The following is a 42,297-nucleotide window of genomic DNA, read 5'->3' on the forward strand; positions in this document are numbered from 1 at the left end:
TGAGGACCTCGACCCTCACCCACCTTCAGCCCACGACCGGCGTGTCGTCACCGCCCCCACCGCAGGTATGAAGAGCCCGATTACCCCGAGCCTCCGCGAGCCCGTCACCGCGGTCCGCCCTACCGCGTTGCGTGGGTGCGTCATCAACGTCTTCGTCGGCGCTGTCGAGCTGTCCGACCGGTGCGCCACGGTGCAGTCGGTCAACGTCAGCTACCGCGTCAGCCTCGACCGCCACGAGCGACTGGGCAACGCCCAGATCGTCAATCAGCACTTCGACGCCCAGCCCCGCGATTAGCACGAGCTCCACGAGAAGGTGCCCGCATCTCCAAAGTCGCCACCGGCCGAGGTCGTCGGCCCGCTGACCAGCCAGCAAATCGACATGGAGACTGTCCTGCCATTCCCGGACGACGGCGAGATCTTCAAGACGCTGTACATCCCCGATGCTCGCTCCACGTTACCCGGCTACTCGGGCCACGTGCAGACCAAGACAACGGTCACGCTGATCTTCGAGTCCGACGAGGGCACCCTGGTCTCGTCTACAAGGGTGAGCGTCCTGCGGACACCGCGCTGGTCGCGCCGGCCCCCACGCCGACCCCCTGACGCGCTGAATGGTGCTTATGAGCCCAGTCGAAGACGCCGGTTCACCACGGTGTTCTCGACGGGGCTCTACCCTTTTCCAAACCGATCGCCTGTGCGAGAACTGCGCATCGGCGCGAAGACCTCCGCAAGGACAGATGTGATCGGCACGCGCATCGGCCCAAGGACGTCGTCGGCCAGATGAACAATGCTGAGATGCAGTGCTCCCGTCAGCCTGTCGCCATCAGGGGTGCGTTCGATGTCGTTGTAGGCGCTGGCAGTCGCATCCACTGCGTTGAGATCTTCCGTGGATTCCACTAGCAGGTAGGCCTCATCTAGGGCCCGTCGGAAGTCGCGCAGGGTGAGACGGATCTCTTTCGCTCGCTCCTCACTGTCCGGCAGCTCTCGCGCTCCGTCCAGGTCGTCGCTGGCTCGATACAACCGCCTGAGTACTCCTCGCCAGGCCTGCTTGCGCGCCTCCACTCGGCGACTTCGCTCGGACAGGCGGGTGGTCACGAGGACGAGCGCGCCACCGGCGAGCGTGGTCAGCAGCGGGGACGAGAGCAGCTCCATGCTGCGGGAGTGTGCCGCATTGAAGTCTCGGAGGCGTGGGGAAGAGCGTTGCCCTTCCAGGAGGGCCTCGTCGAGGCAGAGACTGAACAGGAACTGGTCACGACGGGAGGGCCACAAGTATGCGCTACTGACGGCGGCGGGTAGCATATCTATTCGCCTAGGGACTGAGGTGGCCCCGCCGGGCGGCTCCACTTTATGAATTCAGGCCCTCAACCCTACGAGTGCGTCGGTGACGCCGCGGTCGCCCGCTCCCGCTTATTTGCGGCCGTGAAGGCTGCCGGTAACGAGCGCGCCTCAGGGTCCAGGTCCGCCTTCTCGAGCGCGGCCGCGCTCGCATGGTCGACGACCTCGCCGACGTCAACGCCGAAGGGCGCACCACCGAGCTCGCTTTCCAAGGTCCAGGACGACCCCGACTGCCGCGACCAGATGGAGATCATGCGTATAGCGGACTTCGACAAGTCGGCCAAGTCGCCGTCCGCTGAAGAAACTGCACCGATCGCGAAGGTTCGCGACAACTTCTTCACCGAGCGTGGTGAGCACATCCCCACCGAGGAGGGCTGGCAGGTCACCTCGCTCGAGCGCCTTGAGGACGAAGAGGTGATCGACGAGTAGGTCCACGCGTGGATGGACCGCCCCGCCGCTGACACCGACACGGCGAAGTAGGGGCTCACCGAGATGTGGTACGTGACGCGACTGTAAGACGCGATGGTCGTCAAAGGTGATGTCGACCATTACCGGTACGTCACCGGTGACATCCGCCTGTTCGAGTCGAAGAACGACGCCCGCAACGCACCTGATCTTTGGCGACGATGCTGCGGAACGCCACGAACGCCCTCACCCTAGGCGCACGTGACCCAAAAAGCCCGGGCAGTCAGGGCAACGCTTTCTACATCGGCGGCGACCCCCGACGCAGTCCTGGTCCTGACCACAGCTACTGCGCGCGCACTCACCATTTCAGGGTGACTGAAGCTCCCCCCGACAGTCAGCCACCTGAGTACATCTGACTGAATGCCGCCGGCCGCGGCCCGGCGACCGACGCTGAGGTCGTCTCCGTCGGACGAATCCGAGGGACCGGACGGCGCCGCGCCGGACGTCTAAGCCCCGCTTCTGGACATTGTGACGTCCCTGGAGCGCGGTAAGTCGACCGGCTCCGTCGAAGTGCACGAGTTCCTGCTGTGCCTCGCCGCGCCGCAGCTGCCGACGGGCCAGGCGCGGCTGCTCCTGCACGCCGAAACACCGACGCGGCGGTCGTCATCGCCTACCGGTCGAGCAGCGGCCGGATCACCACGCGCGCCTTGAGCCAGGTGGTGATCCGCGGCCGGACGATGGTCGCCCGGTGCCACCCGCGCGACGACGAGAGCGCCCTCTCCCTCGAGAAGGCGTCGAGGTGCAGCTAGCCGGCGTCCGAGGCCGGTCCTCCCTCACCGAGTCCGACGTCACGTCGCGAGTTGCACGCCCCAGCAGGCGATCGACGCGCCGGCGCTACACATGACGTCGATGGCCGGCTCGTTCTGGCCGCGGACGTGGACGCCAGGCGGCGCCGTCGTCGAGGACCGGCTCGGCGAGGAGGTCATCGGCTCGCTCGAGCGGCGCGGCCACGTGGTCACCCGAGCCGGCGACTGGTCGCTCGAGCGGCTGTCCGTCGTCATGCGCGACCCGGCGACGGGTCTGCTGCAGGCCGCGGCCAACCCCCGCGGCGACCAGGGCTACGCGGTGGGGCGGTGAGCGGGGTGAGCCGTTCGGCGGACGACGGGACCGGCGCGACCTTGCGGGGGCGGGCCGCGGAGGGCGCTGGCAGCGCCTTCCGCGCGCTGCGGGCCCGGGTCGCGGGCTCGCGCGACGACGACGGCGACGGCGAGGTCGCGGCGGGGGCGGCGCCCGAGAAGGTCTTCGGCCCGCCGCTGCTCGAGGTCCGCGGGCTGACGGTCACCTACCGCACCGGCGAGGCGGAGGTGCCGGCCGTCGTCGACGTCGACCTCACCGTCCGCGAGGGCGATCGCGTCGCCGTTGTGGGTGAGTCCGGCTCCGGCAAGTCGACGACGGCCGCGGCGCTCATCGGGCTGCTGCCCGGCAGCGGCCGGGTCGCCAGGGGCACCATCTCCTTCGCCGGCGAGGACGTCACGCACGCCTCGGACGCGCGGCTGCTGCGCCTGCGCGGGCGCGAGGTCGGCCTCGTGCCGCAAAACCCGATGAGCAACCTCAACCCCGTCATGCGCGTGGGCGCGCAGGTCGAGGAGGTGCTGCGCGCCCACGGCCTGGCGACGGGTCGCGCGGCCAGGGAGCGCGCCGTCGAGCTGCCCGGCCTCGCCGGCATCCCGGACGCCGCCCGCCGCGCCCGCCAGTACCCGCACGAGTTCTCCGGGGGCATGCGCCAGCGCGTCCTCATCGCCGTCGCCCTGGCCTGCGAGCCGCGGCTGCTCGTGGCGGACGAGCCGACGTCGGCGCTCGACGTCACCGTGCAGCGGCAGATCCTCGACCACCTCGAGCACCTCACCGAGGCGGCCGGGACGTCGATGCTCCTCGTCACCCACGACCTCGGCCTCGCCGCCGACCGCGCCGACACGGTCGTCGTCATGTCGAAGGGGCGCGTGGTCGAGAGCGGACCGGCCGCGCAGCTGCTCACCGACCCGCAGCACGCTTACACGCAGCGGCTCGTCGCCGCCGCGCCGAGCGTCAGCGCCGCCCGCGCGCAGGTCCGCCGGGCCGCCCGGACGGCCGACCGCGACGCCGGGCCGCGACGGCACGACACCGCGGACGGCGCCCCGGTGCTCACGGTGGACGACGTGACGAAGACCTACCGGGTCCGCGGCCGCGGCGCCGGCGACGTCACGGCCGTCGACGGCGTCTCCTTCGCCGTCCCCGCCGGGACGACGACGGCCGTCGTCGGCGAGGCCGGCTCCGGCAAGACGACCCTCGCCCGCATGGCCCTCGGGCTCGAGGCGCCGACGTCGGGGCGCCTGCTCGTCGGCGACGACGTCGTCGGGGAGGCGACGGGCGCCCGCCGCCGGGCGGTGCGCCGGGCGATGCAGCCGGTCTTCCAGGACCCGTACGCCTCGCTCGACCCGACGATGAGCATCGAGCGCCTCGTCGACGAGCCGCTGCGCGTCTTCGGCGAGGGCGACCGCGCCTCGCGGCGCCGTCGGGTCGGCGAGCTGCTCGACCAGGTGTCCCTGCCGCGCGACGCCGCCCAGCGCCGCCCGGCCGAGCTCTCCGGGGGGCAGCGCCAGCGCGTCGCCATCGCCCGCGCGCTAGCCGTCGAGCCGCGGCTCGTCGTGCTCGACGAGGCGGTCTCGGCGCTCGACGTCCTCGTGCAGGACCAGGTGCTGCAGCTGCTGCACGAGCTGCAGGAGGACCTGGGGGTCGCCTACCTGTTCATCACCCACGACCTCGCGGTGGTCCGCCAGGTGGCGCACGCCGTCGTCGTCATGCGGCGCGGGCGGCTAGTCGAGCACGGCCCGGTCGACGCCGTCATGAGCGACCCGCAGGAGGAGTACACGCGCGAGCTGCTCGCGGCCATCCCCGGCGCCGATTTCTACGCCGCCCGGGCGGGCTGACTCCACCCGGGCGTCATCGCCGGTCGCCGGCGGGCACTCCCGCGACCGTCGCGGCCACCGCCTCCGCCCACGGCGTCGCCGTGAGCCCGAACACCTCGGTCGTCTCGGACCCGTCGAGCGCGAAGTCATGGTCCCACTGGTGGCGGATGGCGACGACCTCGCGCATCTGCCCGCTCGCCAGGCCGATGCCGCGCAGCACCGGCCACGGGATGCCGCTGACCTTCGGCGCCGGCGCGCCCATGGCCGCGGCGAGGTCGGTGAGCGCCTGGCGCTGCGAGCGCGGCTCCCCGCTCGGCACCATCCACGCCCGGCCCCACGCCCGCTCCTCCGAGCCCAGCCGCACGAGGGCCTCGGCGAGGTCGGGCACGTACGTCCAGCTGTGGAGCGCGTCCGGGTCGCCGATGACCCACGCCCGGCCGCCCTTGCGCAGCGTCTCGACCTGCCGCGCGAGGTGCGACTGCGCCGCCGGCACCGAGCCGACGAAGTCCGACGCCCGCACCTCGACGACGCCCCGCACCCGCTCGGCCTCCTGAGCGGCGAGCGCGTCGTGCCACATGCGAGCCCGCAGAGCGCCCTTGGACTCGGTCGCGGCGAGCGGCGTCGACGCCGTCATCGGGCCGCTCGGGCGGCCGTAGCCGTAGAGGTTGCCCGTGATCGCCAGGACGGCGTCGTTCTCCTGCGCCGCCTGCAGCAGCGCCGCCGCGATCGGCGGCCACTCGGCCGCCCACCGCGTGTAGTCCTTGGGGTTCACGGCGTTGTAGACGACGTCCGCCCCCTGCGCCGCGGCGGCCAGCGCCGCACCGTCCGCGGCGTCGACGGCGACGTGCCGCACCTGCTCGCTCGACGGGCCGCCGCTGCGCGAGACCACGACGACGTCGTGCCCCTCCCGCACCAGCACCCGCGCGACCGCGGACCCGACCGGCCCCTTGCCCACCACCACGTAACGTCCCACGACGACCTCCTCGACGAGTGCACTGCTCACTGACGAGAGCAGTGCACTCCCAAGCGGTCAACATGTCAAGAGCAGTGCTCTCGTCTGCGAGCGGCGCTACGGTGGCGGGGTGGTGCAGACGGCGAGGGAGCGCGCCCGCGAGGCGCTGACGGCAGACATCGTCGAGACGGCGCGGGGGCAGCTCGCCGAAGTGGGCGCGGCGGCGCTGTCGCTTCGGGCGGTCGCGCGCGAGCTCGGTCTGGCGTCGTCGGCGGTCTACCGCTACGTCCCGAGCCGCGACGACCTGCTCACGCGGCTGCTCGTCGCCGGCTACGAGTCCCTTGGCGCCGCCGCCGAGGACGCCGACGACCCGGGCCTCGCCCCGCGCGACCGGTGGGTCGCCGTCAGCCGCGGCGTCCGCGCGTGGGCGCTGGCGCACCCGCACGAGTGGGGGCTGCTCTACGGCTCCCCCGTGCCGGGGTACGCGGCGCCGCAGGACACCGTTGTCGCGGCGATGCGCTCGGCGGCCGTCTTCGGGCGGGTGCTCGGCGACGCGGCGTACTCCGGCGGGCTGGCAGGGCGGGCCCCGAACGCCGACCGCACCGCTCTCGTCGGCCCCGACGTCACGCCCGTGCTCGGCGGCGAGCACCCCGCGCTCGACGACGACGTTCGCGCCCGCGCCGTCCTGGCCTGGAGCTCGACCCTCGGGCTCGTGAGCGCCGAGCTGTTCGGCCACCTCGTCGGCGTCACCACCGACCAGGAGGCGTTCTTCACCGAGCAGGTGGGACGGCTGGCGGACCTCGTGGGCTTGGCTGGTTGACGCGTGCCCCGTGAGCCGTCAACGCGAGCACCACGTGGGGGGCAGACTCGTCCCGTGACGACGGTCTCGTCCCGGCACCTCAGCGAGCACACAGCAGAGGTGCTGCGCCAGGTCGCCGAGGGCACGCCCGTCACCATCACCGTCAATGGGTCGCCGGTCGCGGAGATCAGCCCCGTGCGCACCGGACGCCGCCGGTTTCTCTCCCGCGCCGACCTCGTCGAGCTCCTGGGTCGCCACCAGGCCGACCCCGGGCTGCGCGCGGACCTCGACGCCCTCGCCGGCGAGACCACCGACGACCTCGACCCGCTGTGACGTCGCGTCCGGCGCTGCTCGACACCAGCGTCCTCATCGCCCGGGAGACCGGCCGACCGCTCGACGACGCGGCGCTGCCCGCGGAGACGGCCGTCTCGGTCATCACCCTGGCCGAGCTGCACGCCGGCGTCCTCGCGGCTCGCGACACCGAGACGCGGTCGCGTCGGCTCGTGACGCTCGAGGCCGTGTCCGTCGTCGAGCCGCTCCCGGTGACCGCCGAGGTGGCCCGCCACTGGGCGCGCCTGCGCGTCGGTCTGGCCGAGACGGGACGGCGCGCGAAGGTGAACGACCTGTGGATCGCCGCCGTGGCCGCCGCCAACGGCATGGACGTCGTCACGCAGGACGACGACTTCGACCCGATCGAGGAAGTCGGCGGGCCCCGGGTCGTCCGCGTATGACGAGGGCGTCCGATGTCGGACCCCTCGCCTACGGTGCGGGACGTCGGGAAGGGGGAGGCATGCCGGAGCGCGCACTGCTGTACCGGTACGTGACGGCCGAGTCGTCGGCCGAGTACCTCGCCGTCATGCGGCTGTTCACCGGCACGCTGCTCGCCGAGCTGTCCGCCGGCGACGTCGCTGCACAGCTCGCCGAGAGCGGCGTCGAGCTCGACGCGGCCGTGGCGCAGCAGCGCTGCGAGCAGCTGCTCGAGTGGGGCAACCTCGTCGCCTCCCCCAACGACGCGCGGGTCGCGACCATCCGCGACTACACCCGCTCGCGCTCCCGCTACCAGGTCTCGCCGCTCGGCGGCCGCGTCCACCGGGAGGTCGACGCCGTCCTCGACGCGGTGGACGGGGCGCGCGACGTCGCCCGCGAGCTGCTCGGCGGCACCGTCGCCGCGCTCGACCGGCTGCTCACGGCCCTGAAGGTCGGCGAGCCGGACGCCGAGGCGCTCGCCGCCGACGTGACGACCGTCTTCGCCAACCAGTCGCTCTTCACCGACAGCGTCAAGGACTTCTACGCCTTCCTCGCCACCAGGCTGTCCCGCTACGACCTCGCCGGCGAGGAGTACGAGGCCTTCAAGGGCCTGCTGCTGGACTACGTCGAGCTCATCAGCGCCGACGTCGCGCGGCACTCGCCCGCCGTCGTCGAGCGCCTCGGGCGGGTCGAGCCGCACCTGGACCGGCTGCTGGGGCTGCTGGCCGACCTCCCCTCGTTCGCCGCCGCGTCCGGCGGGCTGCTCGCGCAGGGGCGCGCCCGGGCCGACTGGGACGGGCTCGCCGGCTGGTACACCGGCGCCGGCGGACGCTCCGGGCCCGCCCAGCTGCGCGGCGCCACCGAGCAGGCCCTCGGCCAGCTCATCGCCAACGCCAAGCGGATGATCAGCTCGGCCTCCGGCGGGGTGTCGCGCCGCGGCGACCTCCTGCGCCTCGCCTCGTGGTTCACCGAGTGCACCGACGAGGAGGCGCACCACCTCTTCGCCGCCGCCTTCGGCGCCCACCCGGCCCGGCACCTGCTCGTCGGCCCGGACGAGCCCGACGCGCACGCCTCGGCGACGACGTCGTGGTGGGACGCCGACCCCGTCGACGTCCCGGTCTCGCTGCGCGAGAGGGGTGACCGGGCGGCCCGCGGCCGGACGCCGCGCGTGCCGGATCCCGGGCTCGACCGCGAGCGCCTGCTCGCCGAGGCGGCCGAGGACCTCGCCCAGCGCCGCGCCGCCGCCGCAGAGCTCGCGGCCGCCGGGGACCTCGACGGCGCCAGCGTCTCCCCCGCGGCGCGGGACCTGCTGCTGGACAGGGTGGCCGGCCTGCTCGCCGTCGACCCGCTGCTCACGGCGCCGCTCGAGGCGACCGACGACGACCTCGACCTCGTCGTCGTGGTCGAGGCCGCGCCGGGAGAGGTGACGGTCGTCGCCGCGCACGACGGCACGGCGACCGTGCACGGGCTGCGGCTGCGGGCCCGGCGCGCGTCGGTGGGGTCCGTCGATGAAGCACCCGACCAGCCGACCGGGCAGGAGCGGCGGTGGGGCACGTGAGCCCTCGCGACGGCTCGACGACGGCGCTCGCCTCCACCGAGGCGCACGACGCCGCGGAGCGCCGCGAGGCGGCCCGGGCTCTGCTGATGACGCCCTTCGTCACGGCACGGACGGCGCCGCAGACGCTGGCGCTCGTCCGACGGCACGCCACCCCCCTGCGCCAGGTGTTCTCGACGCAGCTGGGCTGCTCGCTCGTCGTCGAAGCCTCCTTCGCCCGGCTCGTGAAGGAGCCGCCGGCACCGGCGGCCCCGTCGCGGCCGCTGCGTCGCGGCGACCAGGCCTTCACGCCGCGGACCTACGCCTACCTGAGCCTTCTGTGCGCGGGCCTGCTGGCCCCCGACGTCGGCGAGCAGGTGCTCGTCTCCGCGCTCGTCGAGCAGGTGCGCGCCGACGCCGCGGCCGCCGGCATCGAGGTCGGTGACTCCCTCTCCGAGCGGCGCCAGCTCGTCGCGGCCGTCGAGGTGCTCGTCGGCTGGGGCGTGCTGAGCGAGACCGACGGCAGCGTCGGGGCCTGGGGTGAGCGGCGCGACGAGGCGCTGCTCACCGTGCACCGGCCGCTGCTGCCGCACCTGCTCGCGCGCCCGCTCCAGGACGCGCTGCGGCCCGGAGCCGTCGTCTCAACGCCCCCGGAGACGTCCAGCAAGGAGACACTCAGCAGCAAGACGTCCAGCAGCGAGACGTCGAGGACGACCGACGACGCACCCGCGGGTCGGCCACCGCACGAGGCGGGCGCGAGCGGGGACGGAGCCGCGGCGGGCGAGGCGTCGGCGGGCGGAGCGCCCCGGCAGGAGGACATCGACCCGGGAACGGCGGCGTCCGGCGTCCCCGGCGCCGACCGGCGGTCCCTGCGGCGCCGTTTCGTCGAGGACCCCCTCGTGCGACGCGAGGATCTCACCGCGGGCGAGGCCGACGCCCTCTCCCGTGACCGGCGGGACCTGGCGCGCGTCCTCGACGACGCCTTCGGCCTGGTGCTCGAGGTCCGCACCGAGGGTGCGTTGGCCTACGACCCCGACGGGGAGGTCACCGACGTCGTCTTCCCCGGCCCCGGCACGGTGCGCCAGGCCGCGTTGCTGCTGCTCGACGCCGTCGTCGACCGCACCCGACCGGGCGTCGACTCGAGGGCGGTCGTCGACGGGCGCGAGGTGCCCGGCGTCCTCGCCCCGTGGTCGCTCGTCGACGAGGAGGTGGCCGACCTCGCCGACCGCAACGCCGCCGTCTGGTCCGAGGCGCTCGTCACCGAACCCGTGCGGCTGCGACGGGAGGCCGTCGTGCTGCTCGAGTCCCTCTCCCTCGGCCGAGGCACCGACGAAGGTCTCGTCGTCCACCCCGCGGCCGCGCGCTACCGCCCCGACCCGCAGCGAGCGGCGCCGACCCGGGCCCGCCGCCGCGGCGCCGAGGGCCGCGCCGCCGAGGCTCCCACCGCGTCGGGTCCGGTCGCGTCCGACGCCCCGCTCTTCGACCTGGAGGGCTCCTGACGTGACCGCTCCCACGACCACCACCGCACTGCTCGACCGTGGCCCCGCCGGGACGCCGTCGGCGGACGAGACGCCGGCGCAGCACCACCCGCACCGCTGGAGGCTGCACCGGGCCGGCTTCGTCAACGTCTGGCACTACTACGACGAGACCTTCGACCTCTCCGGCGGGCGGCTCGTGCTGCGCGGCACCAACGGCTCCGGCAAGTCCCGGGCGCTCGAGCTGCTCCTGCCGTTCCTGCTCGACGCCGATCGCCGCCAGATGGACGCCACCGGGTCGGGCCGCGTCCGGCTCGAGGACCTCATGCGCCAGGGCGGCCCCGAGAGCGGCAACCGCCTCGGCTACGTCTGGCTCGAGCTGGCCCGCGAGCGAGACCTCACCGACGTCGCGGACCGGGCCACCGGTGCGCCCGACGACGCCGAGGGCGGCGGTGACGCTGCTGGTGACGTCGAGCACCTCACCGTCGGTGCCCTGGTGCGCTTCTCGACGTCGACGACCGAGGCGAAGGCCTCCTACTTCACGACCCCGCTGCGCGTCGGCCCCGCGCTGCCGCTGCTCGGGGAGGACCGCCAGCCCCTGTCGCGGGAGGCGCTCACCGAGCTCGTCGGCGCCGACCGGGTCACCACGTCACCGGAGCAGCACCGCGAGCGGGTCCGGACGACCGTCTTCGGCCTGACCGGTGACGTGGGCGCCGAGCGCTACGCGGGCCTCCTGCAGCTGCTGCACACGCTGCGCTCGCCGGACGTCGGCAACCGCATCGACGAGGGCCGCCTGCCGACCATCCTGTCCGAGGCGCTGCCGCCACTGTCCGAGGCCGAGCTCCTGCGCGCGGGCGAGCAGCTCGACGGCCTCGAGGAGACCCGGCAGGCGCAGGGCCGGCTCGAGGCCGACGCCGCGGCGCTCGAGGCCTTCGTCGCCGTGTACGCCAGGTACGCCGCGGGTGTGGTCACCGGCGTCGCGACGACGGCGCAGGAGGCCGCCGCGGCGCTGACCGGCGCCGAGGCCGCGGCGGACGAGCGGCGGGCCGACCTCGATCGGCTGCTCACCGAGCGCGGCGGCGCGGAGGAGGCGGTGCGCGAGCTCACCGGGCTCGACGAGGAGCTGGGCGCGACGCTCGCCGGGCTCCGGGACTCCGCCGCCTACCGCAGCGCGCGCGACATCGAGCTGCGCGAGCGTCGGGTCGGGGACCTGGACCGCCTCGCCCGCAGCGAGATCTCCCGCGCCGCGACCGCCCGCGCCGGCGAGCAGGCCGCCGCCGAGGACCTCGCGGCCCGGGCCACCGAGGTGGTCGAGGCCGCCCGGACGGCCGACCGGAGGGTGGACGCGGCACGTGAACAGCTGCGGGCCGCCGGAACCGGGGCGGACTCCCTCCCCGGCGCCGTCACGGCTCGCACGCAGCCCGTCGCTGCCGAGCACGCCGTCGTACGCACGAGCCTGGAGGGTGAGCCCGCCGCGCTCGTGCGACCGGCGGCTCCAGCCCTCGACGTCGCGCCGGAGGACGTCCCCGCCGCGGCCGCGGCGGCCCGCGAGGTCGGCCGGGCCGCGGGCGACCGCCGGGGGCTCGCGTCGGCGCGGAAGGCGGACGCCGCCGCCCTGGAGGAGCGCGAGCGGCAGGTGCTCGACGCCGAGCGCCGCGCCGGGGAGGCCGACGAGGACGCCCGTGCCGCCGACGGGAGCGCCGACGCGGACGCCCGCACGCGGGACGACGAGGCCGTCGCGCTGGCTCGGGCGTGGCGGTCATGGACGAACGCCGAGGGCACCCGCGCCGCGCTCGGCGACGTCGACTGGGCGGCGACCGCCGTCAGCGACCCGCTGCTGGACCTCGAGGCGCTCACGGGCGAGGGCGGCTGGGAGGGCGACAGCGTCGACGAGGACCTGCGGGCCCTCGCGGCGGTACCGGCCGCGGTGGCCGCTGCGGCGCGCGAGCAGCTGGCGGGTGCGGCCGCCGTCCTGCGCGAGGAGCAGCGCGCCGCCGAGCAGGAGCGCGCCGACCTGCGCGCCGAGGCGGAGGCCCTGCGCGCGGCCCGCGACCCCGAGCCGCCCGCGCCGACGTGGCAGACCGCCGCGCCACCGGGAGCGACGGCGCTCTGGCGGCTGCTTGCACCAGCGCCTCCGTCCCGGGACCCGCCCACGGCGAGCCCGACCCGCCGTCGCTCGGCCGGAGCCCTGGTCCGCCCTGCGAGGCCGCCACCTGCAGTCACCGCCCCACCTGGCGCTCTACCCTCGCCGCCATGAGCACGACCGCGCTCGAGGCGCTCGACGCGCTGCGAGCGGCGGCGTCCGGCGGGCGGCTCGCCGACCTCTGCCGACGGCACGACGTCGACCTCTTCTCCGCCTTCAGCAGCGCCGTGCGCGCCTCGCGCGCAGACGTCGGCGGCCCGGCGCCGCGCGACCTCGACGTGGCGATCCGCTTCGGCAGCCCCGGCGGGGACCTCGTCGGTGTCGTCACCGAGCTCGTCGAGCTCCTTCACTGGGACGCCGTCGACGTCATGGACCTGGCCCGCGCCGGCGTCGTCGCCCGCAGCCGGGCGCTCGGCCCGGGCGCCGAGCCTCTCTTCGAGGCCGCGCCGGGCCGGTACGCCCTCGCGCAGATGGCCGCACTGACGACCGAGATGGAGACCGAGCGGATGCGCCGCCGGGACCTCGAGCTGCTGGCCGACCGATGAGCCCGCCGCCCACGCTCGACGGCGGTGTCGTCCACGCCAAGCTCGACCTCATCGAGGCGGCGCTGAGGACCCTGTCCAGCGTGGGGGGCGTCGACGCGGACCGGCTGCGGGACGACGCGCTGCTCGCGGCGGGCGTCGAGCGACTGCTCAGCCGCGTCGTCGACCTCGCGGTCGACGTCAACAGCCACCTGGCGGTGGCCGAGCTCGGTCGCGCTCCCCTGGACTACCGCTCGTCCTTCGCCGCCGCCGTCGAGGCGGGTGCCCTGCCGAGGGAGCTGGGCGAGCGCCTCGCTCCGGCCACGGGACTGCGGGACGTCATCGTCCACGAGTACGCGGCGCTGGACCTCGACCTCGTCGCCGCCGCGGTGCCCCTGGCCCTCGACGGCTTCCGCGCCTATGTCACCGCGGTCGCCGCGCACCTCGTCCGCCGCCGGGCCTGATCCGTCCGGTCCGACGGCGAGCGCCGAGTCCGACGTCGCACCGGTCGCCGGCGCCGTCCGACCCTCCGGACGTCGGACTCGCGGCGCGACGTCGGACTCGCGGCGCGACGTCGGACTCGACCCCACGACGCGGCGCCGCCCGCACCCGGACCCGAGGGTCCCGGTGCGGGCGGCGTCGTCAGGCCGTATGGCGGGTCAGTCCTGCTCGACCTCCACCGCCACGCGGTGCGTCGCGTGGTCGTAGACGAACGTCACCGGGCCGCCGGGGTGGTCGAGGGTGATGTTCGGCCCGTCGGGCACGCCGCCGGCGCCGTAGTTCTCCGTCCACGCCCGGTCGATGGCGACCTTGTAGGAGTACTGCCCCGGCGGGAGGTCGACCGTCAGCCGCCAGCGGCCGGTCTCCGCGTCGTAGGTCATCTGCGCGGCGTCGCAGTCGGGCTGCCAGTCGCCGGGGCAGCCCATCTCGCTGTTGAGGTCGCCCGGCACCGAGACGGCGCCCGGCTGCTCGACCGACTCCTCCACCGCGGTGACGAGGTGCGTCGCGGTGCTGTAGGTGAAGGTGACCGCGCCGCCGCTCGTCGTCAGCGGGATGTTGGCGCCGTTCGGCTCACCGCCCGCGCCGTAGTTCTCGTCCCACGACCGGTTGACGGCGATCTTGTACTCGTAGGAGCCCGCGGGCGGCGCCACCGTCAGCGACCAGGTGGCCGTGTCCTCGTCGTAGGTCATCTGCGCCTCGTCGCAGCTGGGCTGCCAGTCCTCGGAGCAGCCGATCTCGCTGTTGAGGCTGCCGGCGACCGCCACGGTCGTCGGCTCGCCGCCGACCCCGGGGCCGGGCTCGGGCACGACGACGGCGGTCGCGCTCGCGCCCGCGACGTTGCCCGAGTGGTCGCGCACGACGGCGCGGTACTCCAGCGCCGTGCCCTCGGCCGTGTCGGTGACGTCGTGGAAGACGCGGTACGGCGCGTTGTCGTCCGTCCCGAGCACCTGCCACTCGTCGCTCGAGCCGGCCGGGCGGACGGCGAAGGTCACCTGGTCGAAGCCGCCGCCCGGGACGTCGACCGAGACCTCGGCGCGGCCGCTGACCTCCTCGCCCGTGGTGAAGATCGGCGTGGGCGCGGTGCGCGCCGGGCGCATCGGCCTGCTGGCCTTCCACACCACCGCCGACAGCGGCGGCACGGTGACGCGCGCCGTGCCGTCGTGGTCGGACCACACGGCCGCGGTGCCCGCCGGCCACACGGGCTTGTACCGGGTGCGCGTCGTGAAGGTGTCGAGGTCGACGGTGCGCGCGACGTCGCTGTTGTTCGTGGCGACGAGGTACTCGACGTCGTCGTCGTCCGAGATGCGGCTGAAGGCGTAGACGCCCGCGCCGTCCTCGGCGTAGCGCTGCACGAGCGCGCCGTCGGCGAGGGTCGGGTTCTCCTCGCGCAGGGCCGACAGCTCGGCGATCGTCGTGTAGAGCGGGTGGCTCGGGTCGAAGTTCTCCGTCGCCGTCGTGGCGTCGCTGCCGACGAGGACGTCGTCGTTGTAGGTGGCCACCTGCGAGGCGAACATGTCCTGACGCGCGTCCTGGTCGCCGCCGTCGCCCGTGAAGCCCTGCTCGTCGCCGTAGTAGACGACCGGCTGGCCGCGCGTCAGGTACATGAGCGCGTGCGCGAGGCGGTCGCGCTCCAGCAGCTCGTCGCCCTCGGCGCCCGCGTCCTGCAGGAACATGCCGATGCGGCCCATGTCGTGGTTGCCGAGGAACGTCGGCAGCGAGTACGCGTTGCTGTCGGCGTCGGTGTACCAGTCGTCGGCGGCGAAGAGGTCCGCCATCTGCTGCGTGGCCCCGCCGCTGGCGAAGGACTGCGCTCGCGCCTGGAAGCCGAAGTCGATGACCGACTGCAGCTCCGCCTCCGTCGTGTAGTGCGAGAGGAACTCCGGGTCGGAGTTGTAGACCTCGCCGAAGGAGAAGAAGTCGGGGTTGCCGATCTCGGCGGCGTGCTCCTCGATGGTCGGCGCGAAGTCCTTCCAGAACTCGTCGCCGACGTGCTTGACGGTGTCGATGCGGAAGCCGTCGATGCCGAGGTCGACCCAGGTCTTGTAGATCTCCTCCATGCCGGCCACGACCTCGGGCCGCTCGGTGAAGAGGTCGTCGAGGCCCGAGAAGTCGCCGTACTGGTCGGACTCCCCGCCGTCGAACCGGGCGTTCCCGCGGTTGTGGTACATCGTCGGGTCGTTGAGCCAGGCCGGCGTCTTCGCCGTCGCGTCGCCCGGCAGGGGGAAGACCGGGGTGTACGGGAAGGACGTCGCCGCGTCGAGCGCCGGAAACTCGCTGGTGCCCGCGTAGTCGCGGTCGTCGAAGACCTCGCCGCTCGCGTCGCGGTAGGGCTCGGCGTCCTTGGTGATGTACGTCTGCGAGCCCTCGGCGTACTGGATGACGTCCGCGGTGTGGTTGGTGATGATGTCGAAGAAGACCTTCATCCCCCGCTCGTGCGCCTCGTCGATGAGGCCCTCGAGCTCCTCGTTCGTGCCGAGGTGCGGGTCGATCTTCGTGAAGTCGGTGATCCAGTAGCCGTGGTAGCCGGCCGAGACGGCGTCGCCCGCGCCCTGCACCGGGCGGTTGACGAAGGACGGCGTCAGCCAGATCGCCGTGGTGCCGAGGCCCTCGATGTAGTCGAGCCGCTGGCGGATCCCCTCGATGTCACCCCCGTGGTAGAAGCCCTTGGCCGTGGGGTCGAGGCCGCTGACGAGGCGGTCGCCGCCGTAGCCGCCGTCGTCGTTGGTCGGGTCGCCGTTCTCGAAGCGGTCGGCCATGACGAAGTAGAAGCGCTCGCGGGTGAGGTCCTCGCGGAGCGAGCCGCGCGCGAGCGCGCGGTCCTGGGCCTGCTGGGCCTTGGCTGCCTGAGTCGCAGCCTTCTTCGCCTGGGCCTCCTGGGCAGGCGCGGGCCGATCGGGCGGTGGAGCGGCGGCGGCGGACGGTCCGAGCAGCAGCGCGGCGGCGACGGCACCTGCTCCGGACACGAGGGCAGAGGGATGACGCACGTGAGCCTCCTCGACGGTGAGTGACTGGCCGGATCATAGGCGGGTGCGGGCCCGGCGCACAGCGGCCTCTCGCCGCCGACCGACCGGCCCGTCGCGGCCGCGCCGCTCGTCCTCGACGTCGTCCGAGTGGGCGGCTCGACGACGGCGTCGCCGGGGAGCCCGACGCCGGGGCGCGGGAGGACGACGACGGCCCCGCTCTCCTCGGAGGGCGGGGCCGTCGTCGCGCTGGGCTGGAAGTGGCTCGGATCAGCCGCTGAGGCCGCGCCGCAGCTCGGAGAGCGCCTCGGACAGGCTGACCCGCGGGGCCCAGCCCCACGCCCGGGCGCGGTCGGTGACGAGCTGCCCGGTCCACTCCGGCTCGTCCGTCCACTCCGGCTCGACGCCGACGGCCTCGCCGACCGCGCCGAGGTAGTCGCGCCAGGTGGCGGGCTCGCCGGCCACGAGGACGGGCGTCGTCGCGCCCTCGACGGGGCCGCGCTCGGGGTCGTCGGACGTCGCGACCGCACCGGTGGCGACGTCGGCCACGAGGTCGGCGAGGTCGTGGACGTGGACCCACGACCACGTCTTCGCCGGGTTGGCCGAGCGGTCGCCGCCGTCGCGGACGTCGGCCGGCCGCAGCGTGTTCCACACCGACGACTCGCCCGCGCCCATGATCGCCGGGGGGCGCACGAGGACGGTCGTCATGCCGCCGACCTCCGCGAGCGCGCGGTCGGTCGCGTTCTTCGTGTCCGGGTAGTCGCCGCTGCCCTCGGGCAGCAGGGGGCCGTCCTCCGCGACGTCGCCGACGCCGGCCGACCGGTCGTAGACCCCGGCCGTCGAGAGGTGGACGAAGCGCGCCACCTCGGCGTCCCGCGCGGCGCGGGCGAGGACGGGCGTGCCCTCGACGGCGACCTCGTGCTGCACCTCCCGCGGCGAGCCCATGGGGTGGACGGTCGTGACGACGGCGTCGGCCCCGCGGACGACCTCGCGGGCGAAGACCTCGTCGGCGAAGTCGCCCACGTGCTCCTCCACGCCCTCGAGCACCGGCGCGGCGCCCTCCCGGCGGACGACGGCGCGCACGAGCGCCGACCGCTCGCGCAGCGCGCGGCACACCGCCTCTCCCACGAGCCCGTTTGCGCCGGTCACCACGACGACGGGGGCCTGCGCCCCGGTGCTCTCAGCCATGCCCGCCACCCTGCCAGCGCGGTGTCGCCGGGGCGCGGCGTGGTCCGGCCGTCCACCGCCCTGGGTCGTCGAGTCCGACGTCGTGCGCCGAGTCCGACGTCCCGCAGGCCGGGGACGGCGGATCACCGGTGCAACGTCGGACTCGAGGATCGACGTCGGACTCGAGCGCGCAGGAGGGGCGCCACCCCGGGCCGCCGCGACGACGGTCAGCGGACGCCGAGCAGCTCGGCCAGCTGCCGCAGCAGCTCCTCCGGCCGGGCGAGCCCCCGCGCGTCGACCTGCAGCACCGTCCACCCGAGGGCCCGCAGCCGGTTGTGGCGGGCGAGGTCCCGGCTGTGCTGGCGCGCCTCGCGGTGGTGCCCGCCGTCGTACTCGACGGCCACGCGGACGGCGGGCCATGCGAGGTCCAGACGGGCGACGAAGCGTCCGGCGTCGTCGTGCACCTCGTGCTGCGGCACGGGCGCCGGCAGGCCGGCGTCCTCGAGCACGAGCCGCAGGGCCGTCTCCTGCGGCGACTCGGCCGCGGGCACCAGCCGCTGCGCGCGCCGGCGGGCCAGCGCCACCCCGCGGTCGCCGCGCTGGCGGTCCAGCTGGGCGAGCACCTCGTCGACGCCGACCCCGCACCGGTGCGCCAGGGTCTCCGCCGTGCAGAGGGCCCGGGGCATCGGCAGCGTCCGCAGCAGGTCGACGACGGTGCGCACGGGTGAGGTGGCCGAGCCCCACCGGGTCTCGACGACGTCGTCCGCCGGGAGGGCGCACTGCTGGACGACGACGAGCGGCGGCCGCGACCGCGGCGCCGGCCGTGCCGCCAGCACGAGGACCGGCTCGTCGTCGCGGACCTCCGGGACGCCGTGCGCCCACGCTGCGGACAGCCCACCGAGCACGCCCCGTCCCTGCAGGGCCCGCAGCGCGCCGAGGACACGGGTCCCGTGGTCGTCCGGCGTCCCCGCCGTCACGTGGACGCCGCGCACGACCTGCCGGAAGCCGGGCCCGGCCAGCTGCGCCGTCGTCACGTGGTCCAGCAGCTCGCGGGTCGTCAGCGGGACGCCGACGAGGCGCTGCGGCAGGGCGGGACGGCTCACGGGGGCACTGTGCGGCAGACGGGCGCCGCCTCGCCGGGCCCCCTGTGGACGACGAGCGCCACCTCCGACGGGCGAGTCCGACGTCCCGCGTCGAGTCTGACGTCGCTCGGGTCGAGACGGCTGTCGACCCGTCCGACGTCGGACTCGGCGGGCGACGTCGGACTCGGCGCTGCCGTCGCGCGCCCGTCCGCAGACGACGGCGGCCGTCCTCACACCAGGAGCCGCACGACCGCCGCCGTCCCGGCCGCGACGGCGACGACGAGCAGGAACGGCGCCCGCAGCAGCGCGGCGACGAGCCCGGCGCCGACCCCCGCCACCCGCGGGTCGAGCACGAGGGCGCGGCCGTCGCCGACGGTCTGCGTCGCGACGAGCGCCGCCAGCAGCACGACCGGCAGGGCGCCCGTCACGCGCTGCACCCGCGGGGAGGCCAGCACGCTCTCGGGCAGCAGGCCCCCGGCGAGCTTGCACAGGTAGCAGCCGAGGGCGCCGAGGAGGACGGCGAGCCAGGTCATCGCGCGCTCGCCTCGAGGCGTGGCGGACGACGTCGGCCCGGCAGGCACAGGCCGACGACGAGCGCGACGGCCCCGACGCCGAGCACGGGCAGGCCGCCGGGCAGGAGCGGGGTGAGGACGAGCGCCAGCGCTCCGGCGCCGAGGGCGAGCCCGACGTCGCCGCGGCCGCGCAGCAGCGGCAGGAGGAGGGCGACGAAGGCCGCCGGGGCCGCGGCGTCGAGCCCGAGCGCCGTGGGGTCGCCGAGCGCGTCCGCGCCGAGCGCACCGGCGAGCGTGGCGGCGTTCCAGAACGCGAAGACGGCGACGCCCGTGGCCCAGAACGCCCACCGGGCCGTGCCCGGGTCACGGCGGCCGAGCGCCATCGCGGCCGACTCGTCGATCGTCAGGTGCGCCGCGAGGAGCCGCAGCGGGCCGCGGACGTGGAGCAGCGACGCGAGCCGCAGCCCGTAGAGGCCGTTGCGGGTGCCGAGGAGCGTCGCCGTCGCCGCGGCCCCCAGCGCCGAGCCGCCGGCCCCGAGCACGCCGACGAGAGCGAACTGGCTGGCGCCCGTGAACATCAGCGCCGACAGCGCCACCGCCTGCCCGGCGGACAGGCCCGCCGCCACGGCGAGGGCGCCGAAGGAGACGCCGTAGGCGCCCGTCGCGAGGCCGACGCCCAGGGCGTCGCGGACGACGCCGCTGGTCCAGCCAGCCGGCGCGGGAGCCGGCTGTCGCTCTCCGCGGTCGGCCACCGCGCCAGGGTAGGTGCCGTCCCCCAGCCCCCCACGCACCGCACCGCCGAGCCGGACCGCCGTCGGCTGCCGCGCAGCGACGCGTCCTGGGCCCCGACTCGCGGGGCGGTGATGTGGCGGAGGCGGCACGACGGCGGGGTCCGGCCAGGTCAGCCCGGGTCGACGTAGGTCGTCTTGACCGTCGTGTAGAACTCGCGCGCGTAGGCGCCCTGCTCGCGCGGGCCGTAGCTCGAGGCGCGGCTGCCGCCGAAGGGCACGTGCGGGTCCACGCCGGCCGTCGGCGCGTTGACCATGACCATCCCGGCGCGCGCGTGCCGCGCGAAGTGCTTGGCGTACCGGAGCGACGTCGTCACGACCCCCGCCGACAGACCGAACTCGGTGGCGTTGGCCTCGGCCAGCGCCGCGTCGTAGTCGGCGACCCGCACGACCGAGGCCACCGGACCGAAGACCTCCTCGCGGTTGATCCGCATGTCACCGGTCGTGCCGGTCACCAGCGCCGGCGACAGGAACCACCCCGGGGTGTCCCGCTCGACCCGCTCGCCACCGACGACCTCCCCGCCCTCCTGCGCAGCGATCGCCAGGTAGTCCAGGTCCTTGCGCAGCTGCCTGTCGTCGACCACCGGCCCGACGACCGTGTCGGGCGCCAGCGCGTGGCCGACCCGCAGACCGCGCACGCGCTCGGCCAGGCGCTCGACGAAGGCGTCGTGGACGCCCTCGGTGACGACCAGCCGGGAGGACGCGGTGCACCGCTGCCCCGTCGAGAAGTAGGCGCCGTTGACCGCGGCCGACACCGCGACGTCGAGGTCGGCGTCGTCCAGCACGACGAGCGGGTTCTTGCCCCCCATCTCCAGCTGGACCTTGCGCCCGTCCGGGACGCACGCCGCCGCGATCGAGCGCCCCGTGGCCACCGACCCGGTGAAGCTGACGGCGTCGACGTCCGGGGAGGACACCAGCGCCCCGCCCACCTCCGCGCCGGAGCCGTGCACGAGGTTGAGCACCCCGTCGGGCAGGCCCGCGTCGACGAGGATCCGCACGAGCTCGGTGGCGCAGCCGGGGACGAGCTCGGAGGGCTTGAGCACGACGGTGTTCCCGAACGCCAGGGCGGGGGCCACCTTCCACGCCGGGATGGCGATCGGGAAGTTCCACGGCGTCACCAGGCCGACGACGCCCACCGGCTCCCGCGTCACCTCGACGCTCAGCCCTGGGCGCACCGACGGCAGCAGGTCACCGGTCTGGCGCAACGCCTCGCCCGCGAAGTACTTGAGGATCTGCCCCGCTCGCGCGACCTCCGCCGTCGCCTCGGCGATCGGCTTGCCCTCCTCGCTCGCCAGCAGCCGGCCCAGCTCGGCCCTGCGGGCGAGCACCTGAGCACCCGCCGCGTCGAGCACCTCGAAGCGCTGCTGCGGCCCCGAGTGCGCCCACTCGTCGGCGGCGGCGCGGGCCGCCCGCGTCGCCGCGGCGACCAAGGCCGCGTCCGCCTGCGCCGCCTCCCCGACCACCTCGCGGGTGTCCGAGGGGTTGACGTCGGGCACGGAGCCGGAGCCCCCGACCCACTCGCCACCGACCCGGTGCAGGTACTGGTCCACGCTCATGACTGGGGGCCTCTCGCCGTCGTGGTGCTGCTGCGGTCTGGTCCTGCTCGGGTCTCGCCCTGGTGGGGTCTCGCGAGGTGGTGCGGACGCGCGGCGCGTCGGTCCGGGTGGTCGCCGGGCCGCCTCAGGCCACGCGGCTGCGGAGCGGCTCGCCCGCCAGCGCGCGGGCCGCCTCCTCCGCCGCCAGCCGCTGCAGGTCCGCCACCGAGTCGTCGGAGAAGAACGCCGCGTGCGGGGTGAGGAGGACGCCGGGCAGGTCCCGCAACGGGTGGTCGTCGGGCAGCGGCTCGGGCTCCACCACGTCGAGAGCGGCGCCGCCCAGGTGCCCCGAGACCAGGGCGTCGGTCAGCGCCGCCGTGTCCACGAGGCCGCCGCGCGCGGTGTTGACGAGCACCGCCCCGGGGCGCATCGCCGCCAGCGCCGCGGCGTCGACCAGGTGGTGGGTCTGCGGGGTCAGCGGCGCGTGCAGGGAGACGGCGTGCGAGCGGGCCAGCAGCTCCGGCAGCTCGACCGGCTCGACCCCCTGGGCGCTCAGCACGGCCGGGTCGGCGTAGGGGTCCGAGGCGAGCACGGTGAAGCCGAAGGGCGCCAGCCGCCGGGCGAGCGCCAGGCCGATCCGCCCGGTGCCGACGAGGCCGACGGTGGTGGAGGCGAAGCCGGGCAGCGGGCTCAGGTCCGTGGCCCGGCCCCAGCCGTGCTCGCGCACGACGGCGTCGTAGCGGGTGAGCTTGCGCAGCAGCGCCAGCAGGCAGGCGGCGGCGTGGTCGGCGACCGTCTCGCTGCCGTAGTCGGGCACGTTGGCGACGGCCACGCCGGCGGCGCGGGCGGCGTCGAGGTCGACGTTGTCGTAGCCGATGCCGTACCGGACGACCGTGGCGCCGGGCGCCATCGCCCGCAGGACCGCCGCGGTGACCGGGGCGAAGTTGACGAGCGCCACGTCGGCGCCGGTGACCGCCTCGACCGTCTCGGCCTCGGTGCGGCAGGAGTGCTCGGCGAACTCCGCCCCGGCGGCCCGGGCGACCGCCCGCTCGCGGTCCACGGAGCCGAACGCCTGGTCGGTGACGACGAGGCGGCTCACGCCAGGAGCCCCCGCTCGGCCAGGTTCCGCATCAGGGCGGTGATCCCGAAAGTCCACTCCGGCGCCTCCTCGGCGGCGGTGACGGTGTTCACGAGCGCGCCGAGCCGGGGCGAGCTGATGACGACGACGTCGTCGCGGGCGTGGGTGAACCCCTCGCCCGTGGCGTACCGGTCCTGCGTGGGGGCGAACATCGTGCCGGTGAAGAGCACGAAGCCGTCGGGGTACTGGTGGTGGCGCCCGCGGGCGTGGGCCACGAGGTCGAGCAGGTCGCGGCTCATCTCCCGCATCGAGCTGGCACCCACCAGCTCGAAGCCGTCCGCCCCGGTGACCCGCAGCGACACCTCCGCCTCGCGGACGTCGTCGAGGCCGAAGCCGTCGTCGAAGAGCCGCAGGAACGGCCCGAGCGCGCACGAGGCGTTGTTGTCCTTCGCCTCGGTGAGCAGCAGGGCGCTGCGCCCCTCGAAGTCGCGCAGGTTGACGTCGTTGCCGAGCGTCGCGGCGACGGGGGCGCCGGCGGCGGTGACCGCCAGGACGACCTCGGGCTCCGGGTTGTTCCAGGTGGACCGCTCGAGCACCCCGACCTGCGCGCCCGCGCCGACCGCCGACAGGACGGGGGCCTTCGTGAAGACCTCGGGGTCGGGGCCGATGCCCACCTCGAGGTACTGCGACCACAGCCCCTCGGCGATCAGCACCTCCTTGACGCGCTCGGCCTCCGGGCTGCCGGGCCGCACCGCGGAGACCGTCCCGCCCACGGCGGCGACGACGCGGGCGCGCACCTCCTCGGCGGCGGCCGGGTCGCCGCCGGTGCGCTCCTCGATCACGCGCTCGAGCATGCTGCGGACGAAGGTCACCCCCGCGGCCTTGACCACCTGCAGGTCGACGGGCGCCAGCAGGCGAGCCGCTCCCGGGCGCCGGGCGAGGGTGTCGGCGAGGACCTCCTCCAGCGACCAGCTGCGGCCCCCCGGCGCCGACGCGACGACGTCGACGACGTCCGGGCGCTCGAGGAGGGCGGACGTGGTGGGTGCGAGCGCGCTGAGGTCGACGACCCGGTCGCCGCGGACCGCGACGACGCAGGGCCCGCCCACCTCCGGGTCCAGCACGCGGCCCACGAGGGCGGCGCGCGCCGCGTCCTCGGGCAGCAGCGCCCCCGGCTCGACCACCTCGTGCGGCGGCCGAGCGCGCGGCGGCGCCTGATCGACGTCGATCATCGGACCAGCATCCCTTCGTCGTGCGTCCTGCGGTGGGGAGCGTGCGGAGCGGCCCGGCGCGCGGGCCCCCGGCCGGGCGGTCAGCGACCGGCGGCACGGCCCTCAGCGGCCGGGGAACACGGGCCGGCGGCGGTCGAGGAAGGCGCTGACGCCCTCGGCGAAGTCCTCGCTGCCGTAGACCGTCCGGTAGACGTCGTCGTGCTCCACCGCGGCCGCCCGGTCGTCCAGGCGCCGGCCGAGCTCCTTCGCCGCGGCGATCGACACCGGCGAGCACTGCTGCACCCGCTCCAGCACCTGCTGCTCGACGCCGGCGAGCTCAGCCCGCTCGACGACGCCGGTGACGAGCCCGGCCGCCCGCGCCTCCTCCGCGGAGGCGAGGCGACCGGTGAGCAGCAGCTCGGTGGTCATCGCCCGGCCCAGCGACGCCCGCAGCCGCGAGGTCGTGCCCGGGGAGACGCAGTTGCCGAGCGTGCGCGCCACCGGGGCGCCGAAGCGCGCCGACGGCGTCGCGTACACCAGGTCGCAGCAGGCCACGACCGCGAGGCCGCCCCCGACCGCGGGGCCGTCGACGAGGGCGAGCACCGGCACGTCCAGCGCCCGGACCGCGGACAGCACCCGCGTGATCTCCCGCTCGTACGCCACGCCGTCGTCGCCGCTGCGGACGGCGACGAGGTCGGCGACGTCCGTGCCGGCCGCGAAGGCCTCCCCGGCCCCGGTGATGCTGACGAGGCGCACGGACGGGTCGGCCGCGACCTCCTCGCACGCCGTCGCCAGCTCCTCGTACATCGCGGTCGTCAGCGCGTTGCGCGCCCGCGGGTTGTCCAGGACGACCCGGGCGAGCACCCCCTCGCGCTCGAGCCGGGTGCGCCCGGGACGGGGGGCGGCGCCGTCGCCGGCCGCCGCCCCCGCCGCCGGCTCGCTCACCTGGTGCTCTCGTCGAGCTCCCAGCCGAGCCGCTCGTACAGCGCCCGACGGCCGCCCTTGTCGTTCTCGTTCTCCTGGCGCGCGTACTTGGCCACCAGCTCGGCGTGCTCGCGCGGCACCGCGACGACGCCGTCGCCGTCGCCCACGACGATGTCGCCGGGCTTGATCTGGACGTTGCCGATGGTCACCGGCACGCCGTAGGTCTCGTACTCCACGCGGCCCTGCGTCATCGCCTGGTTGCGCCACCGGGCGAAGATGGGGACGCCCTGGGCGATGCACTCGTCCCGGTCGCGCGCCCCGCCGGAGGTGACGACGGCCGCGGCGCCCTTGGAGTGCATGTCAAGGGAGTTGTACGAGCCGATCTCCCCGCAGCCGGCGTCGGGGGACTCCAGCACGACGATGTCACCGGTCTTCAGCTCGGTGTCCCACGGCTGGATCTGCACCTCCTTGTACCAGTAGCCGCGCGCCCACTCCGTGTACTCGTCCCCGGTGATCTGCGGGACCTGCTTCTGCGTGACCCGCGACCTCACCGTGAAGGCCGGGCCGCAGAAGCGCATGCCCTCGGCGATCGGCATGATCGACCGGTCGACGCTGCCCTTGCCGGGCATGCCGATCCAGTCCAGGCCGTCGCGCACGTCCGCCACGCGCAGTCCCTCGAACAGCTGGGCGATCTCGTCGCTCACGTCACTCCTCGTCATCGATGTGGGTCGTCGTGGATCTGTGGTGCGGGTGGTGCGTCCAAGAGGCCGTCGGCTCACCAGTCGACGGCCGTGTAGGTGGTCTCGGTGTACTCGAGCAGGCCCTCCTGGCTCCCCTCCCTGCCGAGCCCGCTCTCCTTGACGCCGCCGAACGGCGCCGCCGGGTCGGACACGAGGCCGCGGTTGACGGCGACCATGCCCGCCTCCAGCCTCTCCGCCGTCCGCAGCGCGCGGGAGAGCTCCCCGGCGTAGACGTAGGCGACGAGGCCGTGCTCGGTGTCGTTCGCCAGCGCGACGGCCTCGTCGTCGTCGTCGACGACGACGAGCGGGGCCACGGGGGCGAAGACCTCCTCGGCCAGCACCGCGGAGCCGGCGGGCACGTCGGCCAGCACCGTGGGCGGGTAGAAGCAGCCGGGGCCGTCGGGCGCCGCGCCGCCGAGCAGGAGGCGCGCGCCGCGGTCGACGGCGTCGTCCACGAGTCGCGCGGCCTTCTCCACCGCGGCGCGGTCCACGAGGGGCCCGCACCCGGTCGCCGGGTCGGCGCCTCGGCCGACGACGACCGCGCCCATCCGCCGGGTGAGGCCGGCGGCGAACTCCTCCGCGAGGCTGCGGTGCACGTAGAAGCGGTTGGCCGCCGTGCACGCCTGCCCGCCGCCGCGCATCTTCGCCACCATCGCGCCGTCCAGCGCCGCCTCGACGTCGCTGCCCTCGAGCACGAGGAAGGGGGCGTTGCCGCCGAGCTCCATGGCGCACCGGAGCACCCGGTCGGCCGCGCGGCGCAGGAGCACCTTGCCCACCTCCGTGGAGCCGGTGAAGGAGAGCACCCGGACGGCCGGGTGGCCCAGGAGCGCGTCGACGACGGGCGCCGGGTCCGACGTCGTCACCACGCCCAGCGCGCCGTCCGGCAGGCCCGACTCGCGCAGCAGGTCCGCCAGCAGCATCGCCGTCAGGGGCGTCTGCTCGGCCGGCTTGAGCACCGCGGTGCAGCCGGCGGCGAGCGCCGGGGCCACCTTGCGCGTCACCATCGCGGCGGGGAAGTTCCACGGCGTCACGAGCGCGGCGACCCCGGCCGGACGGTGGCTGACGAGGATGCGGTTGCCCCCGCCCGGCGCCCGTCCCAGCCGGCCCGGCACGCGCACCGCCTCCTCGGCGTACCAGCGCAGGAACTCGGCCGCGTAGGTGACCTCGGAGCGGGCGTCGGCCAGCGACTTGCCGTTCTCCGCGCTGATGAGCCGCGCCACCTCCTCGCCGCGCCGGGTGAAGGCCTCGAACGCGCGCTGGAGGACGCCGGAGCGCTCCCGCGGCGACGTCGCCGCCCACGCCGGCCCCGCGGCCGCGGCCGCGTCGGTCGCCGCGACGGCGTCCTCGGCCCCGGCGTCGGCCACCCGGGCGAGCACCGCGTCGGTGGCCGGGTCCAGGACGTCCAGCTCGGCGCCGGAGGCCGCCGGCCGCCAGGCGCCGCCGACGAGCAGCCCGGTGCGGGCGGGGTCGTGGCCGGCGAGGTCGGCGGCCGCGCCGCTCCCCGCCCGCTCGGTCGCCGTCAGGTCCATGGCGCTCATGCGGCTCCCTCGGTGTCCCCCGAGGCCGCCCCGACCTCCTGGCCGTCGACCGCCAGGTCCCCGGCGTGGGCGGCCCGCAGCAGCCGCAGCGCGGCCGCCTCGTCGAGCTCGCGCGGGCTGTTCTCCACCAGCCGCCGCGCGCTCATGGACGCCGCGGCGAGGGCGGGCAGGTCGTCGGCCCCGACACCGAGCTCGGCCAGCGTGCGGGGGATGCCGATGGCGGCGACGAGGTCCGCCACCGCGCGCACGCTGCCGGCGTCCGGCCCGGTGCGCTGCGCCTCCGGGACCCCGAGGGCCTCGGCGACCTCCCGGAGGCGGTCGCCGACGACCGGGGCGACGAAGGCCATGACGTAGGGCAGGAGCAGGCCCACGCCGGTCCCGTGCGGCGTGCGCGTCAGCGCGCCCACGGGGTACTGCACCGCGTGCGCCCCCGCGGTGCCGGCGGTGCCGAACGCCATCCCGCCGGCGAGGGCGGCCAGCGCCATGCCGCTGCGGGCCTCGAGGTCGTCGGGCACCTCGACGCAGCGCCGCAGGTGGCGGGCGACGTGGCGGACGCCGAGCAGCGCCCAGTGGTCGGTCAGCACGCCGCGGCCGACGAAGACCCGGGCGCCGTCGAGCTCGTCGACGCGGCGGCGCACCGCGGTGAAGGCCTCCACGCAGTGGGCCAGGGCGTCGGCGCCCGCGGCGGCCGTCACCGACGGCGGGCAGGTGATCGCCAGCTCGGGGTCGACGACGGCGGTGTGCGGGACGAGGTGGCGGCTGGAGATGCCGACCTTGCTGGCGCGCTCGGCGTCGGTCACGACGGCGACGGGCGTCACCTCCGAGCCCGTGCCCGCGGTGGTGGGGACGGCGACCACGGGGGCGACCGGTCCGGGGACGCGGTCCTCGCCGTAGTAGTCCTGCGGGGTCCCCCCGTGGGCCAGGAGCACGGCGACGACCTTGGCGAGGTCCATGCAGCTGCCGCCGCCGAAGCCGACGAGGACGTCGGCGCCGTGCCGGCGGGCCTCCTCGGCGAGCGCGGCGCCGTCCTCCACCGGCAGCTCCGGCGCCGCCCGGTCGTGGACGGCCACGGCGAGCCCGGCGGCCCGCAGGCCGTCGACGAGCTGCCCCGTCGCCGGGTCCGCCCCGAGGCGGGGGTCCGTGACGACGAGCGCGCGCCGCCCGAGCCGCGCCGTCGCCGCGGGCACCGAGCCCCGGGTGCCGGCGCCGAAGAGCACCTCGCGCGAGCCGCGCAGGAGACCCCGGAGCGGCAGCTCACCCAGTGCGTCCACGCTGACAGCTCCTCGTGCAGGGATCCGATCGGATCCGATCGGGGGAACCGTGGCACGGGCGCGTGGGCCCGGTCAAGGGTCAGCGCAAGGCTTCTCCGATCCGATCGGATCGGATACGTTCCCGATGTCGTGCACCCGGCACGTCGACGAGGACAGGAGGGGCCATGACCACGAGCGAGGCGAACCCGGCGGCCGCGGCGGGCGGGACGGACGAGGTGCTGGCGCTGTTCGAGGGGCTGCGCGTCGCCGACGTGCGCGACGGGCTCGACTGGGTGGGCCTGCCCCACCGGGGCTCGGTGACGCGCGAGATCTCCTCCGTCACTCCCGGGATGTCCCTGTGCGGCAGGGCCTTCACGGTGCGCTCGCGACCGAGCGACAAGGTCGTGCCGCACGGCATCAGCCCGGAGGAGTACACCGACTGGGCTCGCGAGTACTGGTACGGCGAGGTCAACACCTCGAAGGCCTGGCGCGACCAGCTGCGCCCCGGCGACGTCGTCGTCATCGAGGGCGCCGACCTCGGGGTCGGCGAGGTCGGTTCGAACAACTCCCTGGGCTGGCACACGCTCGGCGCGGTGGGGGTCGTCACCTCCGGGGGCGTGCGCGACGTCGACGAGTGCGTCCGCCAGGGCGTGCCGATCTTCGCCCGCTACCGATCGCAGTCGATGACGCAGGGGCGCATCGAGTTCGCGGACGCCGGCGAGCCCGTCGCGCTCGGCGACGTCCTCGTGCGCCGCGGCGACGTCGTGGTGGCGGACGGCGACGGCGTCATCGTCGTCCCGGTCGAGCGGGCCGAGGAGGTCGCCCGGTACGGTCGCCAGGAGCTCGAGAACGACAAGGCGATCCGCCGGGGCTACTACGAGACCCTGGGCTGGCCCCTGGACGAGACCGTGCGGTGAGGCGTGGTCGGCGGGCGGAGGAGGGGCGAGGTGGTCGACGAGGAGGGCAGGAGCCTGCCGCTCCCGCGCGTCCGGCTCGGTGACGAGGTCTACGACCAGCTCGTCTCCCGGCTCCTCTCCCACCGCCTCGCCCCCGGCGACCGCATCACGGTCGACGCGCTCTCGCGCGAGCTGGGCGTCTCGCAGACGCCCATCCGGGAGGCCCTGACGCGGATGGAGGCCGGGGGGGTCGTCGTCCGCACCCACCTCGCCGGGTACCGGGTGGCGCCCGAGCTGGGGCGCGAGGCCTTCGACGACCTCGTCGAGCTCCGCCTCCTCCTGGAGCCGGTCTCCGCGCGGCGCGCCGCCGGGCGCGCCGCGCCGGAGCAGCTCGAGGCCCTGCGCGAGCTCGCCGCCGCCATGGAGGCGCAGGAGGCCCCGGGGACCGAGGGCGACGGGGACTACGCCGTCTTCGCCGGTCTCGACGCCCGGTTCCACGACGCCGTGGCGGCCGCGAGCGGCAGCGGCCCGCTGCGGGAGTCCCTCACCCGGCTGCACACCCACCTCAAGCTCTTCCGGCTCTCGAGCGGGCGCCGCGTGCTCACGGAGGCGCTCACCGAGCACCGCGCCGTCGTCGACGCCATCGCCGCCGGGGACGGGGAGGCCGCGGCGGCGGCCATGCGCGAGCACGTCGAGCGCTCAGCCGCGCGCTTCGCGGCGTTCTTCGACTGAGCCGGCGCCCGAGCCGGCGCCCGGGGACCGCGCCCCGCGCGCGGCCGCGAGGGCCCGCTCGAGGACGTCGACGACGTCGCGCCCCTGCTCCCCCGTCACCGCGGACCCCGGCCCGCCCCGCAGCGCGGCGACCACGCCCGCGTAGACCTCCTCGCCGAGGCGCCCCGGCGGCACCAGGCCGGCGTGGACGACCGGCGCCCGCCCGTCGGCCAGCACCACGACGGCGGTGCCGTCCATGCTCGCGAGCGTGCCCCTCTCCCCGGTGACGAGGAAGCGGGGCGCCGGCCGCGGCGCCCGGCGGTGGACGTCGAGCCGCGCGGTCACGGGCGCTCCCGACGCCGTGGCGGCGAAGTCGAGCTCGACGCGCAGGTGGTCCTCCACCGTCGACCCGGGCGGGTGGTGCGCCGCACCGGCCACGCCGGTGGGCCGCCCCGCCAGCTGCAGGACCTGGTCGACCGGGTGCGGGCCGATGAGCCAGCCCACCCCGCCGCCGGTCGCGGCGTCCTCCGTCCACGTCGCGACGTCGTCACCGGTGTGCGGGGACGCCGCGCCGCGCACGCGGTAGCGGCCGGCGTGGGTGCGGGTCATCTCGACCCGCCGCAGCGCGCCCACCGCCCCGTCCTCCAGCAGCCGCCGCACGAGGAGGAAGTCGGGCTCCCAGCGGCGCTGGTGGTGCACCGTGAGCCGGCGCCCGGCGCGGCGGGCGGCGTCGACCATCGCGGTGGCGTCGGCGCGGGAGGTCGCCAGCGGCTTCTCCACGTGCACGTGCCGGCCGGCCGCGAGCGCGCCGAGCACCACCTCGCGGTGCAGGTGGTGCGGGAGGGCGACGACGACGAGCTCGACGTCGTCCTGCGCGACCAGGTCCTGCCAGCGGGTGCCGGAGCGGGCGCCGAAGCGGCGCCCGCCGGCGGCGGCCCGGGCCGGGTCGGCGTCGCACACGGCGACCAGCCGCAGGTCCGGCGACGGCTCGAGCACCTGCTCGGCGTGGTAGGACCAGCCGCTGTTGCCGAGGCCGACGAGCCCGACCCGCACCGGGTCCTCGCCCGCCCGGCTCGCCGGCGCGGTCGCGGACGGGCTCACCGCCAGGCCGCCCCGCCGCCGGCTAGCACGACGCCGCCCAGCGCCTCCTCGACCTCGACGGGCGCGCCGCCGCGGGCGGCCGAGAGGTACGCGGCCTCCATGACCCCCATCGTGCGGAGGTTGTCGCGGCCGCTGTGGACGGGCTCGGCGCCCGTGTCGAGGGCGTCCAGCAGCGCGGCCGTGCTCGCCCCGTAGGACAGGCGGGCGCGGGTGGTGGGCCCGTCGTCGTCGAAGACGACCTCCTGCACCGCCTCCCCGCGCCGCTGCAGCGCCGCCGCGGCCGGCCCGTGCATCGGCTGCTCGCGGCGGGCGCGCAGGCTGCCGCCCTCGGCGTCGACGCGCAGCTCCTGCACCGGCAGGGCCCGGGCGCGCCAGGAGGAGGTCATCGTCGCCACGAGGTCGTCCTCGAACTGGACGAGCAGGGCGCTCAGCTGCTCCCCCGGCAGCCCCGTCGCGGGGTCGCGGCGCGTGAGGGCGCTGACCGTCCGCGGCGGTGTCGGCGCCAGCCACTGCAGCCGGTCGACGAGGTGGACGCTGAAGATGGCCATCTCGAGGCGCTGCTCGCGGGCGCGCCACACCCCCGGCGCCTGGGGGCGATCCTGGAACGAGCGGTGCTCCAGCAGGTGCACGGGCCCCAGCCCCTCGCCCCGCAGGCGCGCGGCCACCCACTGCTGCTCCGGGAACCAGCGGAAGTTCTGGCTGACGGCCAGGGGCACCCCGGCCGCCTCGGCGCGCCGCACGAGCTCCGCGGCGCGGGCACCGGTCTCGGCGAACGGCTTCTCGACCAGCAGGGGCACGCCCGCCGCCAGCGCGGGGTCGACGACCTCGTCGCGCACCGCGGGCGGCGTCAGGACGAGGAGCGCGTCCAGCCCCTCTTCGGCCAGCATCCCGGCGACGCCCGCGTGGGCGGCCGTGCCGGGGTGCTCGCGGCAGAACGCCTCCCGCGCCGCCGGGTCCGAGTCGCAGACGGCCACCACCCGCGCGCGCCCGGCGCAGGCGGCGGCGATGCCGGCGGCGTGCTGGTGCGCCACCCAGCCGGCGCCGACCAGCCCGAGCCGGCGCTCCCCGCCGCCGGGCCCCCCGCCGGTGGGGTCCGCGCCCACGGCGGTCACCACCCGTGCCCGACGACGTCGGCGGCGCGGTGCCGCTCGGCGAGCCGGACGTACCCGTCGGCGCCGGCTCGGACCCGGGCGAGCTCGTCCTCGTCGAGCCCGCGGAGCACGCGCCCGGGCACCCCAGCCACGAGCGCGCGCTCGGGCACGGCAGCGCCCTCCCGCACCACCGTGCCGGCGGCGACGAGCGCCTCCGGCCCCACCACCGCGTCGGTGAGCACGACCGAGGCCATGCCGACCAGGGCGCCGTCGCCGACGGTGCAGCCGTGGAGCACCGCGCGGTGCCCGACCGTGACGTCCTCGCCGACGTCCACGCCCCCGTGCTCGTCGGCGTGGACGACGCAGCCGTCCTGCAGGTTGCTGCGCGCGCCGACCCGGATCGCCGCGCCGTCGGCGCGCAGCACGCAGCCGTACCAGACGCTCGCGCCGGCGGCCACGTGCACGTCGCCGACCAGCACCGCGCCGGGGGCGACCCAGGCGCCCGGCTCGACCACAGGTGAGAGGCCCTCCAGGGCCAGGAGCAGGGGTGCGGTCACCGAGACGGTCCCGCCGCGGCCCGGTCCACCCCACCCGAGTCGTCGCCGCTGCCGAGGCCGTCGCCGACGTCCAGGCCGTACCAGCGCACGGCCGTGCCGCCGCACACCTCGGCCATGTCGTCCTCGTCGGCGCCGGCCGCGGCGACGGCGGCGCGCAGGTCCGCCCACGCCCGTCCGTAGGGCGCCCGCAGCAGCACGACGGGCCAGTTGCTGGCGAGCATGAGGCGCTCGGCACCGAAGTGCTCGAGGGCGTGGGCGACGTAGCGGGGCAGCGCGTCGGCCCTCCAGCCCGACCAGGCGGTGAGCGCGTCCACCCCGACGGACACCTTCAGCGCGGTAGCGGGGCAGGCCGCCAGCGCGGCCAGGTTCGAGGCCCACGGCTCCCACCCGAGCGTGTCCAGCGGCGGCCGCGCCAGGTGGTCGACGACGACGCGCAGCTCGGGCACGGCCCGGGCCAGGCCGACCACGGCGAGGACCTGCTCGGGCGTGATGGGGACGACGTCCCAGACCAGGCCGCGCCCGGCGAGCTCGCGGAAGAGGTCGAGGACGTCGGGGTCGGCGAGGCGCTCCAGCGGGTCTCGCCCCACCAGGGTCCGGACCCCGCACCACGCCGCCGTGTCGGCCCGCGCCAGCTCGGCCCGGGCCGCCACGGGATCGAGCACGGGCAGCCAGCCCACGACGCCGCGCACGCTCCCGGTCCCCGCCGCGTAGGCGGCCAGCCGGTCGTTCTCGGCGGCCTCGTCCACCGACTGCATGAGCACCGTCACCCCAACCCCGGTGGCGTCCAGCTCGGGTGCGAGGTCCTCGGGGCCGTAGTCGCGGGCGATCGAGCCGTGGGCGTCGGTGCGCCAGGCCGACTGGTCAGCCTCGCCGTACCGCCAGAAGTGGTGGTGGGCGTCCACCACGGGCGTGGTCCCGGGCGTCGTCATAGGCGTCGTCGTGCTCGTCATCGTCCCTCCCAGCGGGGCGGTCGTCGGTCGAGGAAGGCGGTGACGCCCTCGCGGAAGTCGCTGCTGCCGTAGCAGGCCCGCAGCAGGTCCTCGTCGTCGGGCAGGTCCACGGCGGCGAGCCGGCGGTCGAGCTGCTTGAAGGCCGCCAGGGCCAGGGGCGCCGCGGAGCGCAGCCCGTCGAGCAGGTCGCGCACGCCGGCGTCGAGCTCCTCGGCCTCCAGCACCACGTCGGCGAGCCCGACGGCCCCCGCCTCGCGGGCGTCGAGCATCCGTGAGGTGAGCAGGAGGGCGCGTGTGCGCGCGGGCCCGGCCCGCCGGGCCAGCGCCGCTACCACGGACGCCGGCACGCAGTTGCCCAGCGTCCGCGCCACCGGCAGGCCGAAACGGGCCCTCGGCCCCGCCACGACGACGTCGCTGCAGGCCACGAGGGCCAGTCCCGCCCCGGCGGCAGGGCCGTCGACGACGGCCACCACCGGGACCGGGACGTCCTGCAGCGCCTGGAGGACCTCGCCCACCCGCCGTTCGTACGCGACGCCGGCGGCGCCGGCGTCGGAGCCGGGGGGACCGAGCACCTCCTCGGCGAGCATCCGCACGTCGGTGCCGGCCGCGAAGGCGCCGTCGGTGCCCTCGAGCACCAGGACCCGCACCCCCGGATCGGCGGACGCCCGCCCGCACGCCGTGGCGAGCTCGTCGTACATGGCGGAGGTGAGCGCGCCGAGCCGTCGGGGGTGCTCCAGCACCGCGTGGAGCACCCCCGACCTCAGGTCGGTGCGCACGCGCCCGGGTGGTGACGCGGCGCCGGCCGTCATGCGCGCACGGCGCGGTGAGCCAGGACCTCGTCGGTGTGCTCCCCCAGCAGCGGCGGGGGGCGTCGGATCGTGGGCGGTGTCGCCGACAGGCGCAGCGGGGAGGCCAGGACGGGCACCTCGCCCTCGACCGGGTGGACGAGCGTCGCCACCATCTCGCGCGCCTTGACGTGCGGGTCCTCGGTGAGCACCTGGCGGTAGTCCTGGATCGGGCCGGCGGGGACCCCCGCCGCCAGCAGCAGCTCGACCCACTCGTCGGTGCCCCGATCGGCGAGCCGCTCCTCCAGGGCCGTGACCAGGTCCGGGAGGTTGGCCATGCGACCCACGTTGGTGGCGAAGCGCGGGTCCTCGACGAGGTGCTCGAGCTCGAGGGCCGCGCAGAGCCGGCGCCACAGGCGGTCGTTGTTGGCGCCGAGGGTGACGTAGCCGTCCCGCGTGGCCAGCGCCTGGTAGGGCGCCGACATGCGGTTGGCCGACCCGAGCTTGGCGGGCGTCCGCCCGGTGTCCCAGAACTCGGTGGACTCCCACACGGCCAGGGCCAGCGCCGACTCGAACAGCGAGGTCTCGACGACCTGCCCGACCCCGGTGCGCTGGGCGCTGGTCCACGCGGCGAGGACGCCCACCGCGCAGAACAGCCCCGAGCCGAGGTCCGCGACCGGGATGCCGCTCTTGACCGGCCGCCCGTCGGGCTCGCCGGTGATGCTCATCACGCCCGCCATCGCCTGGGCGATGAGGTCGTAGCCCGGCCTGTCCGCGTACGGGCCGGACAGGCCGAAGCCCGAGATGCTCGCGTAGACGAGGGCCGGGTTGATCTCCGAGAGCACCTCGTAGCCGACGCCCAGCCGATCGGCGACGCCGGGGCGCCAATTCTCGACCACCACGTCGGCGTCGCGGACCATGGCGAGGAAGTCCTCGCGGCCGCGCTCGGACTTCAGGTCGAGCGTCACGCTCCGCTTGTTGCGGTTGAGGGAGAGGAAGGCGCGGCTGTCCTCCCCCTTGCCCGACCGCCCCCACGACCGGCGCGTCTGGTCCCCGGCGTCGGGGTTCTCGACCTTGATGACGTCGGCGCCCAGGTCCGCCAGGACCATGGTGCAGAAGGGGCCCGCCATGACCTGCGTGAGGTCGAGGACCCTCATCCCGGCGAGCGCGCCCGCACCGTCGCCCACGTCCTCTCCTCCCGCCGGGTCTTCCCGGTCACCGGTCCCGCTCATGCCGAGGCGAGCGCGGCGTCGAGGTTCTCGACGAAGGACTCCGCCGTGGCCTGCGGGTCGGCGCCGTTGAGGGCGACGTCCTCGTAGGCGCGCTGGAAGGCCGTCTCGAAGTTGGCCTGGTAGCCGGCCGGGTACAGGACCGTCGGCGGCTCGTCCTCGACGATCTCCTGGTACAGCTCCAGGGTCTGCCGCGTCGCCGGGTCCAGGGACTCGTCGTCGAGCTGCGCCTGCAGCATCTCGGTGTTCGTGACGGCGCCGTTGTTCGAGGCGAACAGCGCGTTCGCCTCCGGGTCGTTGATCCAGAAGTCGATGTACGCGGCCGCCGTGGGGACGTTGTCGCAGCTGCGGGGGATGGACCAGCCCGAGGTGAAGAGGACCGTGCTGGAGGAACCGTCCTCGCCGCGGGGCAGCTGCACCGTGGTGAGCTCCTGCCCGGGCTGGGCGCCCTCGATCGCGCCCTGCGCCTGCCCGATCTGGTTGCCGGGCTTGTTGTCGGACATGACCCTCCCCTGGGCGATCCAGCTCTGCTCGACCTGGGCGGCCTCCGCCGCTCGGTCCGGCGCGGAGATGGTCACGCCGTCGCCCCGCAGGCCCTCCCAGATCGACCAGTACTCGACGACGTCGTCGGCGCTGAAGGCCGCTTCGGTGCCCTCGAAGACCTCCTGCCCGCGACCGCGCAGCCACTCGATGAAGGTGTTCGGGTGCCCGCCGAGCAGGTTGACCCCGCTGACGCCCTCCGGCAGCGACCCCTGCGCCGCGCGGGCGTAGTCGAAGAACTCCTGCCACGTCCAGCCGTCGGCCGGCGACCCGACGCCGGCCTCCTCGGCCAGCGTGGTGTTGACCATGATCGCGTCGTAGGCCGCGCCGTAGGGGATCTCGTAGAGGGCCCCGTCGGTCCCGCGCCCGGTGTCCAGCACGTCCTCGGGGATGCCGCTGACGTCGATGGCGCCCGAGTCGACGAGCGGCTGCAGGTCGAGCAGCAGGCCCTGGCCGGCGTAGTCGTTGAGCTGGCGGCCCTGGAGCTGGGTGATGCACGCCATGCCGCCGCTGCTCGCCTGCACGTTGAGGCGCTGGAAGTAGGCGGCGAAGTCGGTGAACTCCGGGGTCACGGAGACCCCCTCGTTCTCCGCGACGAAGAGGTCGGACACCCCGTTGGTCAGGTCCACGCGGGAGCCGGAGCCCCAGTAGGCGAGGCGGATCTCGCCGGTGACGTCGCCGAGGCCGGCGTCGTCGCCGGAGGCGGCCTCAGGGGCGTCGCCCCCCACCCGGGTGCCCCCGGAGCATCCGGCCGTGAGGAGCACCAGCGCGGTCGCGCCGGCGACGATGCCGGCGCGCGTGCGGCGGCGGCCCGAGGTGGTGCGGAGCGAGGTGGTGCGGCTCGTGGTGGTGGAGCTGGACATGGTGCGCCTCCAGTCGGTGCTCGTCGTCGAGCACGCGTCGGTGATCCGGGGGAGAGGACGATCGGGGATGGGACGGTGGTCCGGGGGCTGCCCCGGCGCTCGCGTGCCGCGCCGGGAGGTCATTTGAGGCCGCTCGTGGCGACCCCCTCGATGAGGAGCTTCTGGGAGACCAGGAAGAAGCCCACGATGGGCGCGATCGCCAGCGTGGCCATGGCGAACAGCGGCCCGAAGGCGGACGTGCCCGTGGCGTCGAGGAAGCCGTTGAGCCCGAGCGTGACCGTCCACCGGTCGGGGTTGTTCAGGTAGAGCAGCGGGCCGAGGAAGTCGTCCCACGTGCGGATGAAGGTGAACATCGCCGTCGTCCCGATGGCCGGCAGGGACAGGGGGACGACGATCCGCAGGAAGATGCCCAGGTGGCCGCACCCGTCGAGCCGCGCCGCCTCGTCCAGCTCGCGCGGCAGGGTGCGGATGAACTGGACCATGAGGAAGACGAAGAAGGCGTCGGTGGCGAGGAACTTCGGCACCGTCAGCGGGAGGATCGTGTTGATCCAGGCGAGCTGGTTGAACAGCACGTACTGCGGGACGATCGTCACCTGGTAGGGCAGCAGCAGCGTCGCCAGCACCAGCGCGAAGAGCACCCGGCGGAACGGGAAGTCGAGCCGGGCGAAGGCGTAGGCCGCCAGGGCGCAGGAGACGACGTTGCCGACGATGGCCAGCGCCGAGATGACGAGGCTGTTGACGAAGTACCGGGAGAAGTTGAGGGATCCGTAGGACCAGCCGTCCCGGTAGTTGTCCAGCGTGAAGTTGTCAGGCCAGAGGCCGAGGGTGCCGAAGGCCTCGTTGCCCGGCCGGAACGAGGCCCCGACCATCCACAGCAGGGGGTAGAGGACGACCGCCAGGACGCAGATGAGCACGGCGTGCCGGGACAGCGCCCGCACGACGGCGGCCTGGGACGGCCGGCGGGGGGCGACGACGGGTCGCGCCGCCGGGTGGACGCCGGAGCCGCGCGGGGCCGGCGCGGTCGACCGCGAGGGGGTGGTGGTCATCGCTCGTCTCCGTAGTAGACCCAGAAGCGCGAGGTGGCGAACATCACCGCGGTGAAGACGGCGAGCACCACGAGCAGGAGCCAGGCCATCGCCGACGCGTAGCCCATGTCGAGCTCTGCGAAGCCGCGCTGGTAGAGGTACAGCGTGTAGAAGAGGGTCGAGTTCGCCGGCCCCCCGGTCCCGCCGGAGATGACGTACGCCGGCGTGAAGGCCTGGAACGAGTTGACCGTCGTCAGCAGCACGTTGAAGAAGATGAGCGGGCTGATGAGTGGCAGCGTGACGCTGGTGAAGCGCCGCACGGGTCCGGCCCCGTCCATCTCGGCGGCCTCGTAGAGGTCTCGCGGCACCTGCCGGAGCCCCGCGAGGAAGATGATCATCGGGGAGCCGAACGTCCAGACGCTGAGGGCCACGAGGGTGAGCAGCGCCGTGTCGGGGTCACCGATCCACGTCCGCCCCTCGAGGCCGAAGACACCGAGGAGGGCGTTGAAGACGCCGTCGCCCGCGAAGAGCTGCCGCCACAGGAAGGAGACGGCGACGCTCGCGCCGATGAGGGACGGCAGGTAGAAGGCCGCCCGGTACATCGGCAGGAACCTCATGCCCCGGGCGAGCACCAGGGCCACCAGCAGCGAGACCACGAGGATGCCCGGCACCGCGAGCGCGACGTAGACGACGGTCACCCGGATCGAGTCCTGCAGCCGCGGGTCGGCGAGCATCGCCTGGTAGTTGGCGAGGCCCGACCACTGCGGCGGGGACAGCAGGTTGTACCGGGTGAAGGAGAGGTACAGCGAGTAGAGCATCGGGCCGAGCGTCAGCCCGACCAGCCCCACCAGCCACGGTGTGAGGAAGGCGTAGGCGGCCAGCGCCTCGCGGCGCCGTCGCGACGAGGTGTGCGGCGCCGCCGGCACCGACGCCTCCTGCGGGTCGCCGGCCACGCCGCGGGCGACCGCGGGGCCGACGCCCCCGCCGCCCGCACGGGCCCCCTCCCGGACGCTCATGCCCCGCCCCCGTTCTTCGCTCCCCCGCCCGCGGCGTGCGCCTCCACGCGGTCGGCCAGCACCTGGGAGAGCAGGGCCGCGACGGGCACGCGCAGGTCGGCGGCGCGCGCGGCCTCGACGACCTCGAACAGGTCCTTGCTCCACGGCCTCTCGCTCCGTGACGTGCCCGCGGCGTCGTAGGCCGCGACGGTGCGGTCGAAGAAGCTCCAGTTGCGCGACACCCAGGTGTCACCGGTGCAGGTGGAGACGGCGTCGAGCAGGGCCGCCTCCGGGACGCCGTGCGCCGCAGCGAGGTCCATGCCCTCCTGGGCGCCGGCCAGGGCCGAGAGCATCATCAGTTGGTTGGCCAGCTTCGTCGCGGCCCCCGCTCCCGGGGGACCGAGGTGCACGACGCGCGAGCCCTCGGCCTCGAGCAGCGGGCGGGCCGCCGCCAGGGCCTCCGGCTCGCTCCCCACGAAGATCGTGAGGTCGCCCTTCTCGGCCCGGTCGGCGCCGCCGCTGACGGGGGCGTCGAGCAGGGCGACGCCGCGCTGGGCCGCGACCTCCGCCAACCGGACCGCCGTGTCCGGGAGCACCGTGCTGTGGACGACGACGAGGCGCTCGGGCCGCTCGTGCGACAGCCAGCCCCCCGCGCCGCCCTGCCCGCTCAGCACGGCCTCGACGGCCGCGTCGTCCGGGACGGCGAGCAGCAGCACGTCGCAGCCGGCGAGCTCGCCGACGTCGGCGGCCGCGGTGGCGCCCGCCCCCACGACCTCCTCGACGCGCTCGCGCCGGGTGTCGTGGACGGTCACGGACCAGTCCGCGGCCAGCAGGGCCCGCACCATCGGCGCGCCGATGTTGCCGAGCCCGACGAAGCCGACCGAGGTCGACGTGGGGTCGAGGGTCACAGGTCCTCCATCACAGCGGTGGGACGGGGCCGGGGGTGCCGTGGTCAGACGCCGTCGTAGTAGGCGATGACCGCGTCGACGTCGACGGTGCTGTCCGCGGGCCTGCCCTGGGCGTCGTAGTGCCGCCGGCGGGCGTGCATGTCCGCGAGGAGGATGGCGCGCGCGTGGACGGCGACCTCCTCCGCGACCGCGGCCGGCACCACGACGGCGCCGTCGTCGTCGCAACCGACGACGTCGCCCGGGTCCACCCGGACGCCGCCGCAGGCGATGGTCCCCTGCGTCTCGACCACCTCGATGCGGCCGGGGATGATCGTGCGCCCGCGGTGGCGCGCCACCATGGGGATGCGCTGGAGCTCCACCTCAGCGGTGTCGCGGCAGTACCCGTCGGTGATGATCCCCGAGGCGCCCGCGCCGACGGCGCCCATCGAGTTCTCCGAGCCCCAGAAGCCGACCTCGGGACCGCCGCCGGACTCCATGACGATGACGTGCCCCCGCGGGAGGTCGTCGGGCAGGCGCGTCGCCGGGTACCGCTCGAACCAGATGCGGTGCGCCTCGACGACGTCCTGCGTCGAGTCGAGCTTCCACATCGGCTTGTTCGAGGGGACGGCGCGGATCGTCACCGCGGGGCCCCAGAAGCGCATGCCGCTCCACAGGGGCCTCAGCTCTCGGTCCATGAGCGTGAGGTTGAAGTAGCCGATGCCGTCGAGGGCGTCGACGACGTCGACCACGCGAAGGTGCTTGTAGAGGCTGCCGATGTCGCTCGGGTCGGCGTGGTCGGCGGACTGGGCAGGGGCGGTGCTCGTGGTCATGGACTGCTCCTCCTGGTGCCCGGCGGCAGGCCTGGGCGTGTCGGGTAGCGGTGCCCGGGATGACTTCGGCGGACGACAGCGGTGTCGGTCGGTTCGGCTCGACGCGGCGGTGCGCCTCCAGGCCGTCCCGTGCGGCCGGATAATGTCTACAGGAGACACTCGCGGCTGACAAGGGTGTCGTCGATGCTTCCCGAGGGACTACACAGGGCGTACCTGAACGAGGGTGCCCGACGACCGACGAGGTGGTGGCGAGATGAGCCAGGGCACGACCGGCGCACCGGCGGGGACGGCCGCACCCGCCGGACGGTCGTCACGGATCGACGCGCCCAGCCTCGTCCAGCTGGCCGTCGAGCAGATCCGGCGGATGATCCTGTCCGGGGCGCTCGGCGAGGGGGAGCGGCTCACCGAGGAGAGGCTCACCGAGCGCCTCGGCATCAGCAGGCCTCCCCTGCGCGAGGCCCTGCGGACGCTCCAGCAGGAGGGCCTCATCGAGGTCCGCCCCCGGCGCGGCGCGGTCGTCACCACGCTCACCGAGCAGGACGTCATGGAGATCCTCACCCTCCGCAGCGCCCTCGAGCGCCTCGCGGTCGAGCTGGGCGTGCCCGTGCTCGAGGCCGAGCGCCTCGCCCCCTGCCGCGCCGCCCTGGCGAGCATGGAGCGCTTCGCCGAGCAGGAGGACCGGGGCCAGCTGGTGAGCGCGGCCTACGACTTCCACGCCGCCGTGGTCGCCCTGGCGGGGCACCGCCGGCTCGACGCCGCGTACTCCTCCGTGCAGCGACAGCAGCGCCTGTGCATGGCTCGCAACCTCTACACGCGCGAGAACCAGTACGAGGACCTCGTGACGCACGTGGCACGACACCGCCGCCTGCTGGAGGTCATCGAGGGCGGCGACCCGTCCGCCGTGCTCGCCGAGCTCGCCGTGCACGGCGAGCGGTCGTTCCTGGTCGACCCGACGACCGGCCCGGGGGCGCGAGGGGGCGGCGGTGGCCTGGAGTCGGCGAGGGGATGACCGCGCAGGAGTCGGCTGCCCCCGGCACCGCCACCCACGGGGCCGCACTCGCCGGCGGGAGGCACCAACGCATCCTCGGCGGTGGTCTCCGCGTGATGCCGGGTCGGTGCCGCTTCGACCGGTCGCGCGCCCGGTCGGGCCCTCCCGCGTGACCTCGCGCGACGGGTCGTTGCAGCGGCCGGACGCGCGCATGGCGCGACGGCGCCGACGTCGACGTCACCGCCCCCCGACCCCGGGCATGCGAAAGGGCCACCCCCCACAAAGGGGGTGGCCCTTCCCAAGTGAAGTCCGGCGGCGACCTACTCTCCCACGCAGTCCCCCACGCAGTACCATCGGCGCGAACGGGCTTAGCTTCCGGGTTCGGAATGGGACCGGGCGTTTCCCCGACGCTATGACCGCCGAAACACTCATCGAGCACGAACCCCCACCCACACCCCAAAGACGCTGGGGGGTGGGGGGTTCGTAACCCAAGAACCGCACAGTGGACACGAGCAACACACACCTGAGAGTGGTCAAGCCATCGGCATATTAGTACCGGTCAGCTCCACGAGTTACCCCGCTTCCACACCCGGCCTATCAACCCAGTCGTCTACCTGGGAGCCTCACACCACCTAAAAGTGGCAAGGAGACCTCATCTCGAAGCAGGCTTCCCGCTTAGATGCCTTCAGCGGTTATCCCTCCCGAACGTAGCC

The 42,297-nt window shown here is 75.2% G+C and carries 39 protein-coding genes, 2 rRNA genes and 1 pseudogene; 15 read left to right on the top strand and 27 right to left on the bottom strand.

Annotated features, from left to right (window positions below; genetic code table 11):
* On the top strand, window positions 1-295 hold a 295-nt coding region (locus Q0789_RS14690), incomplete at its 5' end, for a hypothetical protein (RefSeq protein ID WP_298806502.1).
* Window positions 296-666: 371 nt separating this feature from the next.
* On the opposite strand, the gene Q0789_RS14695 is transcribed toward Q0789_RS14690, so the two are convergent.
* The gene (locus Q0789_RS14695; RefSeq protein ID WP_298806504.1) at window positions 667-1,149 is read right to left on the bottom strand and encodes a hypothetical protein; all 483 of its coding nucleotides are present in this window, start codon (window positions 1,147-1,149) and stop codon (window positions 667-669) included.
* Between the two features lie 267 nt (window positions 1,150-1,416).
* On the opposite strand from Q0789_RS14695, the gene Q0789_RS14700 reads away from it, so the two are divergent.
* From Q0789_RS14700 to Q0789_RS14710, 3 genes and pseudogenes are all read left to right on the top strand, one after another.
* Window positions 1,417-1,761 (top strand): hypothetical protein, encoded by a 345-nt coding sequence (locus Q0789_RS14700; protein ID WP_298806506.1) that lies wholly within the window; start codon window positions 1,417-1,419, stop codon window positions 1,759-1,761.
* A gap of 804 nt (window positions 1,762-2,565) precedes the next feature.
* A pseudogene (locus tag Q0789_RS14705) lies at window positions 2,566-2,874 on the top strand (gamma-glutamyltransferase); the annotation flags it as partial.
* Between the two features lie 176 nt (window positions 2,875-3,050).
* The gene (locus Q0789_RS14710) at window positions 3,051-4,703 is read left to right on the top strand and encodes an ABC transporter ATP-binding protein (RefSeq protein WP_366917749.1); all 1,653 of its coding nucleotides are present in this window, start codon (window positions 3,051-3,053) and stop codon (window positions 4,701-4,703) included.
* A gap of 13 nt (window positions 4,704-4,716) precedes the next feature.
* Here the strand turns inward: Q0789_RS14710 and Q0789_RS14715 are convergent, their stop codons facing one another.
* Window positions 4,717-5,655: an NAD-dependent epimerase/dehydratase family protein gene (locus Q0789_RS14715; protein ID WP_298806510.1), complete on the bottom strand. Its 939-nt coding sequence runs from the start codon at window positions 5,653-5,655 to the stop codon at window positions 4,717-4,719.
* 109 nt (window positions 5,656-5,764) lie between these two features.
* On the opposite strand from Q0789_RS14715, the gene Q0789_RS14720 reads away from it, so the two are divergent.
* Genes Q0789_RS14720 through Q0789_RS14755 form a run of 8 tightly spaced genes read left to right on the top strand, consistent with a single transcriptional unit; the run spans window position 5,765 to window position 13,317 of the window.
* Window positions 5,765-6,454: a TetR/AcrR family transcriptional regulator gene (locus tag Q0789_RS14720; protein ID WP_298806512.1), complete on the top strand. Its 690-nt coding sequence runs from the start codon at window positions 5,765-5,767 to the stop codon at window positions 6,452-6,454.
* A gap of 54 nt (window positions 6,455-6,508) precedes the next feature.
* Window positions 6,509-6,766 (top strand): type II toxin-antitoxin system Phd/YefM family antitoxin, encoded by a 258-nt coding sequence (locus Q0789_RS14725; RefSeq protein ID WP_298806514.1) that lies wholly within the window; start codon window positions 6,509-6,511, stop codon window positions 6,764-6,766.
* The gene (locus Q0789_RS14730) at window positions 6,763-7,164 is read left to right on the top strand and encodes a type II toxin-antitoxin system VapC family toxin (RefSeq protein WP_298806516.1); all 402 of its coding nucleotides are present in this window, start codon (window positions 6,763-6,765) and stop codon (window positions 7,162-7,164) included. The genes Q0789_RS14725 and Q0789_RS14730 overlap by 4 nt, the downstream gene beginning before the upstream one ends.
* Before the next feature lie 59 nt (window positions 7,165-7,223).
* Entirely contained in the window at window positions 7,224-8,738 is a 1,515-nt protein-coding gene (locus Q0789_RS14735; RefSeq protein WP_298806518.1) for a TIGR02677 family protein, read from the top strand.
* Window positions 8,735-10,213 (top strand): TIGR02678 family protein, encoded by a 1,479-nt coding sequence (locus Q0789_RS14740; RefSeq protein WP_298806520.1) that lies wholly within the window; start codon window positions 8,735-8,737, stop codon window positions 10,211-10,213. Before Q0789_RS14735 ends, Q0789_RS14740 begins: the two co-directional genes overlap by 4 nt.
* A 1-nt stretch (window position 10,214) precedes the next feature.
* Entirely contained in the window at window positions 10,215-12,446 is a 2,232-nt protein-coding gene (locus tag Q0789_RS14745; protein ID WP_298806522.1) for a hypothetical protein, read from the top strand.
* A complete protein-coding gene (locus tag Q0789_RS14750) occupies window positions 12,443-12,877 on the top strand; it encodes a hypothetical protein (protein WP_298806523.1) in 435 nt (144 codons plus the stop codon). Before Q0789_RS14745 ends, Q0789_RS14750 begins: the two co-directional genes overlap by 4 nt.
* Window positions 12,874-13,317: a DUF86 domain-containing protein gene (locus Q0789_RS14755; RefSeq protein ID WP_298806525.1), complete on the top strand. Its 444-nt coding sequence runs from the start codon at window positions 12,874-12,876 to the stop codon at window positions 13,315-13,317. Before Q0789_RS14750 ends, Q0789_RS14755 begins: the two co-directional genes overlap by 4 nt.
* 195 nt (window positions 13,318-13,512) lie before the next feature.
* Here the strand turns inward: Q0789_RS14755 and Q0789_RS14760 are convergent, their stop codons facing one another.
* The 12 genes from Q0789_RS14760 to Q0789_RS14815 all read right to left on the bottom strand — a co-directional run bounded on the left by Q0789_RS14760 (window position 13,513) and on the right by Q0789_RS14815 (window position 28,157).
* Entirely contained in the window at window positions 13,513-16,338 is a 2,826-nt protein-coding gene (locus tag Q0789_RS14760) for an alpha-amylase family glycosyl hydrolase (RefSeq protein ID WP_298806527.1), read from the bottom strand.
* Window positions 16,339-16,584: 246 nt separating this feature from the next.
* The gene (locus tag Q0789_RS14765; protein ID WP_298806530.1) at window positions 16,585-17,502 is read right to left on the bottom strand and encodes an NAD(P)-dependent oxidoreductase; all 918 of its coding nucleotides are present in this window, start codon (window positions 17,500-17,502) and stop codon (window positions 16,585-16,587) included.
* Between the two features lie 206 nt (window positions 17,503-17,708).
* A complete protein-coding gene (locus tag Q0789_RS14770) occupies window positions 17,709-18,584 on the bottom strand; it encodes a DUF559 domain-containing protein (protein ID WP_298806532.1) in 876 nt (291 codons plus the stop codon).
* 209 nt (window positions 18,585-18,793) lie between these two features.
* Window positions 18,794-19,096 carry an AzlD domain-containing protein gene (locus tag Q0789_RS14775; protein ID WP_298806534.1) on the bottom strand — a complete coding sequence of 101 codons (303 nt, stop codon included), beginning with the start codon at window positions 19,094-19,096 and terminating at the stop codon, window positions 18,794-18,796.
* Window positions 19,093-19,827, bottom strand: a complete 735-nt coding sequence (locus tag Q0789_RS14780; protein WP_298806537.1) for an AzlC family ABC transporter permease — start codon at window positions 19,825-19,827, stop codon at window positions 19,093-19,095. The genes Q0789_RS14775 and Q0789_RS14780 overlap by 4 nt, the downstream gene beginning before the upstream one ends.
* Before the next feature lie 149 nt (window positions 19,828-19,976).
* Window positions 19,977-21,413, bottom strand: coding sequence for an aldehyde dehydrogenase family protein (locus Q0789_RS14785; RefSeq protein ID WP_366917750.1), 1,437 nt, complete (start codon window positions 21,411-21,413; stop codon window positions 19,977-19,979).
* A 130-nt stretch (window positions 21,414-21,543) separates the two neighbouring features.
* Entirely contained in the window at window positions 21,544-22,497 is a 954-nt protein-coding gene (locus Q0789_RS14790) for a C-terminal binding protein (RefSeq protein WP_298806542.1), read from the bottom strand.
* Complete coding sequence (locus Q0789_RS14795; protein WP_298806543.1) at window positions 22,494-23,705, bottom strand: fumarylacetoacetate hydrolase family protein; 1,212 nt, start codon at window positions 23,703-23,705, stop codon at window positions 22,494-22,496. Before Q0789_RS14795 ends, Q0789_RS14790 begins: the two co-directional genes overlap by 4 nt.
* Before the next feature lie 102 nt (window positions 23,706-23,807).
* Window positions 23,808-24,629 carry an enoyl-CoA hydratase gene (locus Q0789_RS14800; protein ID WP_298806545.1) on the bottom strand — a complete coding sequence of 274 codons (822 nt, stop codon included), beginning with the start codon at window positions 24,627-24,629 and terminating at the stop codon, window positions 23,808-23,810.
* Complete coding sequence (locus tag Q0789_RS14805; protein WP_298806549.1) at window positions 24,626-25,312, bottom strand: RraA family protein; 687 nt, start codon at window positions 25,310-25,312, stop codon at window positions 24,626-24,628. Before Q0789_RS14805 ends, Q0789_RS14800 begins: the two co-directional genes overlap by 4 nt.
* 71 nt (window positions 25,313-25,383) lie before the next feature.
* Window positions 25,384-26,886 (bottom strand): NAD-dependent succinate-semialdehyde dehydrogenase, encoded by a 1,503-nt coding sequence (locus Q0789_RS14810; RefSeq protein ID WP_298806551.1) that lies wholly within the window; start codon window positions 26,884-26,886, stop codon window positions 25,384-25,386.
* On the bottom strand, window positions 26,883-28,157 hold the full coding sequence (locus Q0789_RS14815; RefSeq protein ID WP_298806553.1) for an iron-containing alcohol dehydrogenase: 1,275 nt from the start codon (window positions 28,155-28,157) through the stop codon (window positions 26,883-26,885). The genes Q0789_RS14810 and Q0789_RS14815 overlap by 4 nt, the downstream gene beginning before the upstream one ends.
* A gap of 164 nt (window positions 28,158-28,321) precedes the next feature.
* Between Q0789_RS14815 and Q0789_RS14820 the strand changes: the two genes are divergently transcribed.
* Both Q0789_RS14820 and Q0789_RS14825 read left to right on the top strand, forming a co-directional pair.
* Window positions 28,322-29,053 carry an RraA family protein gene (locus tag Q0789_RS14820; RefSeq protein WP_298806555.1) on the top strand — a complete coding sequence of 244 codons (732 nt, stop codon included), beginning with the start codon at window positions 28,322-28,324 and terminating at the stop codon, window positions 29,051-29,053.
* A 30-nt stretch (window positions 29,054-29,083) separates the two neighbouring features.
* Window positions 29,084-29,764, top strand: a complete 681-nt coding sequence (locus Q0789_RS14825) for a GntR family transcriptional regulator (RefSeq protein ID WP_298806557.1) — start codon at window positions 29,084-29,086, stop codon at window positions 29,762-29,764.
* On the opposite strand, the gene Q0789_RS14830 is transcribed toward Q0789_RS14825, so the two are convergent.
* The 11 genes from Q0789_RS14830 to Q0789_RS14880 all read right to left on the bottom strand — a co-directional run bounded on the left by Q0789_RS14830 (window position 29,732) and on the right by Q0789_RS14880 (window position 40,596).
* On the bottom strand, window positions 29,732-30,844 hold the full coding sequence (locus tag Q0789_RS14830; RefSeq protein ID WP_298806559.1) for a Gfo/Idh/MocA family oxidoreductase: 1,113 nt from the start codon (window positions 30,842-30,844) through the stop codon (window positions 29,732-29,734). The genes Q0789_RS14825 and Q0789_RS14830 overlap by 33 nt on opposite strands.
* A complete protein-coding gene (locus tag Q0789_RS14835) occupies window positions 30,841-31,947 on the bottom strand; it encodes a Gfo/Idh/MocA family oxidoreductase (protein WP_298806561.1) in 1,107 nt (368 codons plus the stop codon). The genes Q0789_RS14830 and Q0789_RS14835 overlap by 4 nt, the downstream gene beginning before the upstream one ends.
* A 5-nt stretch (window positions 31,948-31,952) precedes the next feature.
* The gene (locus Q0789_RS14840; RefSeq protein WP_298806563.1) at window positions 31,953-32,492 is read right to left on the bottom strand and encodes a gamma carbonic anhydrase family protein; all 540 of its coding nucleotides are present in this window, start codon (window positions 32,490-32,492) and stop codon (window positions 31,953-31,955) included.
* Entirely contained in the window at window positions 32,489-33,442 is a 954-nt protein-coding gene (locus Q0789_RS14845) for an amidohydrolase (RefSeq protein ID WP_298806564.1), read from the bottom strand. The genes Q0789_RS14840 and Q0789_RS14845 overlap by 4 nt, the downstream gene beginning before the upstream one ends.
* The gene (locus Q0789_RS14850; protein ID WP_298806566.1) at window positions 33,439-34,251 is read right to left on the bottom strand and encodes an enoyl-CoA hydratase-related protein; all 813 of its coding nucleotides are present in this window, start codon (window positions 34,249-34,251) and stop codon (window positions 33,439-33,441) included. Before Q0789_RS14850 ends, Q0789_RS14845 begins: the two co-directional genes overlap by 4 nt.
* Window positions 34,248-35,414 (bottom strand): CaiB/BaiF CoA-transferase family protein, encoded by a 1,167-nt coding sequence (locus Q0789_RS14855; RefSeq protein WP_298806567.1) that lies wholly within the window; start codon window positions 35,412-35,414, stop codon window positions 34,248-34,250. Before Q0789_RS14855 ends, Q0789_RS14850 begins: the two co-directional genes overlap by 4 nt.
* Window positions 35,415-35,455: 41 nt before the next feature.
* Entirely contained in the window at window positions 35,456-36,859 is a 1,404-nt protein-coding gene (locus tag Q0789_RS14860; protein WP_298806569.1) for an extracellular solute-binding protein, read from the bottom strand.
* Between the two features lie 119 nt (window positions 36,860-36,978).
* Entirely contained in the window at window positions 36,979-37,905 is a 927-nt protein-coding gene (locus Q0789_RS14865) for a carbohydrate ABC transporter permease (protein WP_298806571.1), read from the bottom strand.
* Complete coding sequence (locus tag Q0789_RS14870; RefSeq protein WP_298806573.1) at window positions 37,902-38,900, bottom strand: carbohydrate ABC transporter permease; 999 nt, start codon at window positions 38,898-38,900, stop codon at window positions 37,902-37,904. The genes Q0789_RS14865 and Q0789_RS14870 overlap by 4 nt, the downstream gene beginning before the upstream one ends.
* Window positions 38,897-39,787 carry an NAD(P)-dependent oxidoreductase gene (locus Q0789_RS14875; protein ID WP_298806575.1) on the bottom strand — a complete coding sequence of 297 codons (891 nt, stop codon included), beginning with the start codon at window positions 39,785-39,787 and terminating at the stop codon, window positions 38,897-38,899. The genes Q0789_RS14870 and Q0789_RS14875 overlap by 4 nt, the downstream gene beginning before the upstream one ends.
* A 44-nt stretch (window positions 39,788-39,831) precedes the next feature.
* Window positions 39,832-40,596 (bottom strand): RraA family protein, encoded by a 765-nt coding sequence (locus Q0789_RS14880; protein ID WP_298806577.1) that lies wholly within the window; start codon window positions 40,594-40,596, stop codon window positions 39,832-39,834.
* Window positions 40,597-40,849: 253 nt separating this feature from the next.
* Here Q0789_RS14880 and Q0789_RS14885 point away from each other — a divergent pair, with 253 nt between their 5' ends.
* Window positions 40,850-41,605, top strand: a complete 756-nt coding sequence (locus Q0789_RS14885; RefSeq protein ID WP_298806579.1) for a GntR family transcriptional regulator — start codon at window positions 40,850-40,852, stop codon at window positions 41,603-41,605.
* Window positions 41,606-41,891: 286 nt separating this feature from the next.
* On the opposite strand, the gene rrf is transcribed toward Q0789_RS14885, so the two are convergent.
* Both rrf and Q0789_RS14895 read right to left on the bottom strand, forming a co-directional pair.
* A 5S ribosomal RNA gene (gene rrf / locus Q0789_RS14890) occupies window positions 41,892-42,008 on the bottom strand.
* 105 nt (window positions 42,009-42,113) lie between these two features.
* Window positions 42,114-42,297, bottom strand: a 23S ribosomal RNA gene (locus Q0789_RS14895); the annotation flags it as partial.

It is taken from the genome of uncultured Pseudokineococcus sp. (assembly GCF_947499845.1).
In the GTDB taxonomy this organism is placed as follows: Bacteria; Actinomycetota; Actinomycetes; order Actinomycetales; family Quadrisphaeraceae; genus Pseudokineococcus.

Coding starts and splice junctions, on each gene's coding strand:
- Q0789_RS14695 (WP_298806504.1), bottom strand. CDS start 1,149: ATGGAGCTGCTCTCGTCCCCGCTGCTGACCACGCTCGCCGGTGGCGCG.
- Q0789_RS14735 (WP_298806518.1), top strand. CDS start 7,224: ATGCCGGAGCGCGCACTGCTGTACCGGTACGTGACGGCCGAGTCGTCG.
- Q0789_RS14750 (WP_298806523.1), top strand. CDS start 12,443: ATGAGCACGACCGCGCTCGAGGCGCTCGACGCGCTGCGAGCGGCGGCG.
- Q0789_RS14755 (WP_298806525.1), top strand. CDS start 12,874: ATGAGCCCGCCGCCCACGCTCGACGGCGGTGTCGTCCACGCCAAGCTC.
- Q0789_RS14765 (WP_298806530.1), bottom strand. CDS start 17,502: ATGGCTGAGAGCACCGGGGCGCAGGCCCCCGTCGTCGTGGTGACCGGC.
- Q0789_RS14775 (WP_298806534.1), bottom strand. CDS start 19,096: ATGACCTGGCTCGCCGTCCTCCTCGGCGCCCTCGGCTGCTACCTGTGC.
- Q0789_RS14795 (WP_298806543.1), bottom strand. CDS start 23,705: ATGATCGACGTCGATCAGGCGCCGCCGCGCGCTCGGCCGCCGCACGAG.
- Q0789_RS14810 (WP_298806551.1), bottom strand. CDS start 26,886: ATGAGCGCCATGGACCTGACGGCGACCGAGCGGGCGGGGAGCGGCGCG.
- Q0789_RS14820 (WP_298806555.1), top strand. CDS start 28,322: ATGACCACGAGCGAGGCGAACCCGGCGGCCGCGGCGGGCGGGACGGAC.
- Q0789_RS14845 (WP_298806564.1), bottom strand. CDS start 33,442: ATGACGAGCACGACGACGCCTATGACGACGCCCGGGACCACGCCCGTG.
- Q0789_RS14850 (WP_298806566.1), bottom strand. CDS start 34,251: ATGACGGCCGGCGCCGCGTCACCACCCGGGCGCGTGCGCACCGACCTG.
- Q0789_RS14860 (WP_298806569.1), bottom strand. CDS start 36,859: ATGTCCAGCTCCACCACCACGAGCCGCACCACCTCGCTCCGCACCACC.
- Q0789_RS14865 (WP_298806571.1), bottom strand. CDS start 37,905: ATGACCACCACCCCCTCGCGGTCGACCGCGCCGGCCCCGCGCGGCTCC.
- Q0789_RS14870 (WP_298806573.1), bottom strand. CDS start 38,900: ATGAGCGTCCGGGAGGGGGCCCGTGCGGGCGGCGGGGGCGTCGGCCCC.
- Q0789_RS14880 (WP_298806577.1), bottom strand. CDS start 40,596: ATGACCACGAGCACCGCCCCTGCCCAGTCCGCCGACCACGCCGACCCG.
- Q0789_RS14885 (WP_298806579.1), top strand. CDS start 40,850: ATGAGCCAGGGCACGACCGGCGCACCGGCGGGGACGGCCGCACCCGCC.